The following is a 55933-nucleotide window of genomic DNA, read 5'->3' on the forward strand; positions in this document are numbered from 1 at the left end:
AGTTCTACATCTACGCGGTCGAGTTCGTCGACTCGGGCCACCAGGTCGGCATGCGGGCCAAGGAGCTGTGCACGCTGGACAAGCTGCCGCCCGAGGTGATCGAGCAGCTGAGCAGCCACCACGGCGATGGCGTGCGGCAGCTGATCAACGCGCGCTGAGGCCGCCGCACCGCACACGCCGTCTGCCCGATCACCCAATGCCGGATCAAAGGAGTCACCCGATGATGATCGATCGCCGCGAGGCCAGGTACCCGTGGGGCCAGGACGTGCTGGCCACCGTCGACCTCTACAACGACGGCTCGTTGCCCGACGTGCCCGAGGACCAGCTGCTCGTCGTGCGCGGCGGGCCGGGCGAGATCGTGCAGGTCGGCCACCACACCGAGGCCAACATCCCGCTGTACATGGTCGATTTCGGCGTCTGCGTGCTGGGCTGCCTGGAGGAGGAGATCGTGCGGGCCGCCGACGGGCTGCCGCCGGAGCTGCCGCCGGAACCACCGCAGCAGCCCGAGCGGCCGGATGACGCCCCGGCCGCCGCCCTGTCGTCGGCCGCCGCGCCGGCCGACCCGGGCGTGGCCGTCTCATGACGGTCGCCACGCCAGGTCCGGCCGGCGCGGCGGGCGGCCCCGTCGCCCCCCGCGCCAGCCCGCAGCGCCGCCGCCGCCCCGTGAGCCCGTCCGCCCGCATCCTCAGCTTCGACCAGGCCCGCATCGCGCACGCGCTGCCCGGGCGTGCCCGCTACCGCTACGTGCGGCCGCGCGTGGTGGCGGTCGACGCGCGCGCCGGTGGCGGCTGGAAGATCGTCAGCCTCAACTGCTCGCGCAACGTCGATCCTGAGGGGGGCGAGATCGACATCGCCTGGTTCGAGCCGGTGGCCGACGGCCGCTGGAACCTGCACGCCCGCGACCACGGCCAGCGCTGCTGGACGCTGCGCGCCCAGGGCCTGCCGCTGGCCGACGCGCTGGCCCTGGTCTGCGAGGACCGCGGCCGCGACTACTGGCCATGAGCACGGCCCGCATCGAGCCGTCGCGATCCGCACCGCATCAGCTTCACCGGAGTCCTGCGCCATGATCTACCTCGACCACAACGCCACCACCCGTCCGGCGCCCGAGGTCGTCACCGAGATGGTCGACGCGCTCGAGCGGGCCTGGGCCAACCCCTCGTCCACCCATGAGCCGGGTCAGGGAGCGCGGCGCCTGCTGGCCGATGCGCGCACCCGCGTGGCCCGGCTGCTGGGCTGCAGCGGCGCCGAGCTGGTCTTCACCAGCGGGGCCACCGAGGCCAACACCACCGCCGTGCTGGGCGCGCTGGCGCTGGCCGCCGAGCGTGATGTCGCACGCCGGCGCTGGGTGCTCAGCGCGGTCGAGCATCCGGGCCTGCTGGCCCTGGCCGAGCGCCTGCGCGAGCGCGGCACGCCGGTCGACCTGATCCCGGTCGACGCCCAGGGCCGGCTGGACCTGCCCGCGGCCGGCCGCCTGATCGGCCCCGACGTGGCGCTCGTCAGCCTGATGGGGGCCAACAACGAGACCGGGGTGCTGATGCCGGTGGCCGAGGTCTCGGCCATGGCCCATGCGGCCGGGGCCCGGCTGCACGTCGATGCCACGCAACTGGCGGGGAAGGCCGTGCTGGACTTCGCCGCCAGCGGGGCCGACCTGATGGGCGTGTCGGCCCACAAGCTGCACGGCCCCAAGGGCGTGGGCGCGCTGCTCGTGCGCAAGGGCCTGGCGCTGCCCGGTCTGCTGGCCGGCCGCCAGGAACGCCACCGCCGCGGCGGCACCGAGAACATCCCCGGCATCGCCGGCTTCGCCGCGGCCTGCGACCGCACGGCCGCCACCCTGGCCGACGATCTGATGCGCATGACCGCGCTGCGCCAGCAGCTCGAAGCCGGCCTGCTGGCCGTGCCCGGCGTCAAGCTGTTCGGCCAGCAGGCCGCGCGCCTGCCCAACACGGTGTGCGTGCGTTTCGGCCGCCTCGACAGCGAGCAGGTGCTGGGCCGGCTGGCGCGGGCCGGTGTCGTCGCCTCGTCGGGGGCGGCCTGCACCGCGGCCGGCACCCAGCCTTCGCACGTGCTGCTGGCCATGGGCGAGGACGCCGAGGCCGCCAGGGCCGGCGTGCGCTTCTCGCTCGGCCGTGAGACCACGGCCGCCGACATCGCCCACACGCTGGCCGCCGTGCAGCGCGTGGTCGTGCCGCTGCTGGCGCCCGAGGCGATGGCGGCCTGAGGGGTGACCCGAGCCTGAGCCCGGGTCCACGCCCGCTCTCTCTTGCCATCACCGCCATCACCGTCGTCGCCACCCACCGCGCAGAGCCGTCCGCCATCCCGCCCCCCGCGTTCCGGATCCACCCAGGAGAGCCTTCCCATGAAAGTCATGCTGCGCCGCAATGCCGCCGGCGTCCTGTCCGTCTACGTGCCGAAGAAGGACCTGGAGGAGCCGGTGGTGTCCCAGGAGAAGGCGCAGCTGTGGGGCGGCACCGTCACGCTGGCCAACGGCTGGACGCTGAGCCTGCCCGAGATGGCCGAGGGCACGACGCTGCCGATCACCGTCGAGGCCCGGAAGCTGGCCGAGGCCGAATGAACCCGCACGGGCTGCCCGCCGCCGTCCGTCCCCCCACCCGCCCGCCCACCCGCCCGCCGACCCCACCGGAGATCGATGCGATGAACACCGAACAACTCGCCGAAGCCCTGGCCACGGCCGAGGTCGCCGGCACCGTGCGCGAGGCGGCAGCCGCGCTGCGTGAGCGTTATGCACCGCTGTGCGTGGTCGTCGTCGACGCCTTCGACATGCGTGCGGAGCCGCCGGCCGCCGCCGGTGAGCGCTGCGCGCTGTACCTGGGTGCCAGTGACGGCCACTGCTGGCAGGTCACGCAGGACCCGACCCAGGCCGCCGGCCTGTTCATCAGCACACGGGGCTGAGCGGCGCATCCGCCGCCAGACAGCGCCGCCTCCGCCACCGTCCTCCACCTGTCGCCACGCCATGAACGCCTTCCCCGATTCCGCCACGCTGGCCGATCCCGCGGCCGAGGCCGAGGACCACGACCTGCCCGACGACGGGCTGCTGCTGTCGGACCCCGACATCAGCGGCGTCGAGCTGGCGCTGGTGCAGACCGCGCTCCAGGCGCCGCGCCTGACGGCCGGACCGATGGTCCAGGCCTTCGAGCAGCGCTGGGCCGCGCGCCTGGGCCGCGCCCATGGCGTGGCCGTCAGCAGTGGCACGGCCGGCATGCTGGTGCTGCTGCGGGCGCTGGGCATCGGGCCCGGCGACGAGGTGATCGCCACGCCTTACAGCTGGCATCAGGTGCAGCACGCGGTGACGCTGGCCGGCGCCACGCTGAAGCTGGCCGACATCAACTACTGGACCGGCTGCCTGGATCCGGCCCACGCGCAGTTCCACGTCACGCCGCGCACGCGGGCGCTGATCGGCGGCAACGTCAACGGCCATCCGGCCGACTGGGACGCGCTGCGCGCGCTGGCCGACGAGCACCATCTGACGCTGATCGAGGACTCCACCGAGGCCATCGGCTCGGTCTACCGCGGCCGCGAGGTCGGCCGCTTCGGCGACGCGGCCGTGTTCGACTTCTCGCAGCCCTCGGCCCTGTGCTGCGGCGAGGGCGGCATCGTCGTCACCGACGACGCCACGCTGGCCACCGAGCTGCGCTACCTGCGCGCGCGCTCGATCGGCGACCGCCGCAGCGTCTCGGTCGGCTCGCGCGTGCCGATGCAGGCGATGATGAGCGAGCCCACGGCCGCGCTGGCCGCCGGCCAGCTCGCGCGCATCGACGAGATCCTGGCGCGCCGCCGCCAGGTCGAGCAGTGGTATCTGGCGCAGATGCAGACCTTCGAGGGCATCAAGCCGCCCTACGTGGCCGACGGCGTCGAGCAGGTCAACTGGATGCTCTACACCGTGCATCTGGGCAAGCGCTTCACGCAGAGCGCCTGCGCCCAGATCATCGAGGACATGGCCGAGGAGAGGGTCGAGGCGGTGCTGTACTGCCAGCCGCTGCACCAGCAGTTCCACTACCAGAAGATGGGCTACCAGCGCCAGCAGTTCCCGCTGACCGAGCGCATCTCCGACCGCGCGATCTCGCTGCCCTTCCACGGCCACCTGACGGCCGACCACGTGCGCTTCATCGTCCAGGTGATGAAGGACTCGTCGCTCAACGTGGGCGCGGGGGCGGCCATCTACTGAGCACGCGAGGCCCGCCGCACAGGCTGTCGCGGGCCTTCTCGCGCCGCTGCAAGCACAGATCGCCATCTCCGACCGAGTCACCTGACCTTGAGCGTTTGCCTATCCTGAACACCACGACAGCCGAGCCGCCCGCGTCCGACCTGACGCCCACCCGCAGCCGCTGCCGCCCCCCGATCCGGAGCCCCGCCATGAGCCACACCACCGTCACCACCCTGCCCGAGGAGGTCGCCGCCGGCCTGCAGTCCGGCGTCCTGGCGCCCTACCTGGGGCCGGGCCTGCTGGGCCTGTGCGCGACGCCCGCGCCGCCGGCCGATCCGCTGTCGCTCGTCGGCGTGCTGACGGCCCGGTCCTCGGTGCCCGGCAAGATCCGGAATCGGTTGACCGCCGCCGCCCAGTACATCGAGAACTTCAAGCACCGCAAGACGCTGGTGGCGGCGATGACGGCGGCCTACGCGCAGCCGGCCGAGCCGAGCGCATTGCACCGCTGGATCGCCGGCCTGCCCGCGCCGCTGATCGTCGATGTCTGGTACGACGACACGCTGCGCACCGCGCTGGCCGGCCGCGACGACTGGGCCGAGGTGCAGGGCCTGAGCCAGAGCGAGCATTTCGGCACCTGGACCGGCTGGTACGCGGCCGACGGCAGCGCCATCCCCGATCCGCCGGACGCCGCCACCGTGCTCTACAAGCCCTGGGGCGGCCATGCGCCGGCGGCCAACTTCCTGGTCTCGGACACCGACTTCGTCGAGGTGCTGACCGAGATCGACATCCAGACGCCGATTCCCGAGCCGGTGCAGCAGCGCCGCGCCAGCCTCGGCTTCGTCTTCCTCGGCTGCCGCTTCAACGACCAGCTGACGCGGGCCTTCGCGCGCCAGATCATGAAGCGCAGCGCGGGCCCTCATTTCGCCGTGCTGGCCGAGGAGCCCAGCCGCATGGAGGCCCGCTTCTTCGAGGAGCAGGGCATCACCCGCATCGCGCTGCCGCTGGCCGAGGTGGCCGCGCAGCTCGTCGACGGGGCGGCCGTGCCGGCCTGAGTGGCCGGCCGTCGCCCCCGTCTTTCTCCCCCCGTTCGACCCCGCCGGAGACCGCCATGAGCACCCTGACCCTGATGCCTTCGGGCAAGACCCTCGACTTCCCCGAAGGCCAGTCGCTGCTGCAAGCCATCCTCGATGCCGGTGAGGCGCTGGTCAGCCAGTGCGGCGGCCAGGCCAGGTGCGGCGCCTGCCATGTCTTCGTCACCGCCGGCCGCAAGGGCGTCAGCAAGCTGACCCCGGCCGAGAACGCCAAGCTCGACAGCCTGGTGGGCGTGGGCAGCAAGTCGCGCCTGGCCTGCCAGATCCGCTCGCTGGGCACCGAGCCGGTGACCGTCGAGCTGCTGGGCGCGCTGTCGGGCTGAGCGCCCGTCGTGACGCGCGGTGCGGCCGGCGCTCAGCCCTGGAGCGTGTCCTCGGCCGCGGCGCGCAGATGCGCGGCCAGCGTCGGGTTGAGTGCCTCGTGCTGGCGCGCGAGCTGCAGCAGATGGCCGCGGGCGCGGGCCTGGCCCAGGCGGTGCAGGCCCTGCCAGAGCAGGCTCAGCCAGTGCGGTGCACGCGGGCGGGCGGCGCCGCGGGCGCTGAAGATCGGGGTGTGGCGGGGGTAGGTGCCGCTGGTCAAGGTGCTCATCTCGGACTCCTGCTGGGTGGTGGCCGGACGACGGCCAGAGGGGCTGCGCAGGACCGGTCGGACCGCGCTGGAACGAATACTAGGGTAAACCCCAGGTCTTGTGTGCGCCCCCTCGGCTTTTCCGGCGATCACCCGGGGCTTTAATGCAGCTTTGCCTCCAGGCCGGTCGGCCGGCCCTGCGTGATGAACCTGGATTTCGAGCCCGCCATCGTCGGCCCGGACGCACCGTCGTCCGCCGCCTGGATCTTCGCCTTCCGCGGCGCGCAGCTGCTGTGGCCGCTGCAGGCGGAGGCGCCGCCGCCCGAGGCTGACGCGCCGCCGGCCTGGGCCGAGGCGCTGCAGCCGCTGGCCGCCGGCCACGCGCTGTGGCAGCACGCGCAGGCCGCGGTGGCCGAGCCTGCCGCATCCGCCGGCCTGGCCGGATCCCCCGCCGAGCGGCCGCCCGGTCTGGCCGCCCACTACCTGGGCCGGCTCGGCGGCCAGGACTGCTGGGCCCTGGCCCTGCCGGCCGAGGCGCCGCTGGACGGCTGGCAGCCGCGGCCGCTGCGCGCCTCGATGATGGCCCTGCCCGAGCCGCTGGCCCTGCTGGCCGGCCGCGCCGCACAGATCCTGGAATGGGACCGCACCCACCGCCACTGCGGCTGCTGCGGCACGCCGACCGAGCGTCTGGCCGGCGAACGCGCCCGCCGCTGCCCGGCCTGTGGCCACAGCGCCTGGCCGCGGCTGAGCCCGGCGATGATGGCGCTGGTCTGGCGCCCGGGCGAGCTGCTGCTGGCGCGCGGCCCGCACTTCGCGCCCGGCATGTACAGCGCGCTGGCCGGCTTCGTCGAGCCCGGCGAATCGCTGGAGGACTGCCTGCACCGCGAGGTGGCCGAGGAGGTCGGCGTGCAGGTCGAGCCGCCGGTCTACTTCGGCAGCCAGAACTGGCCGTTCCCGCACAGCCTGATGGTGGCCTACACCGCGCGCTGGCGCGGCGGCGCCATCGTGCCGCAGCCCGGCGAGATCGAGGACGCCCGCTGGTACCCGCTGGACGCGCTGCCCACGCTGCCGCCGCCGCTGTCGATCGCCGGCCGCATGATCCGCGCGCTGCGCGACGGCCAGGGGCCGGCCGCGCTGTACGGGGCGCTCGGGACCTGAGCGCCCCGGGCGGGCGATCTGCCGTGTCTGCCCGGCCCCGCGGCCCGGGGGGGGCGCCGCCGGGCCTGACACGGCCCTGCCGTGGGCGCCTGCCTAGAATCCGCGGCCCTGTTGTCCCCGGATGTCCGTCGTGAGCCGTCTCCCTTGCTGTCCGTCCGCGTCCGTTCCGCCCGGTCGGCCTCACCGTTCGGACGCCGCCTGGCCAGGCCTGCCCCTGCACCGACGCGGCCTGCTGGCGGTGGCCGTGGGCGCCGGCTGTGGCCCGGTGCTGGGCCTGGGCGCCAGCCTCGGCGGCCTGACCGGCAGCGTCGCGGCCGAGGCTGCCGCACCCGGCACCGGCCAGCCGCTGCCGATCGAGGGCGCCGGCGCCACCTTCCCGTCCCGGGTCTGGCAGACCTGGGCCGAGCGCTACACGGCGGCCACCGGCCGTGGCGTCGTCTACCGGCCGACCGGCTCGGGCGACGGCCTGCAGCGCATCAGTGCGCGCCAGGTCGACTTCGCGGGCAGCGACACGCCGCTGGGCCGCGCCGAGCTGGAGCGCCGCCGCCTGCAGCAGTGGCCGATGCTGATCGGTGGCATCGCGCCGGTGGCCCATCTGCCCGAGCTCGGCGGCCGCGCGCTGCGGATCGACGGCCCCACGCTGGCGCGGCTGATGATGGGCGAGATCCGGCGCTGGGATGATGCGGCGGTGCAGGCGCTCAACCCTGGCCTGGTGCTGCCGGCGCGCGCGGTGCAGCGGGTGGTGCGCGCCGATCGCTCGGGCACGACCGAGAGCTACAGCCGCTATCTGGCCGCCGCCTGGCCCGCCTTTGCCGCCGGTCCGGGCGTCGGCCCGCAGCCGGCCTGGGGCGCCGATGTCCAGGCGGTCGCCGGCAACGATGGCCTGCTGGACGCACTGCGTGCGCGGCCCGGCACGCTCGGCTACGTCAGCCACGACCGCCTGCCCGAGGCGCCCGAGCTGACCGCACTGACGCTGCGCAACCGCGCCGGCCAGTGGCGCCCGATCGACGAGCGCGGCCTGCGCCAGGCGGTGCTGGCCAGCGCCATGCACCGCGAGGGCCAGGACACGGCCTCGCTGCTGGACCTGCCGGGTGAGGACGTCTGGCCGCTGACGCTGGCCAGCCATGTGCTGGTCGACGCCCGGCCGGCGCAGCGCCAGCGTGCCAGCGCCACGCTGAGCTTTCTCTACTGGTGCCTGCAGCGCGGCGACGCGGTGCCGCGGCGCCTGGGCTTCGCGCCGCTGCCGGTGGTGCTGCAGGCGCGGCTGGCCGAGCGCTTCATGGCCATCGTCGCGGCCGACGGCCAGCGGCCGGACTACGTGCGCGAGTGAGCGGTCCGGCGGCGCCCGGGCGCCGCCCGCCGGCCCCTCACTTCAGCAGTCGGGCTCTGTCGGCCGGCGTGTCGTGCGACATCAGGCCTTCCGCGGCCGCCTGGCGGCGCATCGCCTGACGCCAGGCCGGCAGCCTGGCGTGCGGCGCGATGCGCGAGAGGCCCTTGTCGAGGGCGGTGCTGCCGCAGTGCGGGCAGCTGGGCACCGTGTCCGCGCGCACGAGCCGCTCGAACGTCTGGCCACAGGCGGTGCAGGTGTAGTCGAACAGCGGCATGGTGGTCGCTCCGGTGGGTCTCAGACCGGCCGGTTCTCGTAGATGTTGCGCACCGGGCCCATGGTGCGCACACCTTCCTCGAAGGTGATCGGCTCGAACGGGGCGCTGAAGGTCAGCGCCTTGTCGGCCACCGCGTCGGTCTTGCCGGCGGTGTCGAGCTTCTTCAGCTCGTTCTTCTCGATGTAGAGCAGGCTCAGCAGCTCGTTGTAGACGGTCGATTCGTCGATCGGCAGGATGTGGAAGGTCGCGCCGGCGTACTCCAGCAGGTACTTCCGGCTGATGTCGATGTTGTCGACGAACAGGAAGTACCTGCCCTGCGGGCTCAGCGTGTCCCCCAGCACCTCGGCCAGCAGCCGGATGTGCTCGAAGCTCAGCAGGAAGCCGGCCAGGAAGGCGATGTGCGGCTCGCCGGCATGGGCCACCATGATGATCTGGTCGCTGGAGATCTCCGGCGGGCGGGCCTCGTCCGCCTTCTTGACCTGGAACTTCAGCGCGATGTCGCCGCGGAAGCCGAAGCGCCCCGGCTTCTTCGTCGCGCTCTTGAGCACGCTGTTGAGGAGCCGGCCCTCGGATTCGAGGCGGGCGAAGGCGGTCTGGTCGATGGTGAGGGTCACGGCGGGCTCCGGTTCGGTCTGGCCGGGGACGGTCAGCGGGGGCGGGTGGGGGATGCGGTGTCGCGGATGAGGTCCGCGAGCTGGAAGCAGGCCGCCGCCCGCTCGGCGCACCGCGGCTGGCGCTGTTCATGAGGGGCATTGCAACTGGCGTACCACCCGTGCGATGGGGCCGGTCGGGCCGCCCGCCGGTGGCCCCGCGGCGCGCCCGGCCCCAGCTACGGCAGGGCGTGCGCACACCGCGCAGGACATGCCCGGCGCGTGCGCGATGGCGGCGGGCGGGCATCCGACAAGCGGTCGGCCTTTGTCGGGTTCCCCACATTCGCCACGGCCGCCATCCAGGCCGCTGGATGAGCCTGGAAACAGCGATTTCCCTCGTGAAATCAGGTGCTTGGCCGCTGTCTCCGGGCGCTGGCACGCCGGTTGCGATGGACCGGTTGCGCGGACCCCATGGCCACACCGAGGGCGCTTCGAAGAAGACCCATACAGGCACCGAAGGCGGCAAGGAATTCGCGACGACCGACCCCGATCCATTCGGGCCTCGTCGACCCCGCTTCAACGCTCACTTCCTCTACTGTCTACTGGAGCAAGAAATGTCCCTGCGTCAGATCGCCTTCTACGGCAAGGGTGGCATCGGCAAGTCCACCACCTCCCAGAACACGCTCGCCGCCCTGGCCGAGATGGGTCAGAAGATCCTGATCGTCGGCTGCGACCCCAAGGCCGACTCGACCCGCCTGATCCTGCACGCCAAGGCCCAGGACACCATCCTGTCGCTGGCCGCCGAGGCCGGTTCGGTCGAGGACCTGGAGATCGAGGACGTGATGAAGGTCGGCTTCCGCGACATCCGTTGCGTGGAGTCGGGCGGCCCGGAGCCGGGCGTGGGCTGCGCCGGCCGCGGCGTGATCACCTCGATCAACTTCCTCGAAGAGAACGGCGCCTACGAAGGCGTGGATTACGTCAGTTATGACGTGCTGGGTGACGTGGTGTGCGGCGGCTTCGCCATGCCCATCCGCGAGAACAAGGCCCAGGAGATCTACATCGTGATGTCGGGCGAGATGATGGCCATGTACGCGGCCAACAACATCTCCAAGGGCATCCTGAAGTACGCCAACTCGGGTGGTGTGCGCCTGGGCGGCCTGGTCTGCAACGAGCGCCAGACCGACAAGGAACTGGAGCTGGCCGAATCGCTGGCCAAGAAGCTGGGCACCACGCTGATCCACTTCGTGCCGCGCGACAACATCGTGCAGCACGCCGAGCTGCGCCGCATGACGGTCATCGAGTACGCGCCGGACAGCAAGCAGGCCGCCGAGTACCGCACGCTGGCGCAGAAGGTCCATGCCAACAAGGGCCAGGGCATCATCCCGACCCCGATCACGATGGACGAGCTGGAAGACCTGCTGATGGAGCACGGCATCATGAAGTCCATCGACGAGTCGCAGGTCGGCAAGACCGCCGCCGAGCTGGCCGCCTGATCTTCCGGTCCATCCGCTCGAAGACCGCTCCGTCCTGATCGGGGCGGTCTCACCGGCCGGGAGCCTCCTGACCTTCATCCTGAGGGGCCTGGCCGCCACGATTCCACTGCTGACGGAGAGCATCGCCATGAGCATGACCGTTGAAGAGCGCAAGGCCACCAACAAGGCCCTGATCGACGAAGTCCTGAAGGCCTATCCCGAGAAGATGGCCAAGCGTCGCGCCAAGCACCTGGGCCAGTTCGAGGAGGGCAAGCCCGACTGCGGCGTCAAGTCCAACATCAAGTCGCTGCCCGGCGTGATGACCATCCGCGGCTGCGCCTACGCCGGCTCCAAGGGCGTGGTGTGGGGGCCGATCAAGGACATGATCCACATCTCCCACGGCCCGGTGGGCTGCGGCCAGTACAGCTGGGCCGCGCGCCGCAACTACTACATCGGCACCACCGGCATCGACACCTTCGTGACGATGCAGTTCACCTCCGACTTCCAGGAGAAGGACATCGTCTTCGGTGGCGACAAGAAGCTCGACAAGATCATCGACGAGATCCAGGAGCTGTTCCCGCTGAACAAGGGCATCTCGATCCAGAGCGAGTGTCCGATCGGCCTGATCGGCGACGACATCGAGGCCGTCTCGAAGAAGAAGACCAAGGAGTACGGTGGCCACACCATCGTGCCGGTGCGCTGCGAGGGCTTCCGCGGCGTGTCGCAGTCGCTCGGCCACCACATCGCCAACGACGCGATCCGCGACTGGGTGTTCGACAAGACCGACCCGAACAAGCGCCCGGACTTCGTCTCGACCCCGTATGACGTGGCCATCATCGGCGACTACAACATCGGTGGCGATGCCTGGTCGAGCCGCATCCTGCTGGAGGAGATGGGTCTGCGCGTGATCGCGCAATGGTCGGGCGACGGCACCCTCGCCGAGCTGGAGAACACGCCCAAGGCCAAGCTCAACGTCCTGCACTGCTACCGCTCGATGAACTACATCAGCCGGCACATGGAGGAGAAGTACGGCGTGCCCTGGGTCGAGTACAACTTCTTCGGCCCGACCATGATCGAGAAGAGCCTGCGCGAGATCGCCAGCCACTTCGACGACAGCATCAAGGCCAAGGCCGAGGAGGTGATCGCCCGCTACAAGCCGCTGATGCAGGCCGTCATCGACAAGTACAGGCCGCGTCTGCAGGGCAAGAAGGTGATGCTGTTCGTCGGCGGCCTGCGTCCGCGCCACGTGATCGGCGCCTACGAGGACCTGGGCATGGACGTGGTGGGCACCGGCTACGAGTTCGGCCACAACGACGACTACCAGCGCACCACCCATTACGTGAAGGACGCGACGCTGATCTACGACGACGTGACCGGCTACGAGTTCGAGAAGCTGGTGGACGCCGTGCAGCCCGACCTGGTCGGCTCGGGCATCAAGGAGAAGTACGTGTTCCAGAAGATGGGCGTGCCCTTCCGCCAGATGCACAGCTGGGACTACAGCGGCCCGTACCACGGCTACGACGGCTTCGCCATCTTCGCCCGTGACATGGACATGGCGATCAGCTCGCCGATCTGGTCCCTGGCCAAGAACGCGCCCTGGAAGACGGCCGCCTGAACCCCGCGACACCCCGCCCCGGAGAATCACCATGCCGCAACACGCCGACAAGATCCTCGACCACGAGCTGCTGTTCCGTGAGCCCGAGTACCAGGAGCTCTTCCGCCAGAAGAAGGCCGAGTTCGAGTTCAACCACGCCGACGACAGGATCGCCGAGATCCGTGACTGGACGAAGACCCGGGACTACAAGGAGAAGAACTTCGCCCGCGATTCCCTGGTCGTCAACCCGGCCAAGGCCTGCCAGCCGCTGGGCGCCGTCTACGTCGCCAACGGCTTCGCCAGGACGATGAGCTTCGTCCACGGCTCGCAGGGCTGCGTGGCCTACTACCGCTCGCACTTCAGCCGCCACTTCAAGGAGCCCACCAGCTGCGTGTCCTCGTCGATGACGGAAGACGCGGCGGTGTTCGGCGGCCTGAACAACATGATCGACGGCCTGGCCAACACCTACAACCTGTACAAGCCGGAGATGATCGCCGTCTCGACCACCTGCATGGCCGAGGTCATCGGTGACGACCTGGACGCCTTCATCAAGAACAGCAAGCAGAAGGGCTCGGTCCCGGCCGAGTTCGACGTGCCGTTCGCCCACACCCCGGCCTTCGTCGGCAGCCACATCACCGGCTACGACAACGCGCTGCTGGGCATCCTCAAGCACTTCTGGGACGGCAAGGCCGGCACCACCCAGGCGCTGACCCGCGTGCCCGACGAGAGCATCAACTTCATCGGTGGCTTCGACGGCTTCGTCGTCGGCAACATGAAGGAGATCCGCCGCATCTTCGACCTGTTCGGCGCCACCTACACCGTGCTGTGCGATCCGTCCGAGGTCTGGAACACCCCGACCGACGGCGAGTTCCGCATGTACGAGGGCGGCACCACCAAGGCCGAGGTCGAGCGTGCGCTGAACGCCAAGGCCACCATCGTCTTCCAGGAGTTCTGCTGCGAGAAGACGATCAAGTACCTGAAGGAGAAGGGCCAGGAGGTCGTCGCGCTGAACGCCCCGGTGGGCGTGGCCGGCACCGACGCCTTCATCATGGCGCTCGCCCGCCTGACCGGCAAGCCGGTGCCCGCGCAGCTGGAGAAGGAGCGCGGCCAGCTGGTCGACGCGATGGCCGACAGCCAGTCCCACTTGCACGGCAAGAAGTACGCGCTGTACGGTGACCCCGACCAGCTGATCGGCTACGCGCAGTTCCTGCTGGAACTGGGTGCCGAGCCGACCCACGTGCTGGCCACCAACGGCAACGACGACTGGGCGGCCAAGGTGCAGAAGGTGTTCGACGCCAGCCCCTTCGGCCAGGACTGCAAGGTCTACCCCAAGCGCGACCTGTGGCACCTGCGCAGCCTGCTGCACACCGAGCCGGTGGACTTCCTGATCGGCAACACCTACGGCAAGTACCTGGAGCGCGACGTCGGCACGCCGCTGATCCGCATGGTCTTCCCGATCTTCGACCGCCATCACTACCACCGTTATCCGACCTGGGGCTATGACGGCGCGCTGCGCGTGCTGACGATGCTGCTCGACGAGTTCTTCGAGACGCTGGACGCCAACACCATCGTGCCCGGCAAGACCGACTACTCCTACGACATCATCCGCTGAGGCGGGCGGTCTGCCTGCTGCGCCGGCCGATCCGGGCGCTGCTCTGCGTCGACCTTCCTCCACCCACAGACCGGGGCCCTTTCATGAGCGAAGCCGTGTTCGTCAAGGAAACGCTGGACGGCCGCAAGGTCGAGGTGATCCAGGGCTGGGTCTGCCTGGGCGGCGTGCCCGAGGTGCGTGAGCTGGTCGTGCTCGACGAGCATCCGAACCGCCAGGCCATCCTCAAGGCCGTGCCCAAGGCCACGCACATGGCCGGCCGCCTGCCGCTGACGATGGCCGAGGCCTCGACCGCCCAGTCCGCGCTGCGCCGCATGCACGACCGCTTCGACGGCAGCCCGCAGGCCGTCGCCGAGCGGCTGCGCCAGGCCGTCTGGCAGAAGGTGTTCGCCGAAGGCGCGGAGTGAGCGCGCCATGATCTACGTGCTCGAATGTCCCGAGGGGGCCAGCCCGCGCGCCTGGTTCGCCTACGACCCGACCGATCTGCAACGCAAGTTCGACGCGGCCGGCGGCCCGCCGGACTGCGAGATGCGGCTGTGGGCCGACGAACAGGCCGCGATCCTGGCCTTCGAGAACGATGCCGAGCCGCTGTGGCAGGGCCCGGGCTGGAAGGCCCGCTGGGCACTGCGCGAGCAGCTGGTCGCCACGGACGCGCTGGCCGACGCCTGAGGCGGCGGCCGCGCCTGGCGTGACCGATGTCGCGCCCGGCGTGGCCGCCCCCTTGATCCCGCGCCATCCCGGCCGATGACCGGGCTTCCACTGAACGATCTGCAAGGGAGCCGCCGCATGTCCTGGATGTCATCCTGGCGCATCAGCACGCGCATCGCCTTCGGTTTCGGCCTGATGGTGCTGTTGTTGGGTGCCGTGATGGGTCTGACCCTGAGGAATCTGTCCGCCGTCGAGCACGACACCCAGGAGCTGGTCGGCGAGCAGGCCGAACGCCTGGCGCTGGCCACCGAGTGGCGGCAGAACATCGCCGTCAACGGTAACCGGGCGCTGGCCATCGGCCTGGCCCAGGAGAGCAACCTCGGCGCCCACCTGTCGAATGCGATGAAGGCGCTGACCGAGCGCACCTCGGTGATCCAGAAGCGCTTCACCGCGCTGGAGACGAGCACCGAGGGCAAGGCGGTGCTGGCCGAGCTCGGCGCGATGCGCGACCGCTACCTCGGCGTGCGCAACCGGATGATGGAGCAGGGCCTGGAGACGGCCGAAGCGGTGCTGCGGGCCGAGGACTTCAAGACCACGCTGGACCAGTACATGGCCATGGCCGACAAGCTGGTGGCCTACGAGCGCCGGCGCAGCGAGGCCTCGGCCGAGCTCGTCGCTGCCCAGCTCTCGGCCGCGCGCTGGCAGTTCATCGGCACGCTGGTGGTGGCCGCGCTGGTCGCGGTCGGCATGGGGCTGACGCTGGTGCGCAGCATCAGCCAGCCGCTCGATGCGCTGCAGCGCACGGCCGAGCGCATCGCCGATGGCGACCTGTCGCAGGCGCTGCCGCCCGGCGCGGCCCACGAGCTGGGCCGGTTGCAGACGGCGATGGGGCGCATGCAGCAGGGTCTGCGGGATCTGGTGCGTGAAGTGCGCGGCGCCAGCGACGCGATCCGGACCGCCAGCCAGGAGGTGGCGGCCGGCAACACCGATCTGAGCCACCGCACCGAGAGCGCCGCCAGCCAGCTGCAGCAGACCGCCTCGTCGATGGAGGAGCTGGCCGGCACCGTGCGCCAGAGCGCCGAGACGGCCGGTGAGGCCGGCCGCAGCGCCGACGAGGCCCGCGACGCCGCCGACCGTGGCGGCCAGACCGTGGCCTCGGTGGTGCAGACGATGTCGCGCATCAGCGACGCGTCGCGCCGCATCGCCGAGATCACCGGCGTCATCGACGGCATCGCCTTCCAGACCAACATCCTGGCGCTGAATGCCGCGGTCGAGGCGGCGCGGGCCGGCGAGCAGGGCCGCGGCTTCGCCGTCGTGGCCGCCGAGGTGCGCAGTCTGGCGCAGCGCTCGGCCGCCGCGGCGCGCGAGATCAAGGGCCTGATCGCCGATTCGGTCGAGCGGGTCGACGAGGGCTCGCGCCTGGTCGGCGATGCCGGCCGCACCATGGGCGAGATCGTGCAGACGGTGCAGCGCGTGGACGCGCTGATCGGCGAGATCTCGGTGGCCGCGCGCGAGCAGAGCCAGGGCCTGGACCAGGTCAACGGCGCGGTGGCCGACATCGACCGCAGCACGCAGCAGAACGCCGCGCTGGTCGAGCAGAGCGCGGCCGCCAGCGACAGCCTGCAGCAGCAGGCCACGCGCCTGTCCGAGGTCGTCGGACGGTTCCGCGTCTGAGGCCCGGCGGCGGCCGCAGGCCACGGCCGCCTCAGGGCAAGTCCTGAGCCTGCCGCCCTGCACGGGCCCGCGGCCCCGGGTCCATACTGGCCGTCACGTCCAGGCACCCGGGGAGGCCGCGATGGGTCGGATGATCGAGTACGCCCGCATCGACGGGCAGCGCCTGCAGGCCTATCTGGCCGAGGCCGATCCGGTGGCCGGCCCGGTGCGCGGCGCCGTCGTGCTGTGCCAGGAGTGGTGGGGCCTGAACGCCTACATGCGCGACGTGGCCGAGCGCCACGCCCAGGCCGGCTTCCATGCGCTGGTGCCCGACCTGTACCACGGCCAGATCACCACCGATCCGATCGAGGCGCAGGACCTGATGATCCACGTCATCTACCGCAAGGCCGCCGCCCAGGAGCTGCGCGGCGCGGTCTGCCACCTCAAGGAACACCTCCACAGCGAGAGCGGCAAGGTGGCCATCATCGGCTACAGCTCCGGCTCGGCGCTGGCACTGCTGACGCTGTGCGCGTCGCCCGAGGTCGATGCCGGCGTGCTCTGGTATGGCTACCCGCCGCTGGAGTACATGGAGGCCGAGCGCATCACCGCCCCGGTGCTGGCCCACTGGGCCGACGAGGACGCGTTCTTCCGCCAGGACTTCATCCGCGACCACGAGGCCCTGCTGCGCAGCCACGGCGTGCGCTACACCGGCTACCACTATCCGGCGCCGCACGCCTTCGCCAACGAGACCGCCCAGGGGCCCGGCCCCGGCCGCATGAGCCAGATGCGCTACGACCCGGCCTGGGCCCGCATCGCCTGGGACCGCACGATGGCCTTCCTCGGCGCCGAGCTGCGCCCCGAGCCGCCGCTGCGCCGCCTGCTGACGGGCTGACGGGCTGACGGGCTGACGGGCTGACGGGCTGACGGCCGATCCGAGTGGCCGATCTGAGCGGTCGGGCCGGATGCGGCCGGAGCCGCCTGGCACCGATCCTGCACGGACGACGCCACCCCGTCCGCTTTGCAGGAGATCCGACACCATGGCCACGCCATTGAAGGAAACCATCGCCCGTGTCTTCGAGGAGCCCGGCTGCGACAAGAACGCGGTGAAGAGCGAGAAGGAGCGCAAGAAGGGCTGCACCAAGCAGCTGACGCCCGGCGCCGCGGCCGGTGGCTGCGCCTTCGATGGCGCCAAGATCGCGCTGCAGCCCATCGTCGACGTCGCCCACCTCGTGCACGGCCCGATCGCCTGCGAGGGCAACAGCTGGGACAACCGCCACTCGGCCAGCAGCGGCTCGACGATCTACCGCACCGGCTTCACCACCGACATCCACGAGCTGGACGTGATCCACGGCGCCGAGAAGCGCCTGTTCAAGGCCATCCGCGAGGTGATCGAGAAGCAGGACCCGCCGGCCGTCTTCGTCTACCAGACCTGCGTCACCGGCCTGATCGGCGACGACATCGAGGCGGTGTGCAAGCGCGCCACCGAGAAGTTCGGCAAGCCCGTCGTCCCGGTCAACGCCCCGGGCTTCGCCGGGCCCAAGAACCTGGGCAACAAGCTGGGTGCCGAGGCGCTGCTGACCTACGTGATCGGCACGCAGGAGCCCGCGTACACGACGCCTTACGACATCAACATCATCGGCGAGTACAACCTCAGCGGCGAGCTGTGGCAGATCAAGCCGCTGCTCGACGCGCTCCGCGTGCGCATCCTCAGCTGCATCAGCGGCGACGGGCGCTATGCCGAGGTGGCGTCCTCGCACCGCGCCAAGGCCAACATGATGGTCTGCAGCAAGTCGATGATCAACATCGCCACCCGCATGCAGGAGCGCTACGGCATCCCGTACTTCGAAGGCAGCTTCTACGGCATCAGCGACATGAGCACCACGCTGCGCGAGATCGCCCGCCTGCTGGTCGAGCGCGGCGCCGATGCCGAGCTGAAGGACCGCACCGAGGCGCTGATCGCGGTGGAGGAGGCCCGCGCCTTCGAGCGCATCCGCGCCTACAAGGCGCGCCTGGCCGGCAAGAAGGTGCTGCTGATCACCGGCGGCGTGAAGAGCTGGTCGGTGGTCTCGGCGCTGCAGGAGGCGGGGCTGGAGGTGGTCGGCACCTCGGTGAAGAAGTCCACCCGGGAGGACAAGGAGAAGATCAAGGAGATCATGGGCCTGACCGCCGAGGACAGTGCCCACATGATCGACGACATGACCCCGCGCCAGATGTACGCGATGCTGCGCGACGCGAAGGCCGACATCATGCTGAGCGGCGGCCGCAGCCAGTTCGTCGCGCTCAAGGCCCGCATGCCGTGGATGGACATCAACCAGGAGCGTCACCATGCGTTCGCCGGTTATGAGGGCATGGTCACGATGATCGACGAGATCGACAAGGCCCTGCACAACCCGATGTGGGCCCAGGTGCGCGCCCCGGCCCCCTGGGAGGCGGAGGACCGTCTGCTGCGTGCGCAGAGCGCGCAGCAGCTGGCGGCGGAGGCGGCGCCGGGCTGAGCGCGCGCTGTCCGGCCGGTGCGGATGCCCGCTGCGGTCTGCGGGGCGCCGGATCGGGCCCCGCGCCCCCACCGGGACGGGCGCATGGATCCCGGGTGTCGGGCTTTCTCGATCCGGTATCAAGTCCCGCCCCCGACGGCCGACATGCGCCCCATGGGCGTTCCCTTGCACGACTGTCCGCCGGCGGCCCCGCCGACGCCGACCGCCGCCGCCGCTGCCGATCCGGCATCGGCAGGCACGGCCGTGCCTGCCGCAGGCCTGCGTGTCGGCCCGCGCCTGCGGCGTCTGCTGCAGGGCCCGCTGGCCGATGAGTCGGCCGAGCTGCGGCAGGTGCTGTGGCGCACGTTGGACGAGGTGCCGGCGCTGCAGGCCTTCGAGCTGCTGTGGACGGTGGTGGTCGCGCTGATGGCCTGGCGGGCCAGCGGGGCCGACTGGCCGCTGGCCTGGCTGGCGATCGAGGCGGCCTGCCTGCCGCTGCGCGGGCGGGGCGTGGGCTCGGCCCGCGCCGAGGCCTGGCGGCCGCTGCGCATGACGGCCAATGTGCTGCGTCTGCTGGCGATGGGGCTGGGCGCGATGGCGGCGCTGTGGCTGGGTGATCTGGCGCTGACGGCGTTGGCCCCGGTGCTGGTGGTCGGCATGCTGGCGGTGGTGGTGGCGCGCTGGGCCGCGCTGCCGCGGCTGGCGGCGGCGGTGGTGCTGGTCGACGGGGCCTTGCTGTGGGCCGGGCTGGCGGGCTCGCCGCTGCCGGGGCTGCTCGGCCCCTCGTGCATGATTCCGGCCGGTGCGGCGGCCTTCTGGCTGCTGCTGCACCACAACCACCGGATGCTGCTGCAACTGCTGCAGCTGCAGTTCGAGAACCGCCGCCTGTCGCTGCAGGATCCGCTGACCGGCCTGCCCAACCGGCGCGAGTTCACCGAGCGTCTGGCCCGCCTGCGCGAGGCGGGGCAGTCCACCCGCTTCGCCGTGCTGTGCATGGACCTCGACGGCTTCAAGCGCGTCAACGACCAGCATGGCCATGATGCGGGCGACCAGCTGCTGGCCCAGGTCGCGCAGCGTTTCCGCGGCCTGCTGCGGCAGCAGGATGCGGTGTGCCGTGTCGGTGGCGACGAGTTCGTCGTGCTGCTGCCCGGCGCCGAGGCGACGGTGGCCACCCAGGTCGCGCAGCGCCTGCTGCAGGAGGTGGCGCGCCCGTTCACGCTGCGCGATGGCGTGACGGTGCAGGTGGGGCTGAGCGTGGGCATCGCGCTGTGCCCGGGCGACGGCCAGGACGGCGCCCATCTGCTGCGCGAGGCCGATGCCGCGCTCTACCGCGCCAAGCGGGCGGGCAAGGGCTGCTGGCGCCATGCGGGGGCGTTGGCGGCCGACTGAGCGGCCGCGGTCCGTGTCGGCGCACCGGTCGTCGCGTTTGTCGCGTTCATGCCGCGGGCGGTCCGGCGCTGATCCCGCGCTGATCCCGTACGAAATCGCGCGCTGACAGGCACTTGCAGGCGTCTGCGGTGCTGGCATCCATCCTGCAAAGGGCCTGTCGAGCCCAACGCAGGAGCCCCTCATGGCGCATGTCAGCGAGTCGAAGAAGGCGTGTGCGGTCAATCCGCTGAAGATGAGCGCGCCGCTGGGCGCCAGCTATGCGTTCATGGGCCTGGACAGCTGCATGCCGATGATGCACGGCAGCCAGGGTTGCACGTCCTTCGGTCTGGTGCTGCTGGTGCGGCACTTCAAGGAGGCCATCCCGCTGCAGACCACGGCCATGAACGAGGCCACCACGGTGATGGGCGGCTACGACAACCTCGAGAAGGCCCTCCTCAACATCCGCCAGCGGGCCCGGCCGCAGATGATCGCCATCTGCTCGACCGGGCTGACCGAGACCAAGGGCGACGACGTCGAGGCCTACATCACGCTGGCCCGCAAGAAGCACCCCGAGATCGCCGACACCGAGGTGGTCTACGTCAGCACGCCGGACTATGTCGGTGCCTTCGAGGACGGCTGGTCGCGCGCGGTCGAGGGCGTGATCCGCCAGGTCACCACGCCGTGCGCGGCCGATGCGCCGAAGGACGCCAGCCGCATCGCGGTGCTGCCCGGCTCGCACCTGTCGCCCGGTGATGTCGAGGAGCTGCGCGAGCTGTTCGAGCGCTTCGGCCTGACGCCGGTGATGCTGCCCGACGTGGCCGGCTCGCTCGACGGCCACATCCCCGACGACTGGCTGGGCACCACGCTGGGCGGCACGCCGCTGGAGGCCATCCGCACGCTGGGCCGGTGCGGCCACGCGGTGGCCATCGGCGCGCAGATGAAGCCCGCGGCCGAGCGCCTGCGGCAGCAGTGCGGCGTGCCCTGCACGCTGTTCGACCGCCTGACCGGCCTGGCCGCCAGCGACGCGCTGGTGATGCTGCTGGCGAAACTGAGCGGCCGGCCGGTGCCCGAGCGCGTCAAGCGCCAGCGCAGCCAGCTGGTCGACGCGATGCTCGACGGCCACTTCCACTTCGGCCACAAGAAGGTGGCCATCGGCGCCGAGCCCGATCTGCTGTACGCGGTCGGCAGCTTCCTGGCCGAGATGGGCGCCGAGGTGTCGGTGGCCATCACCACCACCCAGAGCGCGCTCAACGCCCAGGTGCCGGCCAACGAGGTCGTGATCGGCGATCTGGAGGACTTCGAGCAGCTGGCCCGCGCGGCCGATGTCGACCTGCTGATCACCCACTCGCACGGCCGCCAGGCCGCCGAGCGCCTGGGCAAGCCGCTGTTCCGGCTCGGCATCCCGAAGTTCGACCGCATCGGCAATGCCCACAGTTGCCACATCGGCTACCGCGGCACGCGCAACCTGGTCTACGAGCTGGGCAACCTGTTCATCGACCTGATCCCGCACCACGGGCCGCAGGACTGGCCGCTGCAGCCGGCGGCGCTCGACGCGGCGCGCCCGCCCGAGGCGATCACGGTCGCCGTCGATGCCCTCGTGCGCCGCCAGAAGGCCGAGCGTGCGGCCGCGCACGGCCCCGTCCCCACGACCACCCCTGAAGGAGCGTGACATGAAGATCGCCTTCGCGACCCAGGACCAGCAGCGCGTGGACGCGCACTTCGGCTGGGCCAGGCATCTGGCCGTCTACGAGATCGAGCCCACCGGCTACCGCTTCGTCGAGGACTTCGCCTTCGGCGAGGACCTGGCCGAGGACGGCAACGAGGACAAGCTGGCGCCCAAGCTGGCGGCGATCGCCGACTGCGCGATCGTCTACGTGGCGGCCATCGGTGGCAGTGCGGCCGCGCGCGTGGTCGCCAGCAAGATCCACCCGGTGAAGGTGCCGGCGCCCGAGCCCATCCTGGACATCCTGGACAAGCTGCAAGGGGTGCTCCAGGGCACGCCACCGCCCTGGCTGCGCAAGGCCCTGATGAAGGGCCAGGCGCGCAGCGTCGACTTCGAGGACGACGAGGAAGTCAAGTCATGACCACCGATACCGCGACCCCCACCGCCGAGGCCAAGGTCGTTCGCACCGACGAGGAACTGCTGCAGGCCCCCTTCATCCGCGAGCTGATCAAGCAGCTGCGCGCGCAGGACACCCACGGCACCTGGGAGGGCAAGTCCGACCTCACGCTGCTGGCGCCCTACATCCTCACGCCCGAGCAGCGGCGCGAGATGCCGATGATGGGCGACCCGGACCCCGAGACGCTGTGGCGCCTGGACCTGTTCCACAACGCGGTCGGCCTGTGCATCGAGAAGGCCACGAAGTGCATGGTCAGCCCGATGACGAAGATGAGCCACGAGGGCTTCGGCCGCACGGTGCTGACCACCGGCCGGCTGATCGTCGTCAATCGCCATCTGCGGGACGTCCATCGTTTCGGTTATGCGAGCCTGGCCAAGCTGGCCGAGGCTGGCAACAAGCTGGTCACCGAAGGCATTGGCATGGTCGAGAAGTACCGCGAAGTCGCCACCTGGGGAGCGTGAAACCATGAGCGAGACCGTCGACGTCGACGCCCTGAAGGCCGAGATCAAGAAGCTCAATGCCAAGGCCACGCAGGCCAAGATGGACCTGCACGACCTCAGCGAGGAGCTGCCCACCCACTGGGAGCGCATCCCCGAGGTGGCCCGGACCGCCCACGACGCGCATGCGGCGCTGATCGCCGCCCGCGCGCGGCTGGCCGCGGCCAGCGCCTGAAGCGCCGGTCCGGCCGCCGCCGTTGCCCGGACCGCTGACGCCTGAACCGAGGAGTCCGCCTTGAGCACGTTCACCATCACCATGCCCTCGGGCGAGACCTGGACGCCGACCTTCGTCCAGGAGATCAACGAGGACACCTGCATCGGCTGCGGCCGCTGCTTCCGCGTCTGTCCGCGCGGCGTGCTCGAACTCGTCGGCCTCGACGACGAGGGAAACCGCATCGCCGTCGGTGACGACGACGATGACGCCGAGTACGAGAAGAAGGTGATGACCATCGCGCACCAGGCGCTGTGCATCGGCTGCACCGCCTGCGCGAAGATCTGCCCGAAGAAGTGCTACACCCATGCTGCAGCGGCGGTGTGAGGGCGAACGGAGCCCGCTGATGGGAGACCGTCCGTCCCCGCTCGCGCTGCTGGCACTGGCCCGGCCGGTGCCGCTGGCGCTCTCGCGCATCGCCCGCCGTGGCGACGAGATCGAGGAGGTGCGTGCGCTGCTGCTGGCGCATGCCGATCCGGCCGTGGCCACGCCGGCCGAGATCGCGGCCCTGGCGCAGACCGTGGCCGTCGCCTGCCTGGGCGACGACCACCTGTGGCAGGACCTGCAGCTGCCCGACCGGGCCGCGCTCGGCGCGCTGATGTCGCGGTTCTTTCCGACCCTGGCGGCACGGAACGACCGCGACATGAAGTGGAAGAAGTTCCTCTACAAGCAGCTGTGCGAGCAGGCCGGGCTGATGATCTGCAAGGCGCCGAGCTGCGCGGTGTGCAGCGACCACGCGCTCTGCTTCGGGCCCGGGACCTGAGCCGGCGCGGCCCCTCATTTCCGGCGATCAGGCCGGGGTGCGCTCCCTAGCATGCGGTGATGTGATCCGGATGGTCCGCCCTCGGCGGCGGCGGGTCACGACCGACCGCCGCATGACCCCCAAGCCCACGTTCCGCCACGACATCCACGCGCTGCGCGCCCTCGCCGTCACGCTGGTGGTGCTGTACCACTTCGATGTGCGGGGCTTTGCCGCGGGCTTCATCGGCGTCGATGTCTTCTTCGTCATCTCGGGCTATCTGATGACGCAGATCGCCTGGGGTGGCCTGGCGCGCGGCGATTTCTCGTATCCGCGCTTCCTGCTCGCGCGGGCGCTGCGCATCTGGCCGGCGCTGGTGGTGATGGTGCTGTCGCTGCTGGCCCTGGGAGCCGTGCTGCTGCCGCCGGCCGACTATGCGGCCCTCGGCCGGCAGGCCGTCCATGCCCTGCTGTTCGTCAGCCACCATCTGTTCAACGAGGGCCTGGGCTACTTCAACAGCGGGGTCGAGGAGCGCTGGCTGTTGCACACCTGGTCGCTCAGCGTGGAATGGCAGTTCTACATGCTGTACCCGCTGGGGCTGATGGGCCTGGCCGCCATCCTCAGGGGCTTCCCGGCCGATGCCGGGCAGCAGGCGCGGCGGGCCACCGGCGTGCTGGTGGCCCTCACCGTGCTGGGCTTCGGCTATGGCGTGTGGCTGACCCGCCAGGACCCCTCGCAGGCCTTCTTCTCGCTGGCCGCACGCAGCGGGGAGATGCTCGCCGGCGGCCTCGTCTTCCTGCTGCGGGAGTGGCCGGCGCGGCTGTCGCCGGCCTGGCGCCATGGGCTGCGGGCCGCGGCCTTGCTGATCCTCGTCGGCTGCCTGCTGGCCGGCCGTGGCCACCGCTGGGAGCCGCAGTGGCCGGGTGCGCTGGCGCTGTGGCCGGTGCTGGCCGCCGTGCTCTACCTGATCGCCGGACAGGGGGTGGCCGGTGGCTGGACGTGGGCCGTCGAGCGCACGGCCGTCGTGCAGGCGCTGGGCCGCTGGTCGTACTCGATCTATCTGTGGCACTGGCCGCTGATGGTGGCCTGCCACTACGCGGTGGCCAGCGCGCAGTGGAGCGGCCCGGCCGCGCGGCTGGCCGGCATCGCCGCCAGCGTGGCGCTGGGCGCGCTGTCCTTCCGCTGGATCGAGCGGCCGGTCGCCACACGGGTGCAGCCGGCCATCGGCCACTGGCGGCTCACCGTGCCGGCCGTGGCCCTGGGCGCCGGTGCGCTGGCCGGGCTGGCGGTGCTGGCCAGCCAGGGCTGGCCGGCGCGGCTGGGCGGGCGCGAGCCGGCGCTGATGGCCCTGCAGGCGCAGGTCGGCCAGGCGCTGGCTCCGGACGACTGCGAGCGTGCCTTGCTCGGGCCGTCGGAGCTGGTCTTCTGCGAGCTCAACGCCCAGGCCCCGGGCCCACGCATCGTCGTGCTCGGCGATTCCCGGGCCCAGCATCTGTACGCCTGGTTCGCGCGCCATGCGCGGCAGCCGGTGCGTTTCGCGCTGTCACCCGGTTGTCCGCCGATTCCGGCCACCAACCGCAAGGACCACGGTTTCCGCTGCCACGAGGTGTTCGAGCGCCTGCGCCAGCGCGCGCTGGCCGATCCGGTGGACACCGTCGTGCTGTCGGGCAACTGGGCCGCGCTCGACCAGCAGCCGTCCAACCTCTGCCAGGTGGCCGACGGCCGCTGCCGGGAGCTCGATGCCGATGGCCACCGCGCTGCGGCGGTGCACGAGGGCGCCCGGCTGCTGGACGCGCTGGCCGGCCGCGGCCTGCAGGTGGTGCTGGTGCGGCCGACGCCGCAGGCGAGCACCAGCATCGGGCCGCTGGCCCTGCGCCGCGCGCTGTGGGGCCAGGCGCCGCTGCAGACCTTCCCCGATCCGGACTGGGCGGCGCGCCATGGCGACCGCTTCCTCGACGACATGGTGGCGGCGGCGGCCCACGGCGCGGCCGTGCGCCAGATCGACCTGCGCCCGGCCTACTGCCGCGACGGCCGCTGCGAGGCCCATGACGCGCGGCGCGGCCTGCCGGTCTACCGCGACGACAACCACTTCCTGCCGGCGTGGATCGTCCACCACGGGGATGTGCTGACGGCGGCGCTGGCGCGCTGAGCGCCGCCGCGCTGCCGCCGTGGGCTCAGCGCCCGCCGTCGGCGGTGGTGGCGGTGGCCGTGGAGGCCGTGGCCAGCGGCACCCAGGCCTGCAGATGGCCGAGCATGGCCTTGTAGGGCAGCAGCAGCACGGCGGCCATCAGCCACTTGATGGCCAGGTCGCCGGCGGCCAGCTGCAGCCAGGGCACGTCGGTGCCGGCGAAGGCGATGCCGAAGAACAGGCCGGTGTCGATCACCGAGGCGACGACCGAGCCGATCAGCGGCGCCTTCCACCAGCTCTGCGCGCGCCAGGCGTTGAACACCGAGATGTCCAGCCACTGCGCGACGATGAAGGCCGTGCCCGAGGCCAGCGCGATGCGCGCATCGGCCAGCCAGACCGACAGCACGACGGCCAGCGCGAAGCCGGCCCAGGCCACGCGGCGCGCGGCGGCCATGCCGACGGCGCGGTTGGTCAGGTCGGTGACGAGGAAGACCACCGGGTAGGTGAAGGCGCCCCAGGTCAGCCAGTCGTTGATCGGGTACTGGACGGCCCAGTTCGACAGCGCGATGACCAGCGTCATCGCCAGGATCGGGCGCCACAGCGCGGCGAGGCCGGGCGTGGCCGGCCGGGTGTCTTCGGATGCGTGCATGGCGCGATTGTCGCCAAGCCGGGGCCGACCCCGGCTGCGGTGCGGTCTGGCGCGCGACGATGCGCGCCGGTCCGCTCAGGCCGCCGGTGCGGCGGCGGTCTTCGGCGTCAGCGCGGCGCGGTGGCGTTCGACGGCCTCGCGCACCATCGGATGCAGCTCGGCGCAGCCGGGGCCGTCGAGCGCGTCCAGCAGCGTGCGCCGCATCCGCGGCTCCCAGAACTTGCGCAGGTGCTCGGCGATGCCGTCGAGCGCCTCGGGGCGGTCGGGCATGGCCTCGAAGAACTGGCCGATGCGGTTGGCCATGTGGACCAGGTGGGCGATGTCCATGGGGATGCGGTGGCGGGCGGGTGGGGGGATGAAGGGCGGGCGCGGCGTGGGGGGCGGCCTCAGGCGGCCGGCAGGCCGAAGCGTGCGGCCTCGGTGTAGGCCACCAGATCGTCGCCGCGGGCGAAGCCGGCCAGGGCCAGGCCGGCCTCGCGGGCGACCTGCACGGCCAGCGCCGTCGGCGCCGAGACGGCCACCAGCGTGCCGATGCCGACGCTGGCGGCCTTCTGCACCATCTCCACGCTGGCGCGGCTGGTGATGCAGACGAAACCCTGGTCCGGCGCGCAGGCGGCGCGGGTGGCGGCATCGGCGCGCGCGTCACGCCGCGTGCGCTGCAGCGCGCCGATCAGCTTGTCGAGCGCGTTGTGGCGGCCGACGTCCTCGCGCGCCAGGCGCACCGTGCCGTCGGGCGCGCACCAGGCGGCGGCATGGGTGGCGCCGGTCAGCTGCTGCAGGCCCTGGTGGGCGCGCAGGCCGCGCAGCGCGGCGGCCACGGCTGCGGTCGTCAGCACCGGCGGGAGGCCGAAGGTGCCGGGTGCGGGCAGGGCGCGCCGCACCTGGGCCAGGCTGTCGGTGCCGCACAGGCCGCAGCCGGTGCGCCCGGCCAGGCTGCGGCGGCGCTCCTTCAGGCGGGCGAGGGCGGCCGAGGCCACCTCCAGCTGCAGCGTCAGGCCGTCGCAGCCGGGCTCGATGTCGACGCCGTAGAGCTCGTCGGCCGTGCGCAGCAGGCCCTCGCTGAGGCTGAAGCCCAGCGCGAAGTCCTCCAGATCGGCCGGGCTGGCCAGCATCACCGCATGGCTGATGCCGTTGTAGACGAGGGCCACCGGCACCTCGTCGGCCAGCCAGTCGCTGTCCTGGCGCAGCCGGCCGTCGCGCCAGATGGCGACCGGCGCGCGCTGTGCGCCCGGCGGCACCAGCGGCGCGTCGTCGGGCTTCACTGGCCCACCACCTCGGCCGGCGCGCTGGCCGCGGCGAGCGCCGCCAGCTGGTCGCGGTTGAAGGTCGCGTACTGCTGCTGCCATTCGGACGGCTGGCTGACCGGCAGCACCTGCACCGCCGTCACCTTGTACTCGGGGCAGTTGGTGGCCCAGTCCGACGAATCGGTGGTGATGACGTTGGCGCCGCTCTCGGGGAAGTGGAAGGTGGTGTAGACCACGCCCGGCTGCATGCGCTCGCTGACGACGGCGCGCAGCACGGTCTGGCCGGCGCGGCTCTCGATGCCGACCCAGTCGCCGTCGCGGATGCCGCGCTCCTGCGCGTCGTGCGGGTGCAGCTCCAGCCGGTCCTCGTCGTGCCACTGGTTGTTCGGCGTGCGCCGCGTCTGCGCGCCGACGTTGTACTGGCTGAGGATGCGGCCGGTGGTCAGCAGCAGCGGGAAGCGGCGCGTCACCTTCTCGTCCGTGGCCACGTACTGGGTGATGATGAAGCGGCCCTTGCCGCGCACGAACTTCTCGCGGTGCATGATGGCCGTGCCGGCCTCGTCGGTGGACTCGTTGCACGGCCACTGCACGCTGCCCAGGCGATCGAGCTTGGCATAGCTGACGCCGGCGAAGCTGGGCGTCAGCGCCGCGATCTCGGCCATGATCTCCTCAGGATGGCGGTAGGCCATCGGGTAGCCGAGGGCGTTGGCCAGCTTCTGCGTCACCTCCCAGTCGGCCAGGCCGGCCAGCGGGCGCATCACCTGGCGCACGCGGCTGATGCGGCGCTCGGCATTGGTGAAGGTGCCGTCCTTCTCCAGGAAGGACGAGCCCGGCAGCAGCACGTGGGCGTACTTGGCCGTCTCGTTGAGGAAGATGTCCTGCACCACGATGCAGTCCATGGCCGACAGCGCGGCCGCCACATGCTGGGTGTTGGGGTCGCTCTGGACGATGTCCTCGCCCTGGCAGTACAGGCCGCGGAAGCTGCCGTCGAGCGCGGCCTCGAACATGTTCGGGATGCGCAGGCCCGGCTCCGGATCCAGCGTGACGCCCCAGGCCGCCTCGAACTGGCCGCGCACCGTGCTGTCGCTGATGTGGCGGTAGCCGGGCAGCTCGTGCGGGAAGCTGCCCATGTCGCAGCTGCCCTGCACGTTGTTCTGGCCGCGCAGCGGGTTCACGCCCACGCCCTCGCGGCCGACCATGCCGCAGGCCATCGCCAGGTTGGCGATGCCCATCACCATCGTGCTGCCCTGCGCGTGCTCGGTCACGCCCAGGCCGTAGTAGATGGCCGAGTTGGGGCCGGCCGCGTACAGGCGGGCGGCGGCGCGCACCTCGGCCGCCGGCACGCCGGTGGCCGCCTCCAGCGCCTCGGGCGAGTTCTCGGGCCTGGCGACGAAGTCGCGCCACTCGTTGAAGCTCTTGGTGTCGCAGCGCTCGGCGACGTAGGCCTCGTCGACCAGACCCTCGGTGACGACGACGTGGGCCAGCGCGCTGATCATCGCCACGTTGGTGCCGGGCTTGAGCGGCAGGTGGTGCTGCGCCTTGACGTGCGGGCTGCTGACCAGATCGATCTGGCGCGGGTCGATGACGACCAGCTTCGCGCCCTGGCGCACGCGGCGCTTCAGGCGCGAGGCGAACACCGGGTGGGCGTCGCTCGGATTGGCGCCGATGACCAGGATCACGTCGGCATGGCGCACGCTGCGGAAGGTCTGCGTGCCGGCCGAGGTGCCGAAGGTCTGGCCCAGGCCGTAGCCGGTGGGCGAGTGGCAGACGCGGGCGCAGGTGTCGACGTTGTTGGTGCCGAAGGCCGCGCGGATCAGCTTCTGCACGAGGTAGGTCTCCTCGTTCGTGCAGCGGCTGGAGGTGATGCCGCCGACGCTGTCCTTGCCGTGCTTCGCCTGGATGGCCTTGAAGCGCGCGGCGGCGTGTCCGATGGCCTCGTCCCAGCTGACCTCGCGCCACGGATCGGTGATGCGGTCGCGGATCATCGGCTTCGTGATCCGGTCCTTGTGGGTGGCGTAGCTCCAGGCGAAGCGGCCCTTGATGCAGCTGTGGCCGTCGTTGGCCTGACCGTCCTTCCACGGCGTCATGCGCACGACGGTCTCGCCCTTCATCTCGGCCTTGAAGCTGCAGCCCACGCCGCAGTAGGCGCAGGTGGTGACCACGCTGTGCTCGGGCTGGCCGAGCTCGATGACGGTCTTCTCCTGCAGCGTGGCGGTCGGGCAGGCCTGGACGCAGGCGCCGCAGCTCACGCACTCGCTGCCCATGAAGGGCTGGCTCTGGCCGGGCGAGACGCGGCTCTCGAAGCCGCGGCCGGCGATCGTCAGCGCGAAGGTGCCCTGCACCTCCTCACAGGCGCGCACGCAGCGGTTGCAGACGATGCACTTGGACGCGTCGTAGGTGAAATAGGGGTTGGACTCGTCCTTGGCCGCGTCGCAGTGGTGGGCGCCGGCGACGCCCTCGATCGCCTGCCCGGCCACGCCGTAGCGCACGTTGCGCAGGCCGACGACGCCGGCCTGGGTCTGCAGCTCGCAGTCGCCGTTGGCGCTGCAGGTCAGGCAGTCCAGCGGATGGTCGGAGATGTAGAGCTCCATCACGTTGCGGCGCAGCTTCTGCAGCTGGCCGTTCTGCGTGTGGACGACCATGCCGGCCTCGGCCGGCGTGGTGCAGCTGGCCGGATAGCCGCGGCGGCCCTCGATCTGCACCAGGCACAGCCGGCACGAGCCGAAGGGCTCCAGGCTGTCGGTGGCGCAGAGCTTGGGCACCTGCACGCCGGCCTGGCTGGCCGCGCGCATCAGGCTCGTGCCCTGGGGCACGGTGACGGCCTGGCCGTCGATGGTCAGCGTGACCTGCACGGCGCTCTCGCGCTCGGGCGTGCCGTGGTCGATCTCGGGGGCGTGGTGGTGCAGCATGGCGGGTGTCTCCTCGGGATCGGCGTCAGGCGCGGGCCGGGGTGGTGGCCGTGGGGGCCGCGGTGGCCGGGGCCGCATCGGTCAGGCCGAAGTCCTGCGGCCAGTGGTTGAGGGCGGACAGCACGGGGTAGGGCGTCATGCCGCCCATCGCGCACAGGCTGCCGCTGATCATGGTGTCGCACAGGTCGCGCAGCAGCTCGACCTGCTGCGTCTTCTTCTCGCCCTGGGCGCGGGTGATGCGGTCGATGACCTCGACGCCGCGCGTCGAGCCGATGCGGCAGGGCGTGCACTTGCCGCAGCTCTCCAGTGCGCAGAATTCCATGGCGTAGCGGGCCAGGGCCTGCAGGTCGGCGGTGTCGTCGTGCACGACCACGCCGCCGTGGCCGACGACCGCGCCGATGGCGGCATAGGCCTCGTAGTCCAGCGGCACGTCCCACTGCGCTTCGGGCACGTAGGCGCCCAGCGGGCCGCCGACCTGGATCGCCTTGACCGGCCGGCCGCTGCGCGTGCCGCCGCCGAAGCCGAACACCAGCTCGCGCAGCGTCAGGCCGAAGGCCTTCTCGACCAGGCCGCCGTGACGGATGTTGCCGGCCAGCTGGAAGGGCAGGGTGCCGTGCGAGCGGCCGACGCCGTAGTCGCGGTAGAACGGCGCGCCGCGCGCCAGGATCACCGGCACGCTGGCGAAGGTGATCACGTTGTTGATGACGGTGGGCTGGCCGAACAGGCCCTGCAGCGCCGGCAGCGGCGGCTTGGCGCGCACGATGCCGCGCTTGCCCTCGATGCTCTCCAGCATCGCCGTCTCCTCGCCGCAGACGTAGGCGCCGGCGGCCATGCGCACCTCCAGGTGGACGGCGCGGCCCGAGCCCAGCACGTCGTCGCCGAGGAAGCCGGCGGCGGTGGCGCGCGCGATGGCCTCGGTCATCGTCGCCACCGCGTGCGGGTATTCGCTGCGGATGTAGATGTAGCCCCGGGTGGCGCCGACGGTCAGCGCGGCGATCGTCATGCCCTCGATCAGCATGTACGGGTCGCCCTCCATCGTCATGCGGTCGCTGTAGGTGCCGCTGTCGCCCTCGTCGGCATTGCAGACCACGTACTTCTGCACGGCCTGCGCCAGCGCCACCGTCTTCCACTTGATGCCGGCCGGGAAGGCGGCGCCGCCGCGGCCGCGCAGGCCGCTGTGGGTGACCTCGTGCAGCAGCGCGTCGCGGTCGAGCGCCAGGTCCTGGATCGCGCGCTTCAGGCCGGCCCAGCCCTCGTGGGCGGCGTAGTCGTCCAGGCTCAGCGGATCGGTCACGCCCATGCGGCGGAAGGTCAGCCGCTCCTGCAGGGCCAGGAAGGGGATCTGCTCGGTCACGCCGTGGCGCAGCGGGTGGGCGATGACGTCGCCCTGGGCGTCCAGCCCGCCGGTCAGCAGGCCGGCGTCGAGCAGGCCGGGGATGTCCTCGGGCGCGACCGGGCCGTAGGCGATGCGGCCCTGCGGCGTGCTGACCTCGACCAGCGGCTCCAGCCAGAACAGGCCGCGCGAGCCGTTGCGCACGAGGTTCAGCGCGTGGCCGCGGGCGGCGCAGGCCTGCTGCAGCGCGGTGGCGACGGCGTCCGCGCCGGCGGCGAGGGCGGCCGAGTCGCGGGGGATGTGGACGGTGACGGGGGCGGTGGACATCGGGGGCTCCGGGCGGCGGCGGTCGGTCGGCAGGCGGGGGCGGGGCGGTCGGGCCTGCGCGGGCTCAGGCGCGGGCCGACAGCGCGGTGGCCGCCGGTGCGCCGTCGGCCGGGTTCAGCCCGTGCGCATCGGCCAGCGCCTGCAGCCGCTGCGGCGTGCAGCGCGCGATCGGCTGGCCGTCGAAGGTGGCGGCCGGGCTCTGCGCGCACAGGCCCAGGCAGTAGACCGGCTCGACGGTGACGGCGCCGTCGGCGCGCGTGGCGTGGTCGTCGCAGCCCAGGATGCGCTGCGCGGCTTCGGCCAGCGCCTCGCTGCCGCAGGCGCGGCAGGCCTCGGCGCGGCAGATCTGCAGCACGTGGCGGCCCGGCGGCGTGCGGCGGAAGTGGTGGTAGTAGCTGATCACGCCGTGCACCTCGGCGCGCGACAGGTTCAGCGCCGGGGCGATCAGCGGGACCACCTCGTCGGGCACGTGGCCGAGGGCGTCCTGCACCGCGTGCAGCAGTGGCAGCAGCGCACCGGGGCGGTCCTTGTGCGCGTCGATCAGCGGTTGCAGTCGGGCCTGCAGCTGCGGGAGGGCAAGGGCGGTCATCGCGGCGACGTCGGGCGGAGGGCTGGAGGGCGCGCGCAGGCCGGGCGGCGGCTGCGGCAGGGATCGGCATCCTCGCGCGGCCGCGGCCGTGCTGCAATATGAGCCGGTGTGCCCCTGCCATATGCGGCGCGCCGCCTAAGCAACAACCCTGGGGGCACGGCACGCCGCGCCGCCCCCTGCCGAACCGCCTTCCGATGAGCGCTGCCGACGGCCATCTGCCGGACCCTGCCGACCTGCCCGATGACCTGCCGGACCCGCGGCCCGGTGAGGCGTCCGACGGGCCGCCGGCCGCCCCGCGTCCGGCCGCGCCGACGATCTCGATCAGCCCGCGCTGGAACGTCCAGGGCGCCGACGGCGCGGCCCTGCCGGCGCGCCTGATCGAGCTGCTGGTGCAGGTGCACGGGCTGGGCAGCCTGCTGTCGGCCTGCCAGGCGCTGGGCCTGTCCTACCGCCATGGCTGGGACCTGGTGCGCCAGGGCGAGGCGGTGCTGGGCGCCACGCTGCTGCACATGGAGCGCGGCAAGGGCTCGACGCTGTCGGCCCTCGGCGAGAAGCTGGTGTGGGCCGACCGCCGCATCCAGGCGCGGCTCAGCCCGGTGCTGGAGACGCTGGCCTCCGAGCTGGGGGCCGAGCTGGCGCGGGTGGCGGCCGATCCGCCGCCGGCGCTGCGCATCCAGGCCAGCCACGGCTTCGCCATCGAGCGCCTGGTCGAGGCGCTGACGCGCGAGGGCCTGGCCATCGAGCGCCGCTACGACAGCAGCACCGCCGCCGTGGCCGCGCTGCGCGACGGCGTGTGCGACGTGGCCGGCCTGCACATCCCGCTCGGGCCGCTGCAGGCCCCGGCGCTGCAGCACTACCGGCGCTGGCTGGCCCCGGTCGACGGCCTGCGCCTGATCGACGTGGCCACGCGGCGCCAGGGCCTGATCGTGGCGCCGGGCAATCCGCGCAAGGTCTACGAGCTGGCCGATCTGCTGCGCCCGGGCCTGCGCTTCATCAACCGCCAGCCGGGCTCGGGCACGCGCTTCCTGCTCGAAGGGCTGCTGCGCGAGGCCGGGCTGGAGCCGACCCACATCGCCCACTTCGAGCAGGCCGAGTACACCCATGCGGCGGTGGCCGCCTTCGTCGCCAGCGGCATGGCCGACGTCGGTTTCGGCCTGGAGACGCCGGCGCGCCAGTTCGGCCTGGACTTCGTGCCGCTGGCGCGCGAGCGCTACTTCCTGGTCTGCAGCGAGGCCGCACTGGGCCGCCCGGCCCTGCAGCGCGTGCTGGCGGTGCTGGGCAGCGCGGCCTATGCCGCCAGCGTCGACGCGCTGCCGGGCTACGCGGCCGCGCACAGCGGCCGCGTGCAGGCCTTCGACGCGGCCTGGGGCTGAGCCTGATGCGCTGACGGGCGGCCGGCGACCGGCCGCCGCGGCTCAGGGGCTCAGGGGCTCAGAAGAACACGATGCCGCCGAGGGCGATGCCGTTCTGGCGTGCCTTGGCGCCGGCGCCGTTCTTGGACTCGGTGCGGCTCAGTTCGCCGACCAGGGTCACCGAGGTGGTCAGGTTGTAGTACGCGCCCACCGTGGTGTTGGCGTTGGACTTGAAGGCGGCCGCGGCGGCGTCCTTCATCGTCGTCTCGCCCAGCGACAGGCCGAGCTTGAGCTTGGGCGCCACGGCGACCTTGCCCTGCAGCAGCCAGTTGGTCTGCTTGGCGTCACCGCTGTCGCCGTCGGCCAGCATGCCCAGGCCCTTGCCGGTCTGCAGATTGCCCAGCAGCTCGACGCCGCCCAGCGTGGCCTTGGCACCGACCTCGACGCCGTTCATCGTGAAGTCGTCGGCCGCGGTCGCGCCCTCGAACTTCTGCGTCTTGGCGCCGACCCAGGCCTTGGCGCCGCCGCCCACGTCGACCGTGGCCAGGGCCTGCAGCTGCGGGCTGCGGCCGGCGTCAGCGCTGCCGTCGACCGGGCTCATCACGCCCACCGACAGCGCCACCGGGCCCATGGCCGGGGCCGACCAGGTGAACTGGCCGTAGTGGCCCAGATAGCTGTAGCCGGCGCCGATGTGGCCCAGCGAGACGCGGCCCTGCTGGGTGGCGCGGGTCGGCGCGCCGACGCCCAGCAGCGTCATGTCCGACAGGATGGCGGTCGAGCCGAACAGGCCGTAGTCACGGCCCAGCTTGAAGGTGCCCATGCCGGCGTTGCCCAGCGTCATGAAGCCCTGGCGCACGTCGACGCCGCTGTTGGCGCCGATGGCGCTGTCGGTCGAGACGGCCGAGCCGATCATCAGCGTCACGCCGATGTCCACGCCGTCCTGCGTGGTCTTGCCGGTGGCCACCAGCGCGTTGGGCAGCAGGCCGTTGCCGATCGTGGTGTGGCCGCTCTTGCCGCCGCAGCCCAGGGTCTTGCCGGCCAGGCCGATGTCGACCGCGCCGCTGCACGAGGCGCTGGTGTAGTAGGCGTTGACGAAGCCGCCCAGCGTCAGGTCCCAGTCCCCGGCCTTGAAGCCGGCGGCCTGGCTGGCCGGGGCCAGCGCGAGCAGGGCGGCGGCAAGGGCGGCCGGGCGCAGGGTACGGATCGAAGTGCGGGTCATCTGGAGTCTCCTCGGGGGCGGCGCTCGCGGCGCCAGTCGTCATGGGAAGGTCGCCGTGCGGGCGACCGGCGCGGCGTGGGTTCCGCCGCGACCGGGGCCAGCCAGCGCAACGCCTGTGCCAGGCCCGGCCAGGCCCGGCCGGGTCCGCGGCGGCCGGCCGGGCCGTGTTCCCGGTCCTTCACGGACTGTGTCCGCCGGTGACGTTCCGGGCCGTTGGAGCGTGGCGCGCTGGATCGCTGGCGTCCCGTCCGGGTCGTTCTGGCGCAGCGCGACGCGCCACGGCGTGACCGCGCGGCCGTGGCCTGTGCGAGCCCGGCGCAGGCTGCGGGAAAACGCTGCGCCGGCCGTTCGGGCCGCCCGCGTGCCGGGCCGGGGCGCTGTCCCCGGGGCGACCCTGTGCCGGCTTGGGGCGTGGCCGCCGGCAGGGCGCGTGTTGACCCGATCCGATGCGCTCAGATCCGGCCCGGGGCGCTGCGCCCGGTCGCCTGCCGGCCCCGGTCCCGCGGGTTGATCCCGAGGGCCGGATGCCCGGTGGGACAGGTGAGACGGCCTTCAGGCCCCCGCCCGGCGCGTTCCCGCCTGCGGCGCGCGGCCGTGTTCCCGGTGCCGACCCCCGCATCGGCGCGCCGGACCGCCGGCCGTGCCCGCCGCTGGTCGATCACGGGACGCTCCGCGCCGGCGTCGCAATGCCGACAAATCCGACAGCCGTCGGCCGGCCCGCGGCGGCCTCGATCTGCCACCGCATTCCGCAGGCAAGTGACTGAATCCGCGAGGGTTTTGCGCTGGATCAGCGGCCCCGCCGGGCTTGGCATGGTCCCTGCGATGAGGGCTGCGAGCCAGCCAGGAGCCCCCACCATGAACACCAGCGTCCCGAGCAAGCCGATCTACCTCGACTACGCGGCCACCACGCCCTGCGACCCGCGGGTGGTGCAGGTGATGGTGCCCTATCTGTACGAGAACTTCGGCAACCCCGCCTCGCGCAGCCACGCCTGGGGCTGGGCCGCCGAGGAAGCGGTCGAGATCGCCCGTGAACACGTGGCCGCGCTGATCGGCGCCGACCCGCGCGAGATCGTCTGGACCTCGGGCGCCACCGAGTCCGACAACCTGGCGATCAAGGGCGCGGCCCAGTTCCACCGCGCCAAGGGCCGGCACCTGATCACGGTGAAGACCGAGCACAAGGCGGTGCTGGACACGATGCGCGAGCTGGAGCGCACCGGCTTCGAGGTCACCTACCTCGACGTCCAAGGCGATGGTCTGCTCGATCTGGCGGCGCTCAAGGCCGCGATCCGACCCGACACCCTCCTGGTCTCGGTGATGTACGTGAACAACGAGATCGGCGTGATCCAGGACATCCCGGCCATCGGCGCGCTGTGCCGCGCCCAGGGCGTCCTGCTGCACGTCGACGCGGCCCAGGCCACCGGCAAGGTCGCCATCGATCTGTCCAGCCTGCCGGTCGACCTGATGAGCCTGTCGGCGCACAAGACCTACGGCCCCAAGGGCATCGGCGCCCTCTACGTGCGGCGCAAGCCGCGCGTGCGCATCGAGGCGCAGATGCACGGCGGCGGCCACGAGCGCGGCCTGCGCTCGGGCACGCTGGCCACGCACCAGATCGCCGGCATGGGTGAGGCCTATCGCCTGGCCAAGGAGCACATGGCGACCGAGAACGCGCGCATCCGCAGCCTGCGCGACCGCCTGCTGTCCGGCCTGCAGGACATCCCCGAGGTGCGCGTCAACGGCCATCTGGCGCGGCGCGTCGCGCAGAACCTGAACATCAGCTTCCAGTTCGTCGAGGGCGAATCGCTGCTGATGGGCATGAAGGCGATCGCGGTGTCCAGTGGCTCGGCCTGCACCTCGGCCAGCCTGGAGCCCAGCTATGTGCTGCGCGCGCTCGGCCTGAGCGACGAGGTCGCGCACAGCTCGATCCGCTTCTCGATCGGCCGCTTCACCACGCCGGCCGACATCGACGCGGCCATCGCGCACACCCGGGCCACGGTCGAACGCCTGCGGTCCTTGAGCCCGCTGTGGGACATGCACGTGGCCGGCATCGACCTGAACCGTGTCCAGTGGGCCGAACACTGAGCGGCCCAACCCTTTTTCTCAGGAGTCCGTCATGGCATACAGCGAACAGGTCATCGACCACTACGAGAACCCGCGCAACGTCGGCGGCTTCGAGGCCACCGACGACGAGGTCGGCACCGGCATGGTCGGTGCGCCGGCCTGCGGCGACGTGATGAAGCTGCAGATCAAGGTCAACCCCGCGACCGGCGTCATCGAGGACGCCCGCTTCAAGACCTACGGATGCGGCTCGGCCATCGCGTCGAGCTCGCTGGTCACCGAGTGGGTCAAGGGCAAGACGCTGGACCAGGCGCTCGAGATCAAGAACACGGCCATCGCCGAGGAACTGGCGCTGCCGCCGGTCAAGATCCACTGCTCGATCCTGGCCGAGGACGCGATCAAGGCCGCGGTCAGCGACTACCGAACGCGGCATCTGGGCGGCAGCGGCACGCTGGAGAAGGCCGCTTGCGCGCCGGCCGACGCCCACAGCCACGCGGCCTGACCGTCGACGGCCGACGGCCGACGACCACCTGCGCGACTGCGCGACCGCGGGCACCGTCGGCCCGCATCCACCTGACGTCCGTTCACCGGAGACTCTCCCATGTCCGCCTGCCAATCCCATGCCGCCAGTGGCTCGTCCTGCTCGTCCAGCGCCACCCTGGCACCGCCGCTGATGCCGGTGTCGCCGGTTCTGTCGGTGCTGCCCGAGGGCACCGACCCCCTCGTCGTCTCCGAGGCGGTGATCGCCAAGGTCGGCGAGATGCTGGCCGAGGAGAACGACCCCAACCTGCAGCTGCGCATCTTCGTCACCGGTGGTGGCTGCTCGGGCTTCCAGTACGGCTTCGCCTTCGACGACGAGAAGAAGGAGGACGACGTGCGCGTGCAGAAGGGCCCGGTCACCGTCGTCGTCGACGCGATGAGCCTGCAGTACCTGATGGGCGCCGAGATCGACTACGAGGACAAGCTCGAAGGCGCGCGCTTCGTGATCCGCAATCCGAACGCCAGCAGCACCTGCGGCTGCGGTAGCTCGTTCTCGGTCTGAAGCGGCTTCGCCCTTCGGTTCCCCACCGTCCACATCAGGGAGCGTTCCACATGACCATCAGCGTCACCCCGAAGGCCGCCGTGCAGATCCGCAAGGCGCTGGAGAAGCGCGGCGGCGGGATCGGCCTGCGCGTTGCCGTCAAGACCAGCGGCTGCTCGGGCTATGCCTATGCGCTGGAGTTCGCCGACGAGGCCAGCGAGGCCGATCTGTGCTTCGCCAGCGAGGGCGTCACGGTGCTGGTCGACCCGACCAGCCTGCCGATCATCGACGGCACCCAGCTCGACTGGGTGCGCGAGGGCCTGAACGAGGGCTTCAAGTTCAACAACCCGAACGCGACGGCCAACTGTGGCTGTGGTGAGTCCTTCGCGGTCTGAATCTCCCCCCCCCCGAAGCGGGCAAGCCCGCTCCCCCCCAGGGGGGCGCCGCTGGCGGCCCGGCGGAGCCGGTTCCGCGGCGGCTGCTGGGTTTCGGCTCTGGCAGTCGTTGGCTGTCGGCATGCGGTTTGCGGGGCCGTGGTCCGTCTGAGTCACTTGTGAGGTAGCCGACATGGCTTTGCTGCAGATCGCCGAACCCGGCCGCGCGGCCGCTCCCCATCAGCACCGCCTGGCGGTGGGCATCGACCTGGGCACGACGAACTCGCTGGTGGCCAGCGTGCGCAGTGGCATCCCCACCGTGCTGCCCGATGCGCAGGACCGGCGGCTGCTGCCGTCGGTCGTGCATTACGGCGAGGATGGGGTGATGACGGTCGGCCACGAGGCCCGCGCCCACGCGCTGGCCGATCCGGCCAACACCGTCGCCTCGGCCAAGCGCCTGATCGGCCGCGCGATGACCGACATCCGTCCGGGCACCGTGCCCTACGCGCTGGAGGCCATGGGCGAGGCGGCGGTGGGCGTGCGCACCCGCGCCGGCCTGAAGAGCCCGGTCGACATCGGGGCCGAGGTGCTGCGCGTGCTGCGCGAGCGCGGCGAGGCCACGCTGGGCGGCGATCTGGTCGGCGCGGTGATCACCGTGCCCGCCTACTTCGACGACGCGCAGCGCCAGGCCACCAAGGACGCGGCCACCCGCGCCGGCCTGAACGTGCTGCGCCTGCTGCCCGAGCCCACCGCGGCGGCCGTGGCCTACGGCCTGGACAGCGGCAGCCAGGGCGTCTACGTCGTCTACGACCTGGGCGGCGGCACCTTCGACGTCAGCATCCTGCGCCTGACCCGCGGCGTCTTCGAGGTGATCGCCACCGCCGGTGACGCGATGCTCGGCGGCGACGACTTCGACCAGGCGCTGGCCGACGGGTTCAGCCAGGCCACCGGCGGCTGGAGCCGCGCCGAGATGGGCGCGCTGCAGGCCGCCGCCCGCAGCGCCAAGGAGGCGCTGACCGAGGCCGAGACGGTCGACATGGCCTGCACCCGGGCCGGCGGCGAACGCGTCGCGCTGCGCCTGAGCCGTGCGCAGTTCGACGCGCTGACCCGCCCGTTGCTGGAGCGCACGCTGGGCCCGGTCCGGCGTGCGCTGCGCGACGCCCGGCTCAAGGCCGACGAGGTCGACGGCGTGGTGCTGGTCGGTGGCTCGACGCGCATGCCCTGCGTGCGGCAGGCGGTGGCCACGCTGTTCGGCCGCGAGCCCTGCACCGGCATCGACCCGGACGAGGCGGTGGCGCTCGGCGCGGCGATCCAGGCCGACCAGCTGGCCGGCAACCGTGGCGTGGGCGACGGACAGGGCCTGCTGCTGCTCGACGTCAACCCGCTGTCGCTCGGCCTGGAGACCATGGGCGGCCTGGTCGAGAAGATCATCCCGCGCAACAGCACGGTGCCCACCGCCCGCGCCCAGGACTTCACCACCTTCAAGGACGGCCAGACGGCGATGATGCTGCACGTGGTGCAGGGCGAGCGCGAGCTGGTCAGCGAGTGCCGCAGCCTGGCGCGCTTCACGCTGCGCGGCATCCCGGGCATGGTGGCCGGCGCGGCGCGCATCCGCGTCACCTTCCAGATCGATGCCGACGGCCTGCTGGCGGTCAGCGCGGTGGAGCAGACCACCGGCGTGCGCGCCCACATCGAGGTCAAGCCCAGCTACGGTCTGGCCACCGACGAGGTCGCCGGCATGCTGAAGTCGGCCATCGGCAGCGCCGAGTCCGATGCCGTCGCGCGCCTGCTGCGCGAGGCCGAGATCGATGCCCGGCGCCTGTTCGATGCCACCCAGGCCGCGCTGCAGGAAGATGGCGACGCGCTGCTGTCCTCGCCCGAGCAGTTCCAGATCCTGCGCGGCATGCAGGACGTGGCCGACGCGCTGGAGCAGTGCGCCGAGAGTGGCGAGGGCGGCGACCTGGCCGGCTGCAAGGCGCTGCGTGAGGAGCTGCGCCGCGTCACCGACGAGCTCAACCGCATCACCACGCCCTTCGCCGGCCGGCGCATGGACGTCCGCGTGCGGCAGGCGCTGTCGGGCCGCAACGTCACCCAGATGGCGGCCTGACCGTCCAACTCGGCGGTCTGCGCCGGCCCTCATCGGCCGGCCGCCACCCGCCCGCCATCACGGGCCGGCCACCCCCGGTCCGCGTCCCGCCGTCCCACGCCCACGCCCCTCGCCATGACCGACAAGCTCGCCGAACCGCAGTCCCCGGCCGCCGCCAAGCCCGTGGCGCTGACGCATGTCACCGTGCAGCCGCATCCCGATCTGTGTCCGGACGGCGCGTCCTTCGACGCGCCCTCGGGCCGCAAGCTGATCGACGCGCTGCTCGACCACGGCATCGCGCTCGAACATGCCTGCGAGAAGGTCTGTGCCTGCGCGACCTGCCATGTCTACCTCGTCGACGGTGCCCAGGCCGTCAAGCCGGCCGACGACGAGGAGGAGGACCAGCTCGACAAGGCCTGGGGCCTGCAGGCGAACTCGCGCCTGTCGTGCTGCGTGCGCCTGAAAGGCCCGGCCCTGACCGTGGCGCTGCCGCGCTACACGAAGAACCACGCGCGCGAGCACTGAGCGGCACCGCGCCTGACCCGGGGCATCGGGCGGCCCGGCCGCACGCTCACCACTTGCAGCCGTCGCCGCGCAGCGCGTCGGCGGCCAGCGGCGCGGCCGCGGCCAGGCCGCCCTCGGCATAGGCCTTGCGGCAGTCGGCGCGCCGGTTCATCTCCAGCTCGCGGGCGAGCTTGGTGAGCTCCGGCGGTCGCGGCAGCACGGCCAGCGCGCCGCCGCTGGATGGCTTGCGCGAGAGCTCGCCACCCCAGCCCCGCTTGAGCTCCAGATCCAGCCGTGCCGCGCTGGCCGGCAGCGCCGGCGCGCCCGCCACCGCATGGCCGGCGCGTGGCGCGGCGTCGGCGGCCGTCAGGGCCGCGGCGGGTGACGCCGGGGCGGCCGCCGGAGGGCCGGCGGGCGCGGCGAGGGCTGCGGCCGGTGGGGTGGCCGGGGGGGGCACGGCTGCCGCAGCCGGTGCGGCCGCGGTCGTGGCCCGTACCGGCGGCGCCATGCTGGGGGCGCTGGTCCGTGCAGCGCTGGCCGGGGCGGGCGGTGGGGTGGCGGCGATGGCCGGGGCGGGCGACGGGACGGGCGTAGGGGCGGGTGTGGGGGCGGGAGCCGGGACCGTCGCGGGTGCGGGGGCCGTTTCCCGTGTCACCGCGGGCGTCGGGGCCGGCGTTGTCGCCGCGGCGGGCGCGGGCTCCGGCTTGGGCGCGGGCGTCGGTTGGGGCGCCGGAGCGGCTTCCGGTCCTCGGGCCGGCAGCGCTGCCGGGACCGGCGCGGGGGCGGCGGCGGCAACAGGTGCGGGCGTGGGCGCTGGTGCTGGCGATGGCGCCGGTGCCGGAGCCGGAGCAGGGGGGGGCACGGCTGGTGGCGCAGGCGGCCGGGCGGGCACCTGCGCGATCGCCGCTGGCGCCGGGTTGGCCGGAGCCGGTGCTGGTGCCGGAACAGGTGCCGGTGCCGTCGCCTCCCGTGGCGTGGCCTGCGCGGGCGCAGCCATCGCCACGGTGGCCGAGACCGCTGGTGCCGAGGGCGTCGGCGGGGTCGCCTCCACCGGCCGGGGCGGGGCCGGCTGCGCGCTTGGCGCGGTCTCGCGCAGCGGCCGGATCGCCGACGAGGTCGGCCCTTGCACCGCCCCGCCGGACTGCGGCAGCGGCAGGCCGCGCTGGGCGGGCGGGCCGGCCCAGCGCGCGATCGGGGTCTGGTCGGGCCGGGCGTCGCGGTGCTCGGGGGCGTCGATCGTCGCGTCGGCGCCGCGGTCGAAGGGCAGGCCTTGCAGCCGCACGCTCAGCCGCCCGGCGCTGCCCTGGCCCGGCTGCGCGACGCCGCCCGGGGCGGTGCCCAGCCAGGCCACGGCCAGCAGGTGCAGCAGCACGGCCAGCGTCAGGCACTGGGCCGGCGTGCCGTCGACCGGGCCCAGCGTCTCGCCGCGGCGCCAGTACAGCGCGCCCGGCGGCAGCCCGCCCGGCCGGTCCAGCGGGCGCCGCGGCGCCGGCACGGCGGCGGCCCCGACGGTATCCGCCGCGGGCCCGGCGGCGTCGGTCGCCGGCGCCGTGCGGGCCGCGCGGCGGCGCTGCAGCAGGCGATGGAGCGGCGAGTCGGTGGGCACGGTCGGCGTCAGGGGCAGGGCGGTGTGCGGCGGGCGGTCCGGCGATCGGGTCGGGTGCTCGGCCCCGGGGCCCGGACCGCAGGGTCGGTCGCGTCGATTGTGCGGCAGCCGTCGGCCGCGCCGGCGTCCGGCTGTCGGCAAACCAACAAAGTCCACAGCCGGCGGGAGGGTGGTGTGCTGGATCGCAAGTGGCTGTCGTTGAAAGACTTTTTCTCTTGTCCGGCGGTGGCACATCGCTTGCGTCAGAGGCCTCGAACGTCCTCGGGAGTCACCCGTGTCCAGCCCTCTCCAGCCCCGCCTCACGATCAACGACACCACGCTGCGCGATGGCGAGCAGACCGCCGGCGTGGCCTTCACCGATGACGAGAAGCGCGCCATCGCCCGGGCGCTGGACGCCGCCGGCGTGCCGGAGATGGAGATCGGCATTCCGGCGATGGGCGAGCACGAGGTCGAGCTGATCCAGTCCATCACCGGCAGCGTGCAGCGCGCGCGCACCATGGTCTGGGCCCGCATGGCCGGGCTCGACATCCGCCAGGCGCTGCGCTGCCAGGCCGACATCGTCCACGTCTCGGTGCCGGTGTCCGACGTGCAGATCACGCGCAAGCTCGGCAAGGACCGCGACTGGGTGCTGCAGACCCTCCGCCGCTGCGTCAACGAGGTGGCCGACCACGGCCGCGTGGTCAGCGTCGGCTTCGAGGACGCCTCGCGCGCCGATGCCGGCTTCCTCGCCCAGGCCGCGCAACGGGCCCAGGACTGCGGCGCCATCCGCGTGCGCTATGCCGACACCCTCGGCCTGCTCGATCCCTTCCAGACCCACCAGCGCATCGCCGCGCTGCGGCGCGAGGTCGATCTGGGCATCGAGATCCATGCCCACAACGATCTCGGCCTGGCCACCGCCAACACCCTGGCCGCGGTGGTGGCCGGCGCCACCCATGCCAGCACCACCGTCAACGGCCTGGGCGAACGCGCCGGCAACGCCGCGATGGAGGAGGTGGTGATGGCGCTGCGCCACCTCCACGGCCTCGAATGCGGCATCGACACCACGGCGTTGCCGGCCATCAGCGCGCTGGTGGCCGGGGCCTCGGGCCGGCCGCTGGCCGCAGGCAAGGCCATCGTCGGCGAAGCGGTGTTCAGCCACGAGAGCGGCATCCACGTCGACGGCCTGCTCAAGGACCGCCGCAACTACGAGAACTTCGCCCCCGAGGAGCTCGGCCGCGAGCACCGCCTGGTGCTGGGCAAGCACTCCGGCTCGGCAGCGGTGATCGACCGTTATGCCCGGCTCGGCCTGCACATCGCGCCGCAGCAGGTGCCGGCCCTGCTGGAGCGCATCCGCGGCCACGTGATGCACACCAAGTGCGAGCCGACGGCCGAGGACCTGATGCGCTTCCATCTCGACACCTGCACGCACGGGGCCACCCTGGCCCGTGCCTGAGCCTGCGCCACCCACCCCGCCACCGTCCGCCCGGACCGACCCCAGCGAGACCCGCCATGGATGAGAGCCTGACCCAGCGCCTGAGGCGCCTGTCGAGCGCCGAAGACTTCCTGGTCTTCTTCGGCGTGCCCTTCGACGAGAAGACCGTGCACGTCAACCGGCTGCACATCCTCAAGCGCTTCTACCAGTACCTGCACAAGACCGAGGGCCTGGCCGGGCTGGACGACGTCGAGCTGTTCCGCCGCTACCGCGAGCTGCTGATCCAGGCCCACAGCGACTTCGTGCGCAGCACGCCGGCGCAGGAGAAGGTGTTCAAGGTCTTCCAGGACGCCGAGGGCACGCAGAGCGTGTCGCTGACCTCGCTGCGCGACAGCCTGGCCGAGCGCCGCCAGCAGCGCGGTGGCGATGCCCCGCAGATGGTCGCCCAGGCGCCGCGGCCGCCCCAGGCCGGCTGAGACTGCCGCACCGCTTCCCGTCCCCGCTGAGCACCACAACAGAGAGAGCCACCATGCACATCGTCGTCTGCATCAAGCAGGTGCCGGATTCGGCGCAGATCCGCGTCCACCCGGTGACCAACACCATCATGCGCCAGGGTGTGCCGGCCATCGTGAACCCCTACGACCTGTTCGCGCTGGAGGAGGCGCTGCGCTTGAAGGACCGCTTCGGTGGCCGCGTCACGATGCTGTGCATGGGCCCGCCGCAGGCCGAGGACGCGCTGCGCAAGTGCATCAGCTTCGGCGCCACCGACGCCATCCTGGTCACCGACCGCTCCTTCGCCGGTGCCGACACGCTGGCCACCAGCTACGCGCTGGCTGCGGCCATCCGCAAGATCGGCGAGGAGCAGAAGGTGGATCTGGTGTTCACCGGCAAACAGACGATCGACGGTGACACGGCCCAGGTCGGCCCCGGCATCGCCAAGCGCCTGGGCCTGAACCTGCTGACCTACGTCAGCAAGATCGACGAGGTCGATCTGGACGGCGGCCGCATCACCGTCGAGCGCCGGGCCGAGGGTGGCGTGCAGCGTCTGCAGACCCGGCTGCCCAGCCTGATCACGATGCTGGAGGGCAGCAACGAGATGCGCTTCGCCACCCTGGAGGACATGCTGCGCGCCGCGCGCGTGCCGGTGCGCCGGTGGAACAAGGATGACGCCGGCATCGAGGACGTCAGCAGGATCGGCCTCAAGGGCAGTCCGACCATCGTCAGCAAGGTGTTCGCACCCAAGCCGCGAAAGGAGCGGGCGGACCTGCAGGCGGTCGGCGACGGCGCCAGCCTGAACGACGTCTGCCTGAACCTGCTGCAGAAGATCTTCACCACCCACCCCACGCTGGAGCAGGAGACGGTCGACCGTCTGTCCTGAGTACCCCCCGAAGCGCCTGCGGCGCCTCCCCCCAGGGGGCGCCGCCAGCGGCCCGGCAAAGCCGGTTCCGCGGCGGCCGCTGGGTCAGTGCACCACTTTCTGGAGCAAGAGAACATGGCTGAACCCGACAAGCCCTCGATGTCCGCCGCGGCCGCCGCTGGCGCCGCCAGGACCGCCGGCCGCTCCGGCCGCAGCACCGAACTGCCCGAGCACCTGAAGGCCTACAAGGGCGTCTGGGTGTTCATCGAGCATGACCGCGGCCAGGTCCACAGCGTCAGCTGGGAGCTGATGGGCCAGGCCCGCATCCTGGCCGACAAGCTCGGCGTCGACGTCAGCGGTGTGCTGATGGGCGGCCCGGCCGACGACATGGAGGCCTACGCCAAGGAGGCCTGCACCTATGGCGCCGACCACTGCTACATCATGCGCGACGCGGTGCTGCAGGGCTACCGCAACGAGCCCTTCACCAAGGGGCTGACCGATCTGGTCAACACCCACCAGCCCGAGATCCTGCTGCTGGGCGCGACCCCGATGGGCCGCGATCTCGCCGGCTCGGTGGCCACCACGCTGGGCACCGGCCTGACGGCCGACTGCACCGAGCTCAACATCGACGGCCGCGCGCTGGCCGCCACCCGCCCGACCTTCGGTGGCTCGCTGCTGTGCACGATCATGACGCTGGCCTACCGGCCGCAGATGGCGACCATGCGCCCGCGCACCGCGCCGATGCCGCGGCGCGACGAGACCCGCAGCGGCGACATCATCCCGATGGCGCTGGGCATGGTCGAGGCCGACATCGTCACCAAGCTGCTGGGCTTCCTGCCCGACGCCACGCGCAACACGGTCAACCTGGCCTATGCCGACATCGTGGTGACCGCCGGCAAGGGCCTGAAGAACGCCGACAACATGAAGCTGGTGTGGGACCTGGCCCGCGTGCTGGGCGCCGAGGTCGGCGCCACCCGCGCCGTCACCCAGGCCGGCTGGCTGGACGCCGAGCGCCAGGTCGGCCAGACCGGCAAGACGGTGCGGCCCAAGCTCTACATCGCCGCCGGTGTCTCGGGCGCGATCCAGCACCGTGTCGGCATGGAGGGCAGCGACATCATCGTGGCCATCAACACCGACGCATCGGCGCCGATCTTCGACTTCGCCCACCACGGCATCGTCGGCAACGCGCTGCAGGTGCTGCCGGCACTCACCGCGGCCTTCCGCAGCCACCTCGACAAGCGCATCCGGAAAGTGGCTTGACCCGTCCCCGATCAGGAGCCAGACATGAGCAAGGAAAAATTCGACGCCATCGTCGTCGGTGCCGGCCCCTCGGGCAACTCGGCCGCCTACACGCTGGCCAAGGCCGGGCTGAAGGTGCTGCAGATCGAGCGCGGCGAGTATCCGGGCAGCAAGAACGTGCAGGGCGCGATCCTGTACGCCGACGCGCTCGAGAAGATCATTCCCGACTTCCGCGATGACGCACCGCTGGAGCGGCACATCATCGAGCAGCGCATGTGGGTGCTCGACGACCACAGCTTCATCGGCACCCACTACCGCAGCGACGACGACGACAAGCCGCCGTACAACCGCTACACCATCATCCGCGCCCAGTTCGACCGGTGGTTCAGCGCCAAGGTGCGTGAGGCCGGTGCGCTGCTGATCTGCGAGACCACGGTGGAAGCGCTGCTGATGGACGGCACGCGCTGCATCGGCGTGCGCTGCGACCGCATGGGCGGCGAGGTCTACGCCGACGTGGTGATCCTGGCCGACGGCGTCAACTCGACGCTGGCGCGCAAGGCCGGCTTCCATGGCGAGATCCAGGCGAAGAACGTCGCGCTGGCGGTCAAGGAGATCCTCTTCATGCCCGAGGAGACGATCCAGGCCCGCTTCAACGTCGGCGAGGAGTCCGGCGTGGTCATCGAGATGATGGGCTCGGTCACCGAGGGCATGGTCGGCACCGGCTTCCTCTACACCAACAAGGAGTCGCTGACGATCGGCGTGGGCTGCATGCTCAGCGACTTCAAGGCCAACCCGAACCGCACCAGCCCCTACACGCTGCTGGAGAAGCTCAAGCGGCACCCGAGCATCGCGCCGCTGATCGCCGGTGGCGAGATGAAGGAGTACTGCGCGCACCTGATTCCGGAAGGCGGCTTCCATGCCGTGCCCCAGGTCTACGGCGACGGCTGGATGATCGTCGGTGACTCCGGCGGCTTCGTCAACGCGGCCCACCGCGAGGGCTCGAACCTGGCGATGACCACCGGCCGCCTGGCCGCCGAGACGGTGATCGCCGCCAAGGCCGCTGGCAAGGCGATGGACGCGAAGACGCTGGCCGCCTACAAGGCCGCACTCGACGACTCCTTCGTGATGAAGGACCTGAAGAAGTACCGCGACATGCCCGAGGTGCTGCATTCGAGCCGGCAGTTCTTCACCCAGTACCCGGCGCTGCTGAACCGGGCCGCCAAGACGATGTTCACCGTCGATGGCATCGACAAGAAGACCAAGGAGCGGGAGATCTTCGGCAGCTTCAAGGCCGCCCGCCGCTGGGGCGGTCTGGTCGGTGACGCGTTCAAGCTGCTGCGGGCCTTCCGCTGACCCCGTCGGACATCCTCCCAACCCGATACCTGAGGTGTTTCCATGACCGCTGCCGCGCTCGCCGTCAACGTCGAGGAAAAGCTGTTCCAGAACCGCTACAAGGTCGATCACGGCCGTCCCCACATCAAGATCAAGGACGCCGCCGTCTGCGCCAACGACTGCCAGGGCCAGTCCTGCACCTTCGTCTGCCCGGCCAGCTGCTACAAGGCCGAGGGCAACCGCACGGTGACGCTGATCACCGACGGCTGCCTGGAATGCGGCAGCTGCCGCGTGATCTGCACCGAGCATGCCAACGTCGCCTGGGAATACCCGCGCGGCGGCCACGGCATCCTGTTCAAGTTCGGTTGAAGGCGGCTTGTGGCATGGCGCACCGGTCGAGCGCCGGCCGGGGAGTGCCGCGCAGGATGTGCGTCAGGCGTCCCCGCGCCCGGGGGCTCACGTTCGCCGGCCTGCTTTTTGCCTCCGCCGTGAACGAGGCCCGGAAAGGTCCGTCGTCCGTCCCCTCGTCGCACCGCGGCCGTGCGGCATGGTGCAGGAGGCGGCGCCCGCGGGGTGTCGCCGGTTCCGGGCTGCCTCAAGGAGGTGCACCATGCTCGACCGATCGCCGATGAATGAACGCTCGCACCTGGAGCTGATCACCATCTACGAGCTGTGCCGCATCCTCGGCGGCTCACTCGACATCGGGCGCACCTTCCGCGCGGCGCTCAACGTGCTGAGCACCCACATCGACCTGCCGCGCATCATGATCGTGCAGGCCGATGCCGAGGACGGCCTGCTGCGCGTGCAGGCCAGCACCGGGCTGAGCCGCGAACAGGAGGCGCGCGGCGTCTGGCACGCAGGCGAGGGCGTGATCGGCCACGTCTTCCATTCGGCGATGCCGGTGGTGGTGCCCGATGTCGGCCAGGCGCCCGAGTTCATCGACCGCACCGGCGCCTTCGGCCCCGGCGGCCAGGGCGACGAGCCCGATGACGGCGTGATGCGCGCCTTCGTCGTCGTGCCGATGAAGACCGAGCAGGGCGTGGTCGGCGTGCTGGCCGCCCAGCGCCTGGTGCAGGGCGCCGCGCGCCTGGCCGATGACCAGCGCCTGCTGACGATGGCCGCCACGCTGATGGCCCAGGCCGCCACGCTGCACGACGCCGTGCGCGACGAGCACCAGCGCCTGCAGCAGGAGACCACCCGGCTGCGGAAGGCGCTGCGCCACGAGCCGCCGCGCGGGCGCTACAGCCTGGACAACGTGATCGGCGTCTCGCGCCCGATGCAGCAGGTCTTCGAGGAGGTGCACCAGGCCGCGCCCAGCCGCGCCACCGTGCTGCTGCGCGGCGAATCGGGCACCGGCAAGGAGGCGATCGCGCGGGCCATCCACTTCCTGAGCCCGCGCAAGGACGGCCCCTTCATCAAGGTCAACTGCGCGGCGCTGACCGAGAGCCTGCTGGAGAGCGAGCTGTTCGGCCACGAGAAGGGTGCCTTCACCGGCGCGGTCGGCGAGCGCAAGGGCCGCTTCGAGCTGGCCCACGGCGGCACGCTGTTCCTCGACGAGATCGGCGATGTCTCGCCCGGCTTCCAGGCCAAGCTGCTGCGCGTGCTGCAGGAGCGCGAGTTCGAGCGCGTGGGCGGCAGCCGGCCGGTCAAGGTCGACGTGCGCCTGATCTGCGCCACCAACCGCGATCTGGAGAAGATGGTGCAGCGCGGCGAGTACCGCGCCGACCTCTACTACCGCATCAACGTCGTCAGCATCTTCCTGCCACCGCTGCGCGAGCGCCGGGCCGACATCCCGGCCCTGGTCGGCCATTTCATCGACCGCTTCAACAAGGAGAACCGGCGCGCGCTCAAGGTCACGCCCGAGGCGATGAAGGTGCTGACCCGCTGCTACTGGCCGGGCAATGTGCGCGAGCTGGAGAACTGCATCGAGCGCACCGCCACCATGGTGCAGGGCGAGCACATCCGCGACCTGAGCTTCCCCTGCAAGCACAACCGCTGCCTGACGCAGACGCTGCACTTCCTCGACAAGGCCGATGCGGTGGCCGCGGTGATGCCCGCGCCCGAGCCGGCCGGCCTGCCGATGCCGCGTGCGCCGCAGCGCCCGCCGGCCGCTGTCGGTGACACGGCGTCCGGCCGCGGCGCCGACGACCTGGGCGGTGCCGCCCGCAGCGGCTGGACCGGCGCGCCCGCCCACGGCGGTGCCTCCTGGCCGGGCGGGGCCGCCAGCGACGCCGATGACGACCTGTCGATCGGCGATGACGACGACGGTCCGGACGCGGATGGCGTGACCCGCATCGGCCCGACCGAGCGCCTGCCGCCGGTGCCGCGCCAGTTCAGCGCCGCACGTCCGCCCGACAGCGAGCGCGACCGCCTGATCTGGGCGATGGAGCAGTGCGGCTGGGTGCAGGCCAAGGCCGCCCGCCTGCTCAAGATCACGCCGCGCCAGCTCGGCTACGCGTTGCAGAAGCACCACATCGAGGTCCGCAAGTTCTGATCCGACGGCGGACGTCCCGGCGCTCGTCCGCCGCCGGGCCTCACGGACCCCCCGTCCTCCGGGGTGGTCGGTCGTGACAGGACGTGTCAAGCAAGTCCGTGCGTGACGGCGGGCCTCCGCCGGGGGCTGGCCGGCAGGTTGTATAAATCCCTAGAACCGGGCGGTCCATCGATGCCCGGTCCCGGCCTCGTTCCGGCTTGAGCTGGATCCGGACGCGAGGCCGTCCGCGGGTGCACGATGCCCGCCCTGCCGTCCCCATCCCGACACCCCTGCGGCGGGCCGCCCTTGGCGGTCCGTGCGCGTGAGCGTTGCCCGCGTCCCGCGACAATCCCCGTCATGACGACTTCCACCGCCCCTGCCTCCGTGATCGCCCCCCGTCCCGCCGCCGATGCCTCGCGCCCCGAGGTCGACCCGTCGCAGATGGACCTGCTCGGCGGCGCGGCGGACGGACCGGGGGCCACGCCGGCCGGGGCCGTGACGACTGCGACTGCGACGGCGGCGGCGGCGACGGCCGTCGCGCCGGGCGTCCGGTCCGCCGTGCCCACGCCCACGCCCACGCCCGCAGGCCAGGCCGCGGCGCCGGCCGCCCGCAGCCGCGCCACCCTGCCCGCGCAGGAGATCAGCACCGAGGTGCTGATCGAGAAGTACGCCAAGGGCGACGAGACCACGCTCGACGAGGTGCGCCAGCGGGTGGCCCGCGCGCTGGCCGCCGTCGAGGCACCGGAGGCCCGCGAGGCCTGGACCCAGCGCTTCCTCGACGCCCAGCGCCGCGGCTTCGTGCCGGCCGGCCGCATCAACTCGGCCGCCGGCACCGACCTGTCGGCCACGCTGATCAACTGCTTCGTGCAGCCGGTCGGCGACTCGATCGCGCAGCCCGAGGAAGGCTTCGCCGGCATCTACACCGCGCTGACCGAGGCCGCCGAGACCATGCGCCGCGGCGGCGGCGTCGGCTACGACTTCTCGCGCATCCGGCCCTCGGGTGCCTGGGTCGCGCCCACGCGCAGCAGCGCCTCCGGCCCGGTCAGCTACATGCGCGTGTTCGACCGCAGCTGCGAGACGGTCGAATCCGCCGGCAGCCGCCGCGGCGCCCAGATGGGCGTGCTGCGCTGCGACCATCCGGACGTCGAGGCCTTCATCCACGCCAAGGATTCCGGCGACCTGCGCAACTTCAACATCTCGGTCGGCGTCACCGATGCCTTCATGCAGGCGGTGATCGCCGACGGCGAGATCGAGCTGGCCCACAAGGCCGCGCCCGGCCCGGCCTACATCGCCCGCGCCGCAGAGCAAGGCCGCGCCGCGCCCTACCAGCGCGCCGACGGCCAGTGGGTCTACCGCCGCCTGGCCGCCCGCGTGCTGTGGGACCAGATCATGCGCAGCACCTACGACCATGCCGAGCCGGGCGTGCTCTTCCTCGACCGCATCAACACCGACAACAACCTCGCGTACTGCGAGACCATCGCGGCGACCAATCCCTGTGTCACGGCGCAGACCTGGGTGGCCACGTCCGCCGGTCCGCGCCAGGTGGCCGACCTGATCGGCCAGCCCTTCACGGCCCTGGTCGACGGCAAGCCCTACCCGTCGGGCCCCGAAGGCTTCTTCCACACCGGCCACAAGCCGGTGCTGAAGCTGCGCACCGTCGAAGGCCACGAGCTGCGGCTGACGGCCGACCACCCGGTGCGCCGCGTCACCCGCAAGACCCGCTACCTCGTCGACAGCGCCTGGGTGCATGCCGGCGATCTGCAGCCCGGTGACGAGCTGGTGCTGCATGACCATCGTGCCGTGCACGGCTGGGAGGGCGCGCACACCGAGGCCGAGGGCTACCTGATCGGCCTGCTGATCGGTGACGGCTGCCTGAAGGAGGACAAGGCCGTGCTGTCCGCCTGGGCGCCCGAGCTGCGGGCCGTCGGTGGCGCGCCGTTCGCCGTCAGCCACAGTGCCACCGGCCTGATGCGGGCCGCGCAGGCCGCGGCCGACACGCTGTCGCACCGCGCCGACTTCCGCGGCTGGCAGCGGGCGGTGGACGGTCGCGGCGAGTTCCGCATGGCCAGCGGTGCCCTGCGCCGCCTCGCGGGCACGCTGGGCATGGCGCCCGGCCACAAGACGATCACGCCGGCCATCGAGTCGGCTTCTTCCGACTTCGGCCGTGGCGTGCTGCGGGGGCTGTTCGATGCGGACGGCTCGGTGCAAGGCGATCATGACAAGGGCGTCAGCGTGCGCCTGACGCAGGCGGACCTGCCGCTGCTGCAGGCCGCGCAGCGCATGCTGCTGCGCCTGGGCATCGCCGCCGTCATCTACCGTGACCGCCGGCCGGCCGGCCTGGCCTGGTTGCCCGATGGCCGCGGCGGACGGCGCGAGTACCCGCAGCAGGCCGTGCACGAGCTGGTCATCAGCGGCGACAACCTGGCCGTCTTCGCCGACCGCGTCGGCTTCGAGGACGAGGCCAAGTCCGAGCGGCTGGAGACCCTGTTGGGCGGCTACCGCCGCCAGCTCAACCGTGAGCGTTTCACCGCGACGGTCGATGCGCTGCAGCCTGACGGCGAAGAGGACGTCTACGACGTCAACGTGGCCGAGATCCACGCCTTCGACGCCAACGGTCTGTATGTCCACAACTGCGCCGAGCAGCCGCTGCCCAGCTACGGCTGCTGCTGCCTGGGCAGCGTGGACCTGACGCACTTCGTGCAGCGCCCGTTCGAGGCCGATGCGGCCTTCGACGAGGCCGGCTTCGCCGAGGTCTGTGCGGTGGCCACCCGCATGCTGGACAACGTGCTCGACGTCACCGTCTGGCCGCTGCCCCAGCAGCGTCAGGAAGCGGCCAACAAGCGCCGGGTCGGCCTCGGCTTCACCGGGCTGGGCGATGCGCTGATCATGCTCGGCCTGCGCTACGACACCGAGCAGGCGCGGGCGATGGCCGCCCACATCTCGGCCGTGATGCGCGACGCCGCCTACGCGGCCAGCGCCGATCTGGCGGTCGAGCGCGGCGCCTTCCCGCTGTTCAACGCCGACCTCTACCTGGCCGGCCACGGCGATCCGGCCCAGGCCAAGCGCAAGGGCGGCAAGACCGCCAAGGGCGCCGCCGCGGCGGGTGATGCCGACGCCCGCGCCACCGGCAGCTTCGCCTCGCGCCTGCCGCAGCCGATCAAGGACAAGATCCGCGCCCAGGGCCTGCGCAACTCGCACCTGCTGTCGATCGCGCCGACCGGCACCATCAGCCTGGCCTTCGCCGACAACGCCAGCAACGGCATCGAGCCGCCGTTCAGCTGGAGCTACCAGCGCCGCAAGCGCCAGGCCGACAACAGCTTCAAGACCTATGCGGTCGAGGACCACGCCTGGCGCCTGTACCGCCACCTCAAGGGCGAGGACGCGCCGCTGACGCCGGCCTTCGTCACCGCGCTCGAGATGAGCGCCTCGGCCCATGCCTCGATGGTGGCGGCGGTGGCGCCGTGCATCGACACCTCGATCAGCAAGACCGTCAACGTCCCCGAGGACTACCCCTACGAGGACTTCCAGAACCTGTACCTGCAGGCCTGGCAGCAGGGCCTCAAGGGCCTGGCCACCTACCGGCCCAACAGCGTGCTGGGCTCGGTGCTGAGCACGACGCCGGCGCCCGCTCCCGCCCCGGCGGCCGCGCCTGTCGCGCCGGCATCGACCGTCGCCGCGCCGGCCGCTGCCACCGTGCTGGAGGTCGACGCCGCCGCCAACCCGCGCCTGCGCCTGGAACGCCTGCCCAACGCCGTGCTGGCCAGCCTGCGCTGGCCGGGCCGCCCCGAGCTGCCCGGCGGCAACCCGGCCTGGAGCTACCTGATCCAGCATCCGCACGGCGACTTCTCGCTGTTCGTCGGCGAGATGCCGGCCGAGGCCGGCGGCCCCGACGGCGGCCTGTTCGGCCGCAACCTGCCGTTCGAGGTGTGGGTCAACGGCGCCGAGCAGCCGCGCGGCCTCGGCGCACTGGCCAAGACGCTGTCGACCGACATGCGTGCCAACGACGCCGCCTGGCTGCGCCTGAAGCTCGACGCGCTGGCCACCGTGGCCGAGGAGCGCGCCTTCGAGATGCCCTTCCCGCCGGCCGGCGAGCGCCGCCTGTTCCCGGGCGTGGTGGCCGCCACCGCGGCCGTCATCCGCTGGCGCTGCGAGCAGCTGGGCGCCATCGGCGAGGTCGCCGACGGCGGCCCGACGCCGGTGCTCGACGCGATGTTCAGCGTCGAGGAGCCGCGCACCGGCTGTGACGGCACCATGGCCTGGAGCGTCGACGTCGACAACCCGGGCACCGGCGAGTCCTTCACCGTCACGCTCAAGGAAGTGGCGCTGGCCACGCCGGACGGCCGGCTGATCAACCGCCCGTGCGCGATCGGCTTCTCCGGCAACTACCCGCGCGCGCTCGACGGCCTGGCCCGCCTGCTGTCGCTGGACATGCGGGTCATCGACCCCGCCTGGATCGGCATGAAGCTGCGCAAGCTGCTGACCGTCGGCGAGCCGCTGGGCCACTTCATGGCCCCGGTGCCCGGCGAGCGCCGCCAGCAGATCTGGCCGAGCACCGTCGCCTACATCGCCCGCCTGGTGATCCACCGCTACGCGATGCTGGGCCTGCTGGACGTGCAGGGCCAGCCGGTGCAGGCCATGGGCATCCTGGCCGCCGCCCCTCAGCCGGCGGCGCTGGCCGCGGCCGCCGCGGTGGCCGAGGGCGCGTCGCCGGCCGGCGGCGTCGGCGCCCCGGCCCCGATGGCCGGCAAGGCCTGCGTCGAGTGCGGCAACCACACGCTGATCCACAAGGACGGCTGCGAGTTCTGCACCTCGTGCGGGTACGTGGGGCAGTGCGGGTGAATCGGTACGTTCAGCATGGATAAAGGTGTCCGCCCTGCTGGTAATCGATTTCGACCGGCGCGGGCGCCTGCCGCGAAGTTTTTCGCTAAGTCCCGTGCGTCGCCGAGCAAGATCAGCCAAGAAGTATTGATTGAGGCGTGGATCGAACAGAAGACGGAATGGACGAAGTCCATTTTCTCTCTCAGTTCGGCGGGGCTCGGGTTGATCGCCACCTTTGCGGCGTCAGAAGAATTCGCGGAAAAGTTGTGGCTGATAAAAGTCTTGGCCGTGATCGCTGGCGTGAGCTTTGCTGTTTCTGCGGCGGCGTGCCTTGTTGCTTTCCAGAAAT

Annotated in this window: 54 protein-coding genes (2 of these 54 only partly in view); 43 read left to right on the top strand and 11 right to left on the bottom strand. The window is 72.0% G+C overall.

Features of this window, described 5'->3' with window-relative positions:
• The 9 genes from AACH11_RS11040 to AACH11_RS11080 form a co-directional block, all read left to right on the top strand.
• Positions 1-158 carry the end of a nitrogen fixation protein NifZ gene (locus tag AACH11_RS11040; protein ID WP_341374278.1) on the top strand. Its footprint begins 190 nt before the window's first position, so the window shows 158 of its 348 coding nt (coding positions 191-348); its start codon lies beyond the left edge, outside the window; its stop codon occupies positions 156-158.
• Between the two features lie 62 nt (positions 159-220).
• On the top strand, positions 221-583 hold the full coding sequence (locus AACH11_RS11045) for a nitrogen fixation protein NifZ (protein WP_341374279.1): 363 nt from the start codon (positions 221-223) through the stop codon (positions 581-583).
• Positions 584-663: 80 nt separating this feature from the next.
• Positions 664-1002 (top strand): DUF3024 domain-containing protein, encoded by a 339-nt coding sequence (locus tag AACH11_RS11050; RefSeq protein WP_341374280.1) that lies wholly within the window; start codon positions 664-666, stop codon positions 1000-1002.
• 61 nt (positions 1003-1063) lie between these two features.
• Positions 1064-2218 (top strand): cysteine desulfurase family protein, encoded by a 1155-nt coding sequence (locus tag AACH11_RS11055; protein WP_341374281.1) that lies wholly within the window; start codon positions 1064-1066, stop codon positions 2216-2218.
• A gap of 138 nt (positions 2219-2356) precedes the next feature.
• Entirely contained in the window at positions 2357-2572 is a 216-nt protein-coding gene (gene nifT / locus AACH11_RS11060) for a putative nitrogen fixation protein NifT (protein WP_341374282.1), read from the top strand.
• Between the two features lie 80 nt (positions 2573-2652).
• On the top strand, positions 2653-2910 hold the full coding sequence (locus AACH11_RS11065) for a hypothetical protein (protein WP_341374283.1): 258 nt from the start codon (positions 2653-2655) through the stop codon (positions 2908-2910).
• A gap of 124 nt (positions 2911-3034) precedes the next feature.
• Positions 3035-4183 carry a DegT/DnrJ/EryC1/StrS family aminotransferase gene (locus tag AACH11_RS11070; RefSeq protein ID WP_341374332.1) on the top strand — a complete coding sequence of 383 codons (1149 nt, stop codon included), beginning with the start codon at positions 3035-3037 and terminating at the stop codon, positions 4181-4183.
• Between the two features lie 188 nt (positions 4184-4371).
• Entirely contained in the window at positions 4372-5214 is an 843-nt protein-coding gene (locus tag AACH11_RS11075) for an SIR2 family NAD-dependent protein deacylase (protein WP_341374284.1), read from the top strand.
• 56 nt (positions 5215-5270) lie between these two features.
• Entirely contained in the window at positions 5271-5576 is a 306-nt protein-coding gene (locus AACH11_RS11080) for a 2Fe-2S iron-sulfur cluster-binding protein (RefSeq protein WP_341374285.1), read from the top strand.
• Positions 5577-5608: 32 nt separating this feature from the next.
• Here the strand turns inward: AACH11_RS11080 and AACH11_RS11085 are convergent, their stop codons facing one another.
• Complete coding sequence (locus AACH11_RS11085) at positions 5609-5842, bottom strand: hypothetical protein (RefSeq protein WP_341374286.1); 234 nt, start codon at positions 5840-5842, stop codon at positions 5609-5611.
• Positions 5843-6025: 183 nt separating this feature from the next.
• Between AACH11_RS11085 and nudC the strand changes: the two genes are divergently transcribed.
• Together nudC and pstS are read left to right on the top strand one after the other, a co-directional pair.
• Entirely contained in the window at positions 6026-6979 is a 954-nt protein-coding gene (nudC, locus tag AACH11_RS11090) for an NAD(+) diphosphatase (RefSeq protein ID WP_341374287.1), read from the top strand.
• A gap of 238 nt (positions 6980-7217) precedes the next feature.
• Positions 7218-8309: a phosphate ABC transporter substrate-binding protein PstS gene (pstS, locus tag AACH11_RS11095; RefSeq protein ID WP_341374288.1), complete on the top strand. Its 1092-nt coding sequence runs from the start codon at positions 7218-7220 to the stop codon at positions 8307-8309.
• Positions 8310-8346: 37 nt separating this feature from the next.
• Here the strand turns inward: pstS and AACH11_RS11100 are convergent, their stop codons facing one another.
• Positions 8347-8583 carry an FmdB family zinc ribbon protein gene (locus AACH11_RS11100; RefSeq protein WP_341374289.1) on the bottom strand — a complete coding sequence of 79 codons (237 nt, stop codon included), beginning with the start codon at positions 8581-8583 and terminating at the stop codon, positions 8347-8349.
• Positions 8584-8603: 20 nt separating this feature from the next.
• On the bottom strand, positions 8604-9197 hold the full coding sequence (locus AACH11_RS11105; protein ID WP_341374290.1) for a hypothetical protein: 594 nt from the start codon (positions 9195-9197) through the stop codon (positions 8604-8606).
• Between the two features lie 590 nt (positions 9198-9787).
• Between AACH11_RS11105 and nifH the strand changes: the two genes are divergently transcribed.
• From nifH to AACH11_RS11185, 16 genes are all read left to right on the top strand, one after another.
• The gene (nifH, locus tag AACH11_RS11110) at positions 9788-10666 is read left to right on the top strand and encodes a nitrogenase iron protein (RefSeq protein ID WP_341374291.1); all 879 of its coding nucleotides are present in this window, start codon (positions 9788-9790) and stop codon (positions 10664-10666) included.
• A 127-nt stretch (positions 10667-10793) separates the two neighbouring features.
• On the top strand, positions 10794-12260 hold the full coding sequence (nifD, locus tag AACH11_RS11115) for a nitrogenase molybdenum-iron protein alpha chain (RefSeq protein ID WP_341374292.1): 1467 nt from the start codon (positions 10794-10796) through the stop codon (positions 12258-12260).
• A gap of 31 nt (positions 12261-12291) precedes the next feature.
• Positions 12292-13851, top strand: coding sequence for a nitrogenase molybdenum-iron protein subunit beta (gene nifK / locus AACH11_RS11120; protein ID WP_341374293.1), 1560 nt, complete (start codon positions 12292-12294; stop codon positions 13849-13851).
• Between the two features lie 83 nt (positions 13852-13934).
• Entirely contained in the window at positions 13935-14255 is a 321-nt protein-coding gene (locus AACH11_RS11125) for a hypothetical protein (protein WP_341374294.1), read from the top strand.
• A 7-nt stretch (positions 14256-14262) separates the two neighbouring features.
• Entirely contained in the window at positions 14263-14517 is a 255-nt protein-coding gene (locus AACH11_RS11130; protein ID WP_341374295.1) for a hypothetical protein, read from the top strand.
• A gap of 117 nt (positions 14518-14634) precedes the next feature.
• Entirely contained in the window at positions 14635-16170 is a 1536-nt protein-coding gene (locus AACH11_RS11135) for a methyl-accepting chemotaxis protein (protein ID WP_341374296.1), read from the top strand.
• Positions 16171-16291: 121 nt separating this feature from the next.
• Positions 16292-17041, top strand: coding sequence for a dienelactone hydrolase family protein (locus AACH11_RS11140; RefSeq protein WP_341374297.1), 750 nt, complete (start codon positions 16292-16294; stop codon positions 17039-17041).
• 145 nt (positions 17042-17186) lie between these two features.
• Positions 17187-18644 (top strand): nitrogenase iron-molybdenum cofactor biosynthesis protein NifE, encoded by a 1458-nt coding sequence (nifE, locus tag AACH11_RS11145; protein ID WP_341374298.1) that lies wholly within the window; start codon positions 17187-17189, stop codon positions 18642-18644.
• Between the two features lie 153 nt (positions 18645-18797).
• Positions 18798-20012: a diguanylate cyclase domain-containing protein gene (locus AACH11_RS11150; RefSeq protein WP_341374299.1), complete on the top strand. Its 1215-nt coding sequence runs from the start codon at positions 18798-18800 to the stop codon at positions 20010-20012.
• A gap of 181 nt (positions 20013-20193) precedes the next feature.
• Positions 20194-21660: a nitrogenase iron-molybdenum cofactor biosynthesis protein NifN gene (gene nifN / locus AACH11_RS11155; RefSeq protein ID WP_341374300.1), complete on the top strand. Its 1467-nt coding sequence runs from the start codon at positions 20194-20196 to the stop codon at positions 21658-21660.
• 1 nt (position 21661) lies between these two features.
• Complete coding sequence (gene nifX / locus AACH11_RS11160) at positions 21662-22075, top strand: nitrogen fixation protein NifX (protein ID WP_341374301.1); 414 nt, start codon at positions 21662-21664, stop codon at positions 22073-22075.
• The gene (locus AACH11_RS11165) at positions 22072-22572 is read left to right on the top strand and encodes a NifX-associated nitrogen fixation protein (protein WP_341374302.1); all 501 of its coding nucleotides are present in this window, start codon (positions 22072-22074) and stop codon (positions 22570-22572) included. Before nifX ends, AACH11_RS11165 begins: the two co-directional genes overlap by 4 nt.
• 4 nt (positions 22573-22576) lie before the next feature.
• Complete coding sequence (locus AACH11_RS11170; protein ID WP_341374303.1) at positions 22577-22783, top strand: CCE_0567 family metalloprotein; 207 nt, start codon at positions 22577-22579, stop codon at positions 22781-22783.
• A gap of 60 nt (positions 22784-22843) precedes the next feature.
• Positions 22844-23146, top strand: coding sequence for a ferredoxin III, nif-specific (gene fdxB / locus AACH11_RS11175; RefSeq protein ID WP_341374304.1), 303 nt, complete (start codon positions 22844-22846; stop codon positions 23144-23146).
• Positions 23147-23165: 19 nt separating this feature from the next.
• Positions 23166-23582 carry a nitrogen fixation protein NifQ gene (locus tag AACH11_RS11180; RefSeq protein WP_341374305.1) on the top strand — a complete coding sequence of 139 codons (417 nt, stop codon included), beginning with the start codon at positions 23166-23168 and terminating at the stop codon, positions 23580-23582.
• Between the two features lie 112 nt (positions 23583-23694).
• Complete coding sequence (locus AACH11_RS11185) at positions 23695-25707, top strand: acyltransferase family protein (RefSeq protein WP_341374306.1); 2013 nt, start codon at positions 23695-23697, stop codon at positions 25705-25707.
• A 25-nt stretch (positions 25708-25732) separates the two neighbouring features.
• On the opposite strand, the gene AACH11_RS11190 is transcribed toward AACH11_RS11185, so the two are convergent.
• The 6 genes from AACH11_RS11190 to AACH11_RS11215 all read right to left on the bottom strand — a co-directional run bounded on the left by AACH11_RS11190 (position 25733) and on the right by AACH11_RS11215 (position 32737).
• On the bottom strand, positions 25733-26335 hold the full coding sequence (locus AACH11_RS11190) for a VUT family protein (RefSeq protein ID WP_341374307.1): 603 nt from the start codon (positions 26333-26335) through the stop codon (positions 25733-25735).
• A 75-nt stretch (positions 26336-26410) separates the two neighbouring features.
• Entirely contained in the window at positions 26411-26662 is a 252-nt protein-coding gene (locus AACH11_RS11195; RefSeq protein WP_341374308.1) for a formate dehydrogenase subunit delta, read from the bottom strand.
• A gap of 59 nt (positions 26663-26721) precedes the next feature.
• Complete coding sequence (gene fdhD, locus AACH11_RS11200) at positions 26722-27597, bottom strand: formate dehydrogenase accessory sulfurtransferase FdhD (protein ID WP_341374309.1); 876 nt, start codon at positions 27595-27597, stop codon at positions 26722-26724.
• A complete protein-coding gene (gene fdhF / locus AACH11_RS11205; protein ID WP_341374310.1) occupies positions 27594-30488 on the bottom strand; it encodes a formate dehydrogenase subunit alpha in 2895 nt (964 codons plus the stop codon). Before fdhF ends, fdhD begins: the two co-directional genes overlap by 4 nt.
• 25 nt (positions 30489-30513) lie before the next feature.
• Complete coding sequence (locus AACH11_RS11210) at positions 30514-32148, bottom strand: formate dehydrogenase beta subunit (RefSeq protein ID WP_341374311.1); 1635 nt, start codon at positions 32146-32148, stop codon at positions 30514-30516.
• A gap of 64 nt (positions 32149-32212) precedes the next feature.
• Positions 32213-32737, bottom strand: a complete 525-nt coding sequence (locus AACH11_RS11215; protein ID WP_341374312.1) for a formate dehydrogenase subunit gamma — start codon at positions 32735-32737, stop codon at positions 32213-32215.
• A gap of 194 nt (positions 32738-32931) precedes the next feature.
• Here AACH11_RS11215 and AACH11_RS11220 point away from each other — a divergent pair, with 194 nt between their 5' ends.
• On the top strand, positions 32932-34110 hold the full coding sequence (locus AACH11_RS11220) for a substrate-binding domain-containing protein (protein WP_341374313.1): 1179 nt from the start codon (positions 32932-32934) through the stop codon (positions 34108-34110).
• 58 nt (positions 34111-34168) lie between these two features.
• On the opposite strand, the gene AACH11_RS11225 is transcribed toward AACH11_RS11220, so the two are convergent.
• A complete protein-coding gene (locus AACH11_RS11225; RefSeq protein ID WP_341374314.1) occupies positions 34169-35308 on the bottom strand; it encodes a porin in 1140 nt (379 codons plus the stop codon).
• 855 nt (positions 35309-36163) lie between these two features.
• On the opposite strand from AACH11_RS11225, the gene AACH11_RS11230 reads away from it, so the two are divergent.
• From AACH11_RS11230 to AACH11_RS11255, 6 genes are all read left to right on the top strand, one after another.
• Positions 36164-37387 (top strand): IscS subfamily cysteine desulfurase, encoded by a 1224-nt coding sequence (locus AACH11_RS11230; RefSeq protein WP_341374315.1) that lies wholly within the window; start codon positions 36164-36166, stop codon positions 37385-37387.
• Positions 37388-37418: 31 nt separating this feature from the next.
• Entirely contained in the window at positions 37419-37865 is a 447-nt protein-coding gene (gene iscU / locus AACH11_RS11235) for a Fe-S cluster assembly scaffold IscU (RefSeq protein ID WP_341374316.1), read from the top strand.
• Positions 37866-37964: 99 nt separating this feature from the next.
• Positions 37965-38405 carry an iron-sulfur cluster insertion protein ErpA gene (gene erpA / locus AACH11_RS11240; protein ID WP_423228728.1) on the top strand — a complete coding sequence of 147 codons (441 nt, stop codon included), beginning with the start codon at positions 37965-37967 and terminating at the stop codon, positions 38403-38405.
• 50 nt (positions 38406-38455) lie between these two features.
• Positions 38456-38779: a HesB/IscA family protein gene (locus AACH11_RS11245; RefSeq protein WP_341374317.1), complete on the top strand. Its 324-nt coding sequence runs from the start codon at positions 38456-38458 to the stop codon at positions 38777-38779.
• Positions 38780-38951: 172 nt separating this feature from the next.
• Entirely contained in the window at positions 38952-40865 is a 1914-nt protein-coding gene (hscA, locus tag AACH11_RS11250) for a Fe-S protein assembly chaperone HscA (protein WP_341374318.1), read from the top strand.
• Between the two features lie 114 nt (positions 40866-40979).
• Entirely contained in the window at positions 40980-41369 is a 390-nt protein-coding gene (locus AACH11_RS11255; protein ID WP_423228729.1) for a 2Fe-2S iron-sulfur cluster-binding protein, read from the top strand.
• Between the two features lie 46 nt (positions 41370-41415).
• Here AACH11_RS11255 and AACH11_RS11260 read toward each other — a convergent pair whose 3' ends face one another.
• Positions 41416-42954: a hypothetical protein gene (locus AACH11_RS11260; protein WP_341374319.1), complete on the bottom strand. Its 1539-nt coding sequence runs from the start codon at positions 42952-42954 to the stop codon at positions 41416-41418.
• 274 nt (positions 42955-43228) lie between these two features.
• Here AACH11_RS11260 and nifV point away from each other — a divergent pair, with 274 nt between their 5' ends.
• The 9 genes from nifV to AACH11_RS11305 form a co-directional block, all read left to right on the top strand.
• The gene (gene nifV / locus AACH11_RS11265) at positions 43229-44386 is read left to right on the top strand and encodes a homocitrate synthase (RefSeq protein ID WP_341374320.1); all 1158 of its coding nucleotides are present in this window, start codon (positions 43229-43231) and stop codon (positions 44384-44386) included.
• 56 nt (positions 44387-44442) lie between these two features.
• Positions 44443-44841 carry a nitrogenase-stabilizing/protective protein NifW gene (nifW, locus tag AACH11_RS11270; RefSeq protein WP_341374321.1) on the top strand — a complete coding sequence of 133 codons (399 nt, stop codon included), beginning with the start codon at positions 44443-44445 and terminating at the stop codon, positions 44839-44841.
• A 53-nt stretch (positions 44842-44894) separates the two neighbouring features.
• Complete coding sequence (locus tag AACH11_RS11275; protein ID WP_341374322.1) at positions 44895-45743, top strand: electron transfer flavoprotein subunit beta/FixA family protein; 849 nt, start codon at positions 44895-44897, stop codon at positions 45741-45743.
• A gap of 138 nt (positions 45744-45881) precedes the next feature.
• Positions 45882-46982: an electron transfer flavoprotein subunit alpha/FixB family protein gene (locus AACH11_RS11280; protein WP_423228732.1), complete on the top strand. Its 1101-nt coding sequence runs from the start codon at positions 45882-45884 to the stop codon at positions 46980-46982.
• Between the two features lie 24 nt (positions 46983-47006).
• Complete coding sequence (locus AACH11_RS11285; RefSeq protein WP_341374324.1) at positions 47007-48314, top strand: FAD-dependent monooxygenase; 1308 nt, start codon at positions 47007-47009, stop codon at positions 48312-48314.
• Positions 48315-48356: 42 nt separating this feature from the next.
• Positions 48357-48662: a ferredoxin family protein gene (locus AACH11_RS11290; protein WP_341374325.1), complete on the top strand. Its 306-nt coding sequence runs from the start codon at positions 48357-48359 to the stop codon at positions 48660-48662.
• A 241-nt stretch (positions 48663-48903) separates the two neighbouring features.
• Positions 48904-50787, top strand: coding sequence for a nif-specific transcriptional activator NifA (gene nifA, locus AACH11_RS11295; RefSeq protein ID WP_341374326.1), 1884 nt, complete (start codon positions 48904-48906; stop codon positions 50785-50787).
• 336 nt (positions 50788-51123) lie between these two features.
• Entirely contained in the window at positions 51124-55605 is a 4482-nt protein-coding gene (locus tag AACH11_RS11300) for an LAGLIDADG family homing endonuclease (RefSeq protein ID WP_341374327.1), read from the top strand.
• 15 nt (positions 55606-55620) lie between these two features.
• Positions 55621-55933, top strand: partial view of a hypothetical protein gene (locus AACH11_RS11305; protein ID WP_341374328.1) — the 5' portion only. The gene runs 107 nt beyond the window's last position; 313 of the gene's 420 nt are visible here — the first part of the coding sequence; the start codon lies at positions 55621-55623; its stop codon lies beyond the right edge, outside the window.

The organism is Pseudaquabacterium rugosum (assembly GCF_038066575.1).
Classification (GTDB): Bacteria; Pseudomonadota; Gammaproteobacteria; order Burkholderiales; family Burkholderiaceae_C; genus Pseudaquabacterium; species Pseudaquabacterium rugosum.

What these genes read in the sequence shown, in the direction of transcription:
- AACH11_RS11045 (WP_341374279.1), top strand. Translation starts at nt 221, where the DNA reads ATGATGATCGATCGCCGCGAGGCCAGGTACCCGTGGGGCCAGGACGTG.
- AACH11_RS11055 (WP_341374281.1), top strand. Translation starts at nt 1,064, where the DNA reads ATGATCTACCTCGACCACAACGCCACCACCCGTCCGGCGCCCGAGGTC.
- nifT (WP_341374282.1), top strand. Translation starts at nt 2,357, where the DNA reads ATGAAAGTCATGCTGCGCCGCAATGCCGCCGGCGTCCTGTCCGTCTAC.
- AACH11_RS11065 (WP_341374283.1), top strand. Translation starts at nt 2,653, where the DNA reads ATGAACACCGAACAACTCGCCGAAGCCCTGGCCACGGCCGAGGTCGCC.
- AACH11_RS11075 (WP_341374284.1), top strand. Translation starts at nt 4,372, where the DNA reads ATGAGCCACACCACCGTCACCACCCTGCCCGAGGAGGTCGCCGCCGGC.
- AACH11_RS11080 (WP_341374285.1), top strand. Translation starts at nt 5,271, where the DNA reads ATGAGCACCCTGACCCTGATGCCTTCGGGCAAGACCCTCGACTTCCCC.
- AACH11_RS11085 (WP_341374286.1), bottom strand. Translation starts at nt 5,842, where the DNA reads ATGAGCACCTTGACCAGCGGCACCTACCCCCGCCACACCCCGATCTTC.
- nudC (WP_341374287.1), top strand. Translation starts at nt 6,026, where the DNA reads ATGAACCTGGATTTCGAGCCCGCCATCGTCGGCCCGGACGCACCGTCG.
- AACH11_RS11100 (WP_341374289.1), bottom strand. Translation starts at nt 8,583, where the DNA reads ATGCCGCTGTTCGACTACACCTGCACCGCCTGTGGCCAGACGTTCGAG.
- nifH (WP_341374291.1), top strand. Translation starts at nt 9,788, where the DNA reads ATGTCCCTGCGTCAGATCGCCTTCTACGGCAAGGGTGGCATCGGCAAG.
- nifD (WP_341374292.1), top strand. Translation starts at nt 10,794, where the DNA reads ATGAGCATGACCGTTGAAGAGCGCAAGGCCACCAACAAGGCCCTGATC.
- nifK (WP_341374293.1), top strand. Translation starts at nt 12,292, where the DNA reads ATGCCGCAACACGCCGACAAGATCCTCGACCACGAGCTGCTGTTCCGT.
- AACH11_RS11125 (WP_341374294.1), top strand. Translation starts at nt 13,935, where the DNA reads ATGAGCGAAGCCGTGTTCGTCAAGGAAACGCTGGACGGCCGCAAGGTC.
- AACH11_RS11130 (WP_341374295.1), top strand. Translation starts at nt 14,263, where the DNA reads ATGATCTACGTGCTCGAATGTCCCGAGGGGGCCAGCCCGCGCGCCTGG.
- AACH11_RS11135 (WP_341374296.1), top strand. Translation starts at nt 14,635, where the DNA reads ATGTCCTGGATGTCATCCTGGCGCATCAGCACGCGCATCGCCTTCGGT.
- AACH11_RS11140 (WP_341374297.1), top strand. Translation starts at nt 16,292, where the DNA reads ATGGGTCGGATGATCGAGTACGCCCGCATCGACGGGCAGCGCCTGCAG.
- nifE (WP_341374298.1), top strand. Translation starts at nt 17,187, where the DNA reads ATGGCCACGCCATTGAAGGAAACCATCGCCCGTGTCTTCGAGGAGCCC.
- AACH11_RS11150 (WP_341374299.1), top strand. Translation starts at nt 18,798, where the DNA reads ATGGGCGTTCCCTTGCACGACTGTCCGCCGGCGGCCCCGCCGACGCCG.
- nifN (WP_341374300.1), top strand. Translation starts at nt 20,194, where the DNA reads ATGGCGCATGTCAGCGAGTCGAAGAAGGCGTGTGCGGTCAATCCGCTG.
- nifX (WP_341374301.1), top strand. Translation starts at nt 21,662, where the DNA reads ATGAAGATCGCCTTCGCGACCCAGGACCAGCAGCGCGTGGACGCGCAC.
- AACH11_RS11165 (WP_341374302.1), top strand. Translation starts at nt 22,072, where the DNA reads ATGACCACCGATACCGCGACCCCCACCGCCGAGGCCAAGGTCGTTCGC.
- AACH11_RS11170 (WP_341374303.1), top strand. Translation starts at nt 22,577, where the DNA reads ATGAGCGAGACCGTCGACGTCGACGCCCTGAAGGCCGAGATCAAGAAG.
- AACH11_RS11180 (WP_341374305.1), top strand. Translation starts at nt 23,166, where the DNA reads ATGGGAGACCGTCCGTCCCCGCTCGCGCTGCTGGCACTGGCCCGGCCG.
- AACH11_RS11185 (WP_341374306.1), top strand. Translation starts at nt 23,695, where the DNA reads ATGACCCCCAAGCCCACGTTCCGCCACGACATCCACGCGCTGCGCGCC.
- AACH11_RS11190 (WP_341374307.1), bottom strand. Translation starts at nt 26,335, where the DNA reads ATGCACGCATCCGAAGACACCCGGCCGGCCACGCCCGGCCTCGCCGCG.
- AACH11_RS11195 (WP_341374308.1), bottom strand. Translation starts at nt 26,662, where the DNA reads ATGGACATCGCCCACCTGGTCCACATGGCCAACCGCATCGGCCAGTTC.
- fdhF (WP_341374310.1), bottom strand. Translation starts at nt 30,488, where the DNA reads ATGCTGCACCACCACGCCCCCGAGATCGACCACGGCACGCCCGAGCGC.
- AACH11_RS11210 (WP_341374311.1), bottom strand. Translation starts at nt 32,148, where the DNA reads ATGTCCACCGCCCCCGTCACCGTCCACATCCCCCGCGACTCGGCCGCC.
- AACH11_RS11215 (WP_341374312.1), bottom strand. Translation starts at nt 32,737, where the DNA reads ATGACCGCCCTTGCCCTCCCGCAGCTGCAGGCCCGACTGCAACCGCTG.
- AACH11_RS11220 (WP_341374313.1), top strand. Translation starts at nt 32,932, where the DNA reads ATGAGCGCTGCCGACGGCCATCTGCCGGACCCTGCCGACCTGCCCGAT.
- AACH11_RS11225 (WP_341374314.1), bottom strand. Translation starts at nt 35,308, where the DNA reads ATGACCCGCACTTCGATCCGTACCCTGCGCCCGGCCGCCCTTGCCGCC.
- AACH11_RS11230 (WP_341374315.1), top strand. Translation starts at nt 36,164, where the DNA reads ATGAACACCAGCGTCCCGAGCAAGCCGATCTACCTCGACTACGCGGCC.
- iscU (WP_341374316.1), top strand. Translation starts at nt 37,419, where the DNA reads ATGGCATACAGCGAACAGGTCATCGACCACTACGAGAACCCGCGCAAC.
- erpA (WP_423228728.1), top strand. Translation starts at nt 37,965, where the DNA reads ATGTCCGCCTGCCAATCCCATGCCGCCAGTGGCTCGTCCTGCTCGTCC.
- AACH11_RS11245 (WP_341374317.1), top strand. Translation starts at nt 38,456, where the DNA reads ATGACCATCAGCGTCACCCCGAAGGCCGCCGTGCAGATCCGCAAGGCG.
- hscA (WP_341374318.1), top strand. Translation starts at nt 38,952, where the DNA reads ATGGCTTTGCTGCAGATCGCCGAACCCGGCCGCGCGGCCGCTCCCCAT.
- AACH11_RS11255 (WP_423228729.1), top strand. Translation starts at nt 40,980, where the DNA reads ATGACCGACAAGCTCGCCGAACCGCAGTCCCCGGCCGCCGCCAAGCCC.
- nifW (WP_341374321.1), top strand. Translation starts at nt 44,443, where the DNA reads ATGGATGAGAGCCTGACCCAGCGCCTGAGGCGCCTGTCGAGCGCCGAA.
- AACH11_RS11275 (WP_341374322.1), top strand. Translation starts at nt 44,895, where the DNA reads ATGCACATCGTCGTCTGCATCAAGCAGGTGCCGGATTCGGCGCAGATC.
- AACH11_RS11280 (WP_423228732.1), top strand. Translation starts at nt 45,882, where the DNA reads ATGTCCGCCGCGGCCGCCGCTGGCGCCGCCAGGACCGCCGGCCGCTCC.
- AACH11_RS11285 (WP_341374324.1), top strand. Translation starts at nt 47,007, where the DNA reads ATGAGCAAGGAAAAATTCGACGCCATCGTCGTCGGTGCCGGCCCCTCG.
- AACH11_RS11290 (WP_341374325.1), top strand. Translation starts at nt 48,357, where the DNA reads ATGACCGCTGCCGCGCTCGCCGTCAACGTCGAGGAAAAGCTGTTCCAG.
- nifA (WP_341374326.1), top strand. Translation starts at nt 48,904, where the DNA reads ATGCTCGACCGATCGCCGATGAATGAACGCTCGCACCTGGAGCTGATC.
- AACH11_RS11300 (WP_341374327.1), top strand. Translation starts at nt 51,124, where the DNA reads ATGACGACTTCCACCGCCCCTGCCTCCGTGATCGCCCCCCGTCCCGCC.